Source organism: Delftia sp. K82 (assembly GCF_002193035.1).
In the GTDB taxonomy this organism is placed as follows: Bacteria; Pseudomonadota; Gammaproteobacteria; order Burkholderiales; family Burkholderiaceae_C; genus Comamonas; species Comamonas acidovorans.
Window position 1 is genome coordinate 937,873 of record NZ_MYFL01000003.1, and the last position, 47,420, is coordinate 985,292.

Genomic DNA, 47,420 nt, shown 5'->3' on the forward strand with positions numbered 1-47,420 from the left:
CGCCGCCGCGCTGCAGGCGCTGCAGCGCTGGCTGGCCTTGCGGGAGACGGGCCTGGCTGGCGCGGCCGCGCAGGCTGCGCATCACGAACCCGCACTTTTCATCGGCCGGCGTGGCGAACGCCTGGGCGCGCAGTCGGTCTGGGCGCGGCTGCGCCAGCGCGGCCAGCAGGCCGGCCTGTCGGCCGGCGTCCATCCCCATGTGCTGCGGCATTCGTTTGCCAGCCACATGCTGCAGTCCAGCGGCGACCTGCGCGCCGTGCAGGAATTGCTGGGCCACGCCAGCATCTCGACCACGCAGATCTACACGCGCCTGGATTTCCAGCATCTGGCCCAGGCCTACGAGAGCGCCCATCCGCGCGCGCGGCGCCAGAGTGGGGACGGCAGCGACAGTGGCGATGGCAATGGCGATAGCGATGAAAAGGGCGGCCTCCGATAAAAAAGGCCAAGCCCTCTGGCAAAACGGCACTTGACAGGCTCGCTAAACTTATTCGGAACGTCTTTTCGACAAGGCCCGTCCATGGTGGACGGGCCTTGCCGCTTCCCTTTGCTGAATTTTCTGAAAGCAATCCCATGGCACTGATTCCCGTCACCATCCTCACCGGCTTCCTGGGCTCGGGCAAGACCACGCTGCTCAAGCGCGTGCTCAGCGAGTCCCACGGCATGAAGATCGCCGTGATCGAGAACGAGTTCGGCGAAGAGAACATCGACACCGACATCCTCAGGACGGAGTCCAAGGAGCAGATCCTGCAGATGAGCAACGGCTGCATCTGCTGCACCATCCGCGAAGACCTGCGCGAAACCCTGCAGCTGCTGGCCGCCAAGCGCCGCAAGGGCCTGGTGGAGTTCGACCGCATCGTGATCGAGACCACGGGCCTGGCCGATCCCGGCCCCGTCGCCCAGACCTTCTTCATGGACGACGAGATCGCCGAGACCTATCTGATCGACTCCATCCTCACCCTGGTCGATGCCAAGCACGCCAACCAGCAACTGGACGACCGCCAGGAGGCGCGCCGCCAAGTGGGCTTTGCCGACCAGCTGTTCCTGTCCAAGACCGACCTGGTCAGCGAGGACGAGAAGAACGCGCTCATCCACCGCCTCAAGCACATGAACCCGCGCGCGCCCATCCGCGCCGTGCATTTCGGCGAAGTGCCCCTGAACGAAGTCTTCGACCTGCGCGGCTTCAACCTCAATGCCAAGCTGGACATCGATCCCGACTTCCTCAAGGAAGACGATCACGACCACGGACATGACCATGGCCACAAGCATGAGCATGACGAGCACTGCGGCCACGACCATGGCCATGAGCACGACGAGAACTGCGGGCACGACCACGCCCATGACCACGAGCATGGCGAGCACTGCAAGCATCCGCACCACCATCACCACGATGACGATGTCAAGAGCTTCGTCTACCGTGCCGACCGTGCCTTTGACCCTGCCCGCCTGGAGGACTTCCTGGGCGCCATCGTCAACATCTACGGCCCGCGCATGCTGCGCTACAAGGGCGTGCTGAACATGCAGGGCACGGAGCGCAAGGTCATTTTCCAGGGCGTGCACCAGCTCATGGGCAGCGACCTGGGACCGCAGTGGGCCGAGGGCGAAAAGCGCCAGAGCAAGATGGTCTTCATTGGCATCGACCTGCCCCAGGACATCTTCCTGCAGGGCCTGGAGCAGTGCCTGGTCTGAGTTTTTTGTGAACCTTTGTGGGCAATCGGATGGCTTTTTGCTGACATCTGAATGACACAGGGGCCGCCCGCATGCGTGGGTGGCCCCTTTGCATTCCTGTGGGGTATGTGCAACGGCTTGCGCTCCTGTAGAGCATCGATACAATCGCGCCCCTGAAGAGAGCCCCCAAGCCCAATGGACTGCCCCGCAGGGGTCGCCCATACCGTGAGGAGACAGCAAGTGAGCGCCGAATCCAGCAAGAAGCCGTCAGTGGCCGCACCGGCCCCGGCTGCAAGCCAGAAGGCCGCGGTCCGCACTGCGGTCGGCGTTGCCGACCTGGTGTCCCTTGCTGACCGCAAAAGGGCTCTTTGCACGCACGGCCGCCGCACGGCCTGGATTGCCGCACCCCGCCGCACGGGGAAGCCGGCAGGTTCCGCAACTGCGGCGATCGGCTGTCCTACACGGCATTCGACCCGGGCGCCCCGATTGACAGTACCATCCATGGCCCCGTCCGAAGCCCTCGGCGCGGACTAAGTTAGCGAAACCAACACTATGCCTACCACTACGCAAACGCCTTCGTCGGGATCGACGAAACGAGACCCCAAGCTGGCCAATGCCTGGAAGACCAAGTCGGTGGAAGAACTGACGGATGCCGAAGTGCTGGCCATGTCGGATGACGAATACATGAATGAGAAGCAGATGGCGTTCTTCCGCCTCAAGCTGCTCACTCTCAAGCACGACATGCACACCAACGCGGGTGAGACGGCAGAAAACCTGCGCGAGGACACCGTGGTGGTTCCCGATCCGGCCGACCGCGCCACCATCGAGGAAGAGCATGCACTGGAACTGCGCACGCGCGACCGCGAACGCAAGCTGCTCAAGAAGATCGAGCAATCCATTGCACGCATCGACGCAGGCGACTACGGCTACTGCGACGAGACCGGCGAGCCCATCGGCGTGGGCCGTCTGCTGGCCCGCCCCACGGCCACGCTGTCGCTGGAAGCCCAGCAGCGCCGTGAGCTCAAGCAGAAGATGTATGGGGATTGAGTTGCAGCAACGGCCTGCAGGCCGTCGGTGCTAATCTGACTCGCCATGGCAAAAGAAGAGAGCAGCAAATCGGGGGGGTTGTTGTCCAAGGTGGTGCGCTTTGTGCGCCACCCTACGGTCAATTGGTCCGACCTCGACGGCCTGGACGGGGAGCAGGAAAGCCAGTACAGCAAGCAGGCGCTCAAGGAAATGATCGAGCGCAAGCGCCGCAACGATTTCGTGCGCAAGCGCGAGTTCGACCAGCTGCGCCGCCTGCGCCAGGCCGAGCTGCAACAGGCCTCCAGGCCGGGCAGCGCACCGGTCGGTGTGCCCGGCCCCGCTGCGCAGGGCTCGCAATTTCTCAGCAGCCTGCTGAGCTCCAAATCCACCGGTGAACGCGCCGTCACGCTCAAGAAGATCGACGAGATCGAGGCCCAGATGTCCCAGCAATGGTGGCGGGGCAAGCAGGCGGCCGATGCAACCACCATTCCCATGGCGCTGCCTGCGGGCGGCAACCCCGCTCCGGCCTCGTTTCGCAAGCAGCCGCCGCCGTCTGGGCAGATTCCCATGCTCAGCGACGTGGTGCCGCCGGCCATTGCCTCGGCCGGCGACGTGGCGGCCTTTGCCACCACCTTGCCCATGAGCCTGGCACCTGCGCCGCAGGTGCCCTCCGTCTCGACGGCTCCCATCATTGACCCCATGCCCATGGCCCGCCCCCTGCGGCCATTGGAGGGGGCGACCGATTTCCTTCCGGCCTTCGCGGCCACCGAGGTCTCTCCGCCGCAGCCCATGGACATGGTGCCGCCCTGCTTCGTGGTGTTCGAGCACGATCCCGACCTGGAAGAGCCGGCCATCCTCTTTGCCAATGGCGATGTGGATGGTGCCGAGCAGGGCATGCTGGAGCTGATCGACCGGCGCGATGTTCCCGCACAGCTGCCGGTCTGGCTGGCCTTGCTGGACCTGTACCGTGCGGCCGACCGCCCGCTGCAGTTCGACAAGGCGGGCATCGAATTCGCGGCGCGCTTTGGCCGCTCCGCTCCCCAATGGTTTGCGATGCCGCAACAGCGCACCGCCCCCGTGGTGTCCATGCCGGGCGCAGCGGCAGGGCGTGGCTGGCGCTGGAGCGCCCCTGCGCAGATCACGCCGAGTGCCGTGACGGCGCTGAAGGCCTCCCAGGCCAAGGCTCCCAGCCCCTGGAGCCTGGACTGGGCTGCCGTGGCCGGCATCGACGATGCAGCGGCCACGCCCCTGGAGGCGCTGCTGCAGCAATGGGCGGGTTCACAGGGCGTGTTCGTGCTGCTCAATGCGGACCGGCTGCTGGCGCTGCTGGGCACGCTGGCTCCCTCGGGCGATTCCAGCGTGGATACGCTGTGGTGGCGGTTGCGCATGGCGGTGCTGCGTTTGATGAACCGGCAGGATGATTTCGAGCTGGTGGCGCTGGACTACTGTGTCACCTATGAGGTCTCGCCTCCCTCGTGGGTGGACCCGGTCTGCCAGTGCCTGACGCAAGCCATCGAAACCGAGGGCGCGGATGCGCCCCTGCAGGCAGGCATTGCTGCCACGGCGGACGCCGTGCGATTTGCGCTGGCCGGCACCATTGAAGGCGATGCCTCCACCTGGTTGGATCCGGTGCAGGAGGGGGCCAGCCTGGGCGAGCCCGTGTTCATCGACTGCACCCAACTGGTGCGCATGGACTTTGCGGCGGCCGGCTCCGTGCTCAACTGGGCTGCCCACATGCAGTCGCTGGGCCATGTGCTGCAGTTCGGCCAGCTGCACCAGCTGGTGGCGGTGTTCTTCAACGTGATCGGCATCCAGGAGCACGCGCAGGTCACTCCACGGCGGGACTGATCCCGCCGCGCGGCGGCTGCGCCACACCCCTTCCGGCAGGACGGCGCACCCGCCGCGAAGAGCGCGTGGGCATTCTTTGAGCAGACCCTTGAGAAGGCCGCCTTCGCCCTCATCTGGCACCGCTATGGAACAGTATCACGGCACCACCATCATCAGCGTGCGCCGGCAGACCCCCGAAGGCGTGCAGGTCGCCATCGGTGGCGATGGCCAGGTCACATTGGGCAACATCGTCGTCAAGGGCACGGCACGCAAGGTGCGCAAGCTCTACCACGGCAAGGTGCTTGCCGGCTTTGCCGGCGCCACGGCAGACGCCTTCACGCTGTTCGAGCGCTTCGAGGCCAAGCTGGAAAAGCACCAGGGACACCTGACGCGGGCAGCCATCGAGCTGACCAAGGACTGGCGCACCGACCGCGTGCTGCGCCGTCTGGAGGCCATGCTGGCCGTGGCCGACGCATCGGCCTCGCTGATCATCACCGGCAACGGCGACGTGCTGGAGCCCGAGCAGGGCATCGTGTCCATCGGCTCGGGCGGCGCCTATGCGCACTCGGCGGCCAAGGCGCTGCTGACCAATACCGAGCTGTCGGCCGAGGAGATCGTGCGCAAGTCGCTGGCCATCGCCGGCGAGCTGTGCATCTACACCAACATGCACCACACGGTCGAGACGCTCTGACACCCGCGCGGCGCCGGCTTGCCCAGCAGGCCGGCGATCGAAACGCACGGCATTGAAACTCACAGTCGCCAGCGGCCAGGCAACGGGGCTGGCGGCGCAATGCATCGAATACACACCATGTCCTCTGCCATGACCCCCCAGGAGATCGTCTCCGAACTGGACCGCCACATCGTCGGCCAGGCTGGCGCCAAGCGCGCCGTGGCCATCGCGCTGCGCAACCGCTGGCGCCGCCAGAACGTGGCCGACGGCCTGCGCCAGGAGATCACGCCCAAGAACATCCTCATGATTGGTCCCACAGGCGTGGGCAAGACCGAGATCGCGCGCCGCCTGGCGCGGCTGGCCGATGCGCCCTTCATCAAGGTCGAGGCCACCAAGTTCACCGAAGTGGGCTACGTGGGCAAGGACGTGGATGCCATCATCCGCGACCTGGCCGAGGTGGCCGTCAAGCAGACGCGCGAGGCCGACATGAAGAAGCTGCGCCTGCGCGCCGAAGACGCGGCCGAGGACCGCATCCTTGACGTGCTCGTGCCCCAGGCCCGCAGTGGCGAGGTGGCCGCCGACAACACGGCACGCCAGGTTTTCCGCAAGAAGCTGCGCGAGGGCCAGCTCGACGACAAGGAAATCGAGATCGATGTCGCCGACGCGCCGCCCCAGGTGCAGATCATGGGTCCCCAGGGCATGGAAGAGATGGCCGAGCAGCTGCGCGGCATGTTCAGCCACATGGGCCAGGAAAAGCGCAAGACGCGCAAGCTGCGCATTGCCGAGGCCATGAAGCTGCTGACCGACGAGGAAGCGGCAAAACTGGTCAACGAGGAAGACGTGCGCACCCGCGCCATCGCCAATGCCGAGCAGAACGGCATCGTCTTCATCGACGAGATCGACAAGGTGGCCACGCGCCAGGAAACCAGCGGCTCCGACATCTCGCGCCAGGGCGTGCAGCGCGACCTGCTGCCCCTGGTCGAAGGCACCAGCGTCTCCACCAAGTACGGCGTGGTCAAGACCGACCACATCCTGTTCATCGCCTCGGGCGCCTTCCACCTGTCCAAGCCCAGCGACCTCATCCCCGAGCTGCAGGGGCGCTTCCCGATCCGCGTGGAGCTGGACTCGCTGTCGGTCCAGGACTTCGAGGCCATCCTCACCCAGACCCATGCCTCCCTGGTCAAGCAGTACCAGGCGCTGCTGGCCACCGAAGGCGTCACGCTGGAATTCACGCCCGAAGGCATCACCCGGCTCGCCGGCATCGCCTTCGATGTCAACGAGCGCACCGAGAACATCGGCGCCCGCCGCCTGTCCACCGTGCTCGAGCGCCTGCTGGACGAGGTCAGCTTCGACGCGGCCAATCTGTCCGGCCAGACCATCTCCATCGACGCGGCCTACGTGGACCAGCGTCTGCAGTCCCTGAGCCAGGACGAAGACCTCTCGCGCTTCATCCTCTGAAACGGGCCGGCTGCCGAGCAGCCGCCACCGAAGTGACTGCCCGCATTGCCGGGCAGTCACTTTTTGTAGGAGGGTTGCCCGAGTTGCAACCGGTCGCCGGCGAATTGAATCGTTGCAATTGCGTGCAGGCTTTGAGAGATCACTTGCAGTCAGTCCTCTAAGTACTTGTAAAGCCTGGGATTTTTGTCACCACTCACATTGCATTCGGCTTCTAAGTCGTTGATTTCATTGCAAATAATTGTCCATTCCCGGGTTGTGAAACACCAAATTGCTGCTACAGTGCAAAAAAGTGCAATTAAGTGGTGAAAGTTGCCTTTGTGCCCCGATTTCCGGGACGCGATGGCTCCAACCGACCGGGGTGACTGACCGTGTTTCAAGGGGCGTCCTCGCTGAATCTCGATGGAAAGGGGCGGCTGTCTGTGCCGACCCGGCATCGTGACGCCCTTGTGGCCATGGCCCAGGGCCAGGTCACCCTCACCAAACATCCCCACGGTTGCCTGATGCTGTTCCCGCGCACGGAGTGGCTGCAGTTTCGCGAGCGGATCGCGCAGCTGCCCATGTCGGCGCAGTGGTGGAAGCGCATCTTCCTGGGTAACGCCATGGACGTGGACATGGATGCCACCGGCCGCGTGCTGGTGTCGCCCGAGCTGCGTGAAGCCGTGGGTCTGACCAAGGAGGTCGTGCTGCTGGGCATGGGTAACCATTTCGAGCTGTGGGACAAGGCCACTTATGAGGCACATGAAGCGAAGGCCATGCAGGAGGAAATGCCTGCGGCCTTCCAGGATTTTGCTTTCTAGGAAAGAGGCGTTTTCTTGAATCAGCCGTTGCAACACATCACCGTTTTGCTCGACGAGGCCGTCGATGCGCTGCTGGACGGCGCCGCACAGCCCGTTGCCGGGCAATGGGTGGACGCGACCTTCGGGCGAGGCGGGCATTCCCGGCGCATCCTGCAGCGGCTGGGGCCGGATGGGGCCTTGCTGGCGTTCGACAAGGACCCGGACGCGATCGAAGAGGCAGCGCGCATCACCGATGCGCGTTTTTCGATTCGGCACGAAGGGTTTCGCCACCTCAGCGAGCTGCCGGCCGGCAGCGTGCAGGGCGTGCTGATGGACCTGGGCGTGAGCTCTCCCCAGATCGACAACCCCGAGCGTGGCTTCAGCTTCCGCTTCGAGGGTCCGCTGGACATGCGCATGGACACCACGCGCGGCCAGAGCGTGGCGGACTGGCTGGCGGAAGCCGATGCCCAGCAGATTGCGGAGGTGATACGTGACTACGGCGAAGAACGGTTTGCTGGCCCCATTGCAAAGGCGATTGTTGCTCGGCGCGAAAGCCAGGGGCCCCTTCGCAACACCGCGGAGCTTGCCGAGCTCGTGGCTGGCGCGGTCCGGACCCGCGAGGCTGGGCAGAACCCAGCGACACGCACATTCCAGGCTCTTCGGATTTTCATCAATGCCGAGCTTGAAGAGCTCGAACAGGCGCTAGAGGCCAGCCTGCGCGTGCTGGCGCCGGGCGGACGCCTGGTGGTGATCAGCTTCCACTCGCTGGAGGACCGCATCGTCAAGCAGTTCATCGCCAAGCACTCCAAGGAAGTCTATGACCGGCGCGCGCCCTTTGCCGTGCCCACGCCCATGCGCCTTGAAGCCCTGGGCCGCATCAAGCCCAGCGAGGCCGAGGTCGCCGCCAATGCGCGCTCGCGCTCGGCCGTGATGCGCGTGGCTCGCCGCACCGGGGTGCCTGCATGAAGCGCATTCACCGTCTGGCGCAAGAGGAGGGCGTGGCATGCTGCGCCTGAACCTCGTGCTGCTGCTGGCGGTGATGGCCAGCGCCATCTTCCTGGTGCACAACCAGTACGAATCGCGCCGCCTGTTCACCGAACTGGACCGCGCCGTGGCCGAGTCGCGCCGCCTGGCCACCGAGCAGCAGCGCCTGCAGGTGGAAAAGCGCGCCCAGGCCACGCCACAGCGCATCGAGGTCATGGCGCGCGAGCGCCTGCAGATGAAGCCGGCCACGCCGGCCATCGCCCAGTACGTCAATGACGATGCGCGCACCGGAGTGGCTCCATGACGCGCAGCGTGCTCTACACCTCCAGCCCCTTGCTGGCGTCCAAGACACCCCTGTGGCGCAGCAAGATGATCGTGGCCATGCTGGGCCTGGGCTTTGTCGGCCTGGGTGCACGCGCGGCCTATGTGCAGGTGTTCGGCAACGACTTCTTTCAGCGCCAGGGCCAGGTGCGCTTTGCGCGCACGCTGGAGCTGCCGGCCAACCGCGGCCGCCTGCTGGACCGCAATGGACTGATCCTGGCCTCCAGCGTGCCGGCCGCCAGCATCTGGGCCATTCCCGAAGATGTCGAGCAGGACGACCCCGAGGTCAAGGCCAAGCTCAAGCAGCTGGCCGCGCTCATGGAGATGCCGCTGCCCGCGCTGATGGAAAAGCTGGCCGACGAGGACAAGACCTTCGTCTGGATCAAGCGCCAGCTCGACTGGGACGTTGGCCAGCAGATCCATGCCCTCAACATCAAGGGCATCTACCAGCGCAAGGAATACAAGCGCCAGTACCCGGAAGGCGAATCGGCCGCCCACATCGTGGGCTTCACCAATGTGGAAGACCATGGCCAGGAAGGCATGGAGCTGGCCTTCGACAAGGAGCTCGGCGGCAAGCCCGGCTCGCGCCGCGTGATCAAGGACCGCCTGGGCCGCGTGGTCGAGGGCGTGGGCGAGGAAGTGCCGCCTCAGGACGGCCGCGACATCCAGCTGTCCGTGGACAGCAAGGTCCAGTACTTCGCCTACCAGAAGCTCAAGGAGCAGGTCATCGCGCACAAGGCCAAGGCGGGCAGCGTGGTGGTCATGGATGCGCACACTGGCGAATTGCTGGCCCTGGCCAACTACCCCAGCTATGTGCCCGACAAGCGCAAGAACCTGACGGGCGAGCAGCTGCGCAACCGCGCCATCACCGACACCTTCGAGCCCGGCTCGACCATGAAGCCCATCACCATCGGCCTGGCGCTGGAGTCGGGCCGCTTCAAGCCGGAAACGCCCATCGACACCACGCCGGGCCGCGTCAACGTCACGGGCTCGACGATTTCCGACACCCACAACTACGGCCTGCTCACCGTGGCCGGCGTGATCCAGAAGTCCAGCAACGTGGGCACGACCAAGATCGCGCTGCAGATGCCGGCCAAGGAAATGTGGGAAACCTTCTCGGCCGTGGGCTTCGGCCAGAAGCCGCAGATATCCTTCCCCGGCGCCGCCAGCGGTCGCCTGCGTCCCTACAAGACCTGGAGGCCCGTCGAGCAGGCCACCATGGGCTATGGCTACGGCCTGTCCGCCAGCCTGCTGCAGATGACGCGCAGCTACACCGTCTTTGCCAACGGCGGGCGCGTGATCCCGGCCACCATGGTCAAGACCGACGAGCCGCCCGTGGGCGTGCCCGTGTTCTCTCCGCGCACGGCCAACGAGGTGCGCAAGATGCTGGCCCTGGCGGCCGGCCCCGGCGGCACGGGCCAGCGCGCCCAGACCATCGGCTACTCGGTGGGCGGCAAGTCGGGCACGGCCCGCAAGCAGCAGGGCAAGGGCTATGCCGCCGGCAAGTACCGCGCCTGGTTCACGGGCATGGCGCCCATCGAGAACCCGCGCATCATCGTCGCCGTGATGGTGGACGAGCCCAGTGCAGGCACCATCTACGGCGGCACCGTGGCGGCACCCGTGTTCAGCGAAGTGGTGCAGCAGACGCTGCGCCTGATGGGCGTGCAGCCCGATATGGAAGTCAAGCCCTTGATCGTCGCCAACCCCGTGGAGGAGCCCTCGCTATGAGTTGCTCCCAAGCCCTGCGGGTGCTGTCCACGGCCACCGAGGCTGTCCAATGGCTGGCCGCCCGCCTGCAAGGCAGCGGCACGCTGCAGACCGACAGCCGCAAGGTCCGGCCTGGCGACGCCTTCATCGCCTGGCCCGGCGCGGCCACCGATGGCCGCGCCCATGTGGCCTCGGCCCTGGAGCGCGGTGCCATGGCCTGCCTGGTCGAAGCGCAGGGTGTCGAAGCCTTCGGTTTTTCCGGCGAGCACATCGCGGCGCTGCCCGGCCTCAAGGCCGCCACGGGCCTGATCGCCGACCAATGGTTCCAGCATCCCAGCGCCCAGATCGACGTGCTGGCCGTGACCGGCACCAACGGCAAGACCACCACCGCCTGGTGGCTGGCGCACGCGCTGGCCCAGGTGAAGCTGCAGGAACGCAGCGGCTGCGCCCTGGTGGGCACGCTGGGCGTGGGCATCCCGCCCGCCATGGAATCCACGGGCATGACCACGCCCGACCCGGTGCGGCTGCAGCGCGCGTTCCGCGAGTACGCCGATGCGGGCCTGGCGGCCTGCGCCATCGAGGCGTCGTCCATCGGCATCGTCGAGCACCGGCTGGACGGCACGCGCATCCGCGTGGCGCTGTTCACCAATTTCACGCAGGACCACCTCGACTACCACGGCAGCATGCAGGCCTACTGGGATGCCAAGGCCGCGCTGTTCGACTGGCCCGGCCTGCAGGCCGCCGTCGTCAATGTGGACGACGCACATGGCGCACGCCTGTGGGCCACGCTGCAGTCGCGCAAGCAGCCTGCCGCGCTCGACGTCTGGAGCATTTCCATCGAAGGCGCGGCGCGCCTGCAGGCCAAGGACATTGCGCTGGGTGCCGAGGGCCTGAGCTTCACCGTGATCGAGGCCGGCCACAGCCTGCGCATGCACACGCGCATGGTGGGTCAGTACAACGTATCCAACCTGCTGGGCGTGCTGGCCGCGCTGCGCTGCCTGGGCCTGTCCCTGGACCAGGCCGTTGCGGCCTGCGCCCACCTGGAGCCCGTGCCCGGCCGCATGCAGCAGATCGTCCAGCCCGGCCAGCCGCTGGTGGCCGTGGACTACGCCCACACGCCCGATGCGCTGGACAAGGCCCTGCGCGCCCTGCGCCCGGCCGCCGAGCAGCGCCGTGGCCGGCTGTGGTGCGTGTTCGGCTGCGGCGGCGACCGCGATGCCACCAAGCGGCCGCTCATGGGGCAGGCCGCCCAGAAGAATGCCGACTGTGTGCTGGTCACCAGCGACAACCCGCGCAGCGAAGTGCCCGAACGCATCATCGACCAGATCCTGGCCGGCATGCAGCCGGGCGAGAACCTGCAGTCCCAGGCCGATCGCGCAGCGGCCATCGCCCAGGCGATTGCGCACGCCAGCGAACGCGACGTGGTGCTGATCGCCGGCAAGGGACATGAGGACTACCAGGAGACGGCGGGCCAGCGCCATCCGTTCTCCGACATGGCCGAGGCGCACAAGGCGCTGGCGGCCCGCGAAGGAAAGAAGCGGTCATGATGACCTTGCAACAAGCGCTGGAGCTGATCCAGTCGCATATCCCCCAGGCACGGCTGGTCGGCAACGGCCAGACCGTGCTCACGCGCGTGCACACCGACACCCGCACGCTGCAGGCCGGGGATCTGTTCGTCGCCTTGAAGGGCGAGCGTTTCGATGCCAACCAGTTCCTGGCCCAGGCCCGCGAGGCCGGCGCTGCCGCAGCCTTGGCCCATGGCGGCCTGGAGGCCGCAGGCCTGTCCGGCATCGAGGTGCCTGACTCGCTGGTCGCCCTGGGCGCGCTGGCCACGGCCTGGCGCGCGCGCTTTGCGCTGCCGCTGATTGCCGTCACCGGCAGCAACGGCAAGACCACGGTCACGCAGATGGTGGCCTCCATCCTGCGCGCCCACGCGGGCGAGGCGGCCCTGGCCACGCGCGGCAACTTCAACAACTCCATCGGCCTGCCGCTGAGCCTGATGCGCATGACCGCCCAGCACCGCGTGGCCGTGCTGGAGATGGGCATGAACCATCCCGGCGAGATTGCCGAGCTGGCCGCCATCGGCCAGCCCACGGTGGCCCTGGTCAACAACGCGCAGCGCGAGCACCAGGAATTCATGCACACGGTCGAGGCCGTGGCGCGCGAGAACGGCAGCGTGCTGCTGTCCCTGCCCGCCGACGGCGTGGCCGTGTTCCCGGCCGGCGACACCTACACGCCGCTGTGGCTCGAGCTGGCCGCTGCGCGCCAGTGCCTGCTGTTCGGCGAGTCTGCCGATGGCGCACAGGTGCATGCGCGCGATGCGCTGTGGCTGGGCGATGCCTGGCAGTTCACCCTGGTCACGCCCGAGGGCGAGGCCCCGGTGCGCCTGCACATTGCCGGCCGCCACAACGTGCGTAATGCGCTGGCCGCTGCGGCCTGCGCCCAGGCAGCCGGTGTGCCGCTGGCCGACATTGCACGCGGCCTGAGCGTGTTCGAGCCCGTGCAGGGCCGCTCGCGCGCACTGGGCGTTTCGGTGCAGGGCCGCACGGTCACCGTGATCGACGACAGCTACAACGCCAATCCCGACTCGGTGGCCGCAGCCATCGAGGTGCTGCGCGAACTGCCCGCTCCCCAGCTGCTGGTGCTGGGCGACATGGGCGAGGTCGGCGACCAGGGGCCGCAATTCCATGCTGAGGCGGGCGCGCTGGCGCGCAGCCTGGGCATTGCCCGGCTGTTCACGCTGGGCGCGCAAAGCACATCCGCCGCCACCGCATTCGGTGCAGGTGCGCGGCATTTCGAAGACATGGCCTCGCTGCAGCAGGCAGCCTGTGCCGCGCTGCCCGAGGTGGGCAGCATTCTGGTCAAGGGTTCGAGGTTCATGAAGATGGAGCAGGTGGTTCAGGCGGTCGAGGCGGCCGGCAAGGATGACGGTTGCAAGAAGGAGGCCGCATGCTGCTGATGCTGTCCCAATGGCTGCAGGGCCTGTCCCCCGAGTTCGGCTTTCTGCGCGTCTTCCAGTACCTCACGATGCGCGCCGTGATGGCCGCGCTCACGGCCCTGGTCATCGGGCTGCTGGCCGGGCCGCGCCTGATCCGCATGCTGACCTCGCTCAAGATCGGCCAGCCCGTGCGCGGCTACGGCATGGAGACCCATCTGGCCAAGAGCGGCACGCCCACCATGGGCGGGGCGCTGATCCTGCTGTCCATTGCCGTTTCCACGCTGCTGTGGTTCGACCTGTCTAACCGCTTCGTCTGGATCGTGCTGCTGGTCACGCTGGGCTTTGGCACCATCGGCTGGGTGGACGACTGGCGCAAGGTGGTCAACAAGGACCCCGAAGGCATGCGCTCGGGCGAGAAGTATTTCTGGCAGTCCGTCATCGGCCTGCTGGCCGCGCTGTACCTGGTGTTCTGCATTTCCGAGAACTCCAATGCCCAGGTCTTCGAGCTGTTCGTCACCTGGGTGCAGTCCGGCTTTGCGCTGGACCTGCCGCCCAAGGCGGGCCTGCTCGTGCCTTTCTTCAAGGAAGTCAGCTACCCGCTGGGCGTGCTGGGCTTCGTGATCATGACCTACCTGGTCATCGTGGGCGCCAGCAATGCCGTGAACCTGACCGACGGGCTGGACGGCCTGGCCATCATGCCCGTGATCATGGTGGGCTCGGCCCTGGGCATCTTCGCCTACGTCACCGGCAATGCCGGCTACGCCAAGTACCTGCTGTTCCCGCACATCCCGGGTTCGGGCGAGCTGCTGGTGTACTGCGCGGCCATGGCCGGCGCGGGCCTGGCCTTCCTCTGGTTCAACGCCCACCCGGCCCAGGTGTTCATGGGCGACGTGGGGGCGCTGGCGCTGGGCGCCTCGCTGGGCACCATTGCCGTCATCGTGCGCCAGGAAATCGTGCTGGCCATCATGGGGGGCATCTTCGTGGTGGAGGCGCTGTCGGTGATGCTGCAGGTCACCTGGTTCAAGTTCACCAAGAAGCGCTACGGCCAGGGCCGCCGCCTGCTCAAGATGGCGCCGCTGCACCACCACTTTGAAAAGAGTGGCTGGAAGGAGACCCAGGTCGTGATCCGCTTCTGGATCATCACCATGCTGCTGTGCCTGCTGGGCCTGTCCACGCTGAAGCTGAGGTGAGTGCATGAACACCGAAGACTTCAAGACCGACCTCCACGCACTGCCGGCCACCGAGCCCGCCGTGCCGGCGTCCCCTGCCGAGCTTGTCGAGCTGGCGGACCCGGCCGGAATGCCGGGCCTCGCTCCCGAGGGGCAGGTGGTTGCGGACCCGGTCCTGGACGATTCACCGGCTCCCGCGCCAGCCGGCGACGGCGAGGCGGAGCTTCCGGCCGCCGAGGTACCGCAGGTGCCGCAGGTGCCTGTGGCCCTTACCGAGCCTGTGCCCGACATCGCCACGCTGACGGCAGCCAAGGATGCTGCCGCCTTCGTGGCTCAGATCTTTGCGGACCCCAGCATCTCCGACTCGTCCGATGCCGAGGTCACGCCCCTTGCCGCCGAAGAGGCGGTTGAATCCGAACAGGTGCTGCCGCCCGTGGCTGCCGGCTGGCCCGGCGAGCAGGTCCAGCACCTGCAGGGCCAGCGCGTGCTCGTGCTGGGTCTGGGCGCCTCGGGCCTGGCCATGGCACGCTGGTGCGTGCGCTGCGGCGCCGAAGTCATCGTGGCCGATACGCGCCAGGCGCCGCCCCAGCTGCAGCAGCTGTCCACCGAATTGCCCCAGGTGCGCTTCGTGCCCGGCGAGTTCACGGCGCAGCTGGTGGACGGCCAGAGCCTGGGCCTGGTCTACCGCTCGCCCGGCCTGAGCCCGGCCGCCGTGGCGCCCGTGGTCGATACCGCGCGCGCCCAGGGCCTGCCCGTGGGCGGCGAACTCGATCTCTTCGCCATGGCGCTCAAGGCCCTGGCCGCAGCCCATGGCTACCGTCCCACGGTGCTGGGCATCACCGGGACCAATGGCAAGACCACGGTCACCTCGCTGACCGGCCAACTGCTGGAGCATGCGGGCCTGCGCGTGGCCGTGGCCGGCAATATCGGCCCCACGCTGCTGGACACGCTGACCCAGGCCATCGATGCCGAAACGCTGCCCCAGGCCTGGGTGCTGGAGCTTTCCAGCTTCCAGCTCGATGGCGTGCAGATGTTCGAGCCCACGGCCGCCGCCGTGCTCAACATCACCCAGGACCATCTGGACTGGCACGGCAGCCTGCGCGCCTATGCCGATGCCAAGGCCTGCATCTTCGGCAGCAGCGGCACCATGGTGCTCAACCGCGAAGACCCCGAGGTCATGCGCATGCTGCCGGCGCCCGTGGTGCCGCCGGGCAAGCGCCAAAAGCCCCAGCAGCGCGCCCACATCACCTTCGGCGGCGACATGCCGCGCCGCCCCGGCGACTTCGGCCTGGAAGTGGTCAGCGGCATGACGTGGCTGGTGCGCGCCCATGAGGCCGACGAAACCGCCAAGGGCAAGAACGCCGAAGACCTGTACATCCAGCGCCTCATGCCTGCCGACGCACTGCGCATCCGCGGTCGGCACAACGCCATCAACGCCCTGTCTGCCCTGGCCCTGGCCAGCGCGGGCGGCTGCACGCTGGCGCCGCTGCTCTATGGACTGCGTGAATACCGGGGCGAGCCGCACCGCGTCCAGCCCATTGGCCGCGTCAACGGCGTGGAATACTACGACGACAGCAAGGGCACGAACGTGGGCGCCACCGTGGCCGCGCTGTCCGGCCTGGGACCTGACCACCGCATCGTGGTCATCCTGGGTGGCGACGGCAAGGGCCAGGATTTCTCTCCGCTGGTCGCGCCCGTGTCGCGCCATGTGCGCACGGCCGTGCTGATCGGCCGCGACGCCGGCCGCATCCGCGCCGCCCTGCAGGACTGCGGCGTGCCCTTGGTCGATGCCACCACCATGGCCGACGCCGTGGAGCTGGCCGCTTCGCGCGCCCATGAGGGCGATGCCGTGCTGCTGTCGCCCGCCTGTGCCAGCCTGGACATGTTCCGCAACTACGAGGACCGGGCCCACCAGTTCGTCGATGCCGTGCGCGCCTTGGCGCTGGATGCCGGGCATGAACTCGGAGGTGCTGCATGACCGCCGTATCGCAGGTCCTGGGCCGCATGCGCTCCTGGTTCGGCGGAGCGCAGGAGAAGGCCATCGACGTGCTGCCCGTGCGCCTGGGCGGCCCCCAGTACCACCGGCCCACGCAGACGCCTGCCAGCGTGCTCGGCCTGGACCAGGCCCTGATCTGGGTGGTCATAGGCCTGCTGGCCTGGAGCCTGATCATGGTGTATTCGGCATCGATCGCCATGCCGGACAATCCGCGCTTCGGCAAGATCGCGCCCACCCATTTCCTGATGCGCCATGCCATGTCCATCGGCATGGCCTTCGTCGGCGCGCTGCTGGCCTTCCAGGTGTCCATGGCCACCTGGGAGCGCATGGCGCGCAAGCTCTTCCTGGTGTCCCTGGTCCTGCTGGTGGCCGTGCTGATCCCGCACGTGGGCACCGTGGTCAACGGCGCGCGGCGCTGGCTGTCGCTGGGCATCATGAATTTCCAGCCGTCCGAACTGGCCAAGTTCGCCGTGCTCATCTATGCGGCCGACTACATGGTGCGCAAGATGGAGGTCAAGGAGCGCTTCTTCCGCGCCGTGCTGCCCATGGGGCTGGCCGTGGTGCTGGTCGGCGTGCTGCTGCTGGCCGAGCCCGACATGGGCGCCTTCATGGTGATCGTGGTGATCGCCATGGGCATCCTGTTCCTGGGCGGCGTGAACGCGCGCATGTTCTTCCTGATCGCGGCCCTGGTGGTGCTGGCCTTCGTGCTGATCATCGCCACCTCCGAATGGCGGCGCGAGCGCATCTTTGCCTACCTCAATCCCTGGGATGAAAAGCACGCCCTGGGCAAGGGCTACCAGCTGTCGCATGCGCTGATCGCCATCGGGCGCGGCGAGATCTTCGGCGTGGGCCTGGGCCGCAGCGTCGAGAAGCTGCACTGGCTGCCCGAGGCGCACACCGACTTCTTGCTGGCCGTGATCGGCGAGGAATTCGGCCTGGTCGGCGTGCTCTTGATCGCCGTCACCTTCCTGTGGCTGACGCGCCGCATCATGCTCATAGGGCGGCAGGCCATTGCGCTGGACCGGGTGTTCTCCGGCCTGGTGGCCGAGGGCATTGCGATCTGGATGGGTTTCCAGGCCTTCATCAACATGGGCGTGAACCTGGGCGCGCTGCCTACCAAGGGGCTGACGCTGCCCCTGATGAGTTTCGGGGGCTCGGCCATTTTGATGAATCTGATAGCGATAGCGGTGGTGTTAAGGGTGGACTACGAGAACAAGTTGCTGATGAAGGGAGGGCATGCATGACACAGCAGCCCACCTCCCAAGGCACGCAACGCCAGCGCACGGCCCTGATCATGGCCGGCGGCACGGGCGGACATATCTTCCCGGGCCTGGCCGTGGCCCAGGCCCTGCGCGAGCGCGGCTGGAACGTGCGCTGGCTGGGCGCGCCCGGCTCCATGGAGTCGCGCATCGTGCCCGCCCAGGGTTTCCCGCTGGAGACCATCGAGTTCTCGGGCGTGCGCGGCAAGGGCATCATGACCCTGGCCTTTTTGCCCATGCGCCTGCTGCGTGCCTTCTGGCAGGCGCTGGCCGTGGTGCGCCGCGTCAAGCCCGACGTGGTCGTGGGCCTGGGCGGCTACATCAGCTTTCCTGGCGGCATGATGGCCGTGCTGGCCGGCAAGCCCCTGGTGCTGCATGAGCAGAACTCCGTGGCCGGCATGGCCAACAAGGTGCTGGCCAGCGTCTCCCACCGCATCTTCACCGCCTTCCCCAACGTGTTCCCCAAGGGCCGCTGGGTCGGCAACCCCTTGCGCCAGGCCTTCACCGAGCAGCCTGCACCCGAGCAGCGCTTTGCGGGCCGCAGCGGTCCGCTGCGCCTGCTGGTGGTGGGTGGCAGCCTGGGCGCCAAGGCGCTCAACGAGATCGTGCCCCAGGCGCTGGCCCTGATTCCTGCCGATGTGCGGCCCGTCGTGCTGCACCAAAGCGGCGCCGCGCAGATCGATGCCCTGCGCGCCAACTATGCCGCCGCAGGCGTGCAGGCCGAGCTGACACCCTTCATCGACGACACGGCGCGCGCCTTTGCCGAGGCCGATGTCATCGTCTGCCGCGCTGGCGCCAGCACGGTCACCGAGATCGCGGCCGTGGGCGCCGCAGCCATCTATGTGCCCTTCCCGTCCGCCGTGGACGACCACCAGACCACGAACGCGCGTTTCCTGGTCGATGCCGGTGGTGGATGGTTGATGCAACAAAGCGCACTGACTGCCCAAAGCCTGGCCGAAATGCTACAAAATATGCAGCGTGCGACGCTGCTGGAGCGCGCTGGAAAAGCCAAGAAAATGCAAAAGACCGATGCCACCGCCGAGGTGGTCGCCGCCTGTGAGGAACTGGCCGCATGAAGCACGCCATTCATCACATCCATTTCGTCGGCATCGGCGGCGCCGGAATGAGCGGCATCGCCGAGGTGCTGCACAACCTGGGTTACGCCATCTCGGGCTCGGACCTGTCCGACAGCGCCACGCTGCGCCGGCTCGCCGGCCTGGGCATCGCCACCCACGTCGGCCATGCGGCCGCGCACATCGAGGGGGCTGACGCCGTCGTCACCTCCACCGCCGTGCAGTCCGACAATCCCGAGGTGCTGGCCGCGCGCGAGCGCAAGATTCCCGTCGTGCCGCGTGCGCTCATGCTGGCCGAGCTCATGCGCTTCAAGCAGGGCATCGCCATCGCGGGTGCCCATGGCAAGACCACGACCACCAGCCTGGTGACCAGCGTGCTGGCCGAGGCCGGGCTGGACCCGACCTTCGTCATCGGCGGCAAGCTCAACAGCGCGGGCGCCAACGCCAAGCTGGGCCAGGGCGACTACATCGTGGTCGAGGCCGACGAGTCCGATGCATCCTTCCTGAACCTGCTGCCCGTGATGGCCGTCGTCACCAACATCGACGCCGACCACATGGAAACCTACGGCCATGACTTCGGCCGGCTCAAGGGCGCCTTCGTCGATTTCCTGCACCGCATGCCGTTCTACGGCCGCGCCATCGTCTGCGTGGACAGCCCGGCCGTGCGCGAGATCCTGCCCCAGGTGGCCCGCCCCGTGACCACCTACGGCTTTGCCGAGGATGCCCAGGTGCGCGCCCTCAACGTGCGCGCAGAGGCTGGCAGCATGCATTTCACGGTGCGCCGCAGCAACGGCCAGAGCTATCCCGACCTGGACGTGGTGCTGAGCCTGCCGGGCGAGCACAACGTGCTCAACGCGCTGTCTGCCGTGGCCGTGGCCATGGAGCTGGAGATCTCTGACGACGCGCTGCTGCGTGCCTTCGAAAGCTTCAAGGGCGTGGGCCGGCGCTTCCAGCGCTATGGCGAACTGGCGGCTGCCGACGGCGGCAGCTTCACCGTCATCGACGACTATGGCCACCACCCCGTCGAGATGGCGGCCACGCTGGCCGCCGCGCGCGGCGCCTTCCCGGGCCATCGCCTGGTGCTGGCATTCCAGCCGCACCGCTACAGCCGCACGCGCGACTGCTTCGAGGATTTCGTCAAGGTCATCGGCCTGGCCGATGCCGTGCTGCTGACCGAGGTCTATGCGGCCGGCGAGGCGCCCGTGGTGGCGGCCGACGGCCGCTCGCTGACACGCGCCCTGCGCGTGGCCGGCCGTGTCGAGCCGGTGTTTGTGGAAAACGTTGCCGAGCTGCCGGCGGCCATTGCCGTCAATGCCCGCGATGGCGACGTGTTGTTGTGCATGGGGGCAGGCTCGATTGGCGCCGTGCCCGGAAAGTTGGTTGAAATGCTTCAGAAACAAGAGCTGCAGGCGCAGCAGGGAGCTGCGCAATGAGCAGCTTCGGCACCCAGATCGATGTCAAGGCCCTGGGCAAGGTGGCCGTGCTGCTGGGCGGCCGCTCGGCCGAGCGCGAGGTCTCGCTGATGTCGGGCACGGGCGTGCTCAAGGCCCTGCTGTCGCATGGCGTGGACGCCCATGCCTTCGACCCCGCCGAGCGTGACCTGGGCGAGTTGAAGAAGGACGGGTTCGACCGCTGCTTCATCGCGCTGCACGGCCGCTACGGCGAAGACGGCACGGTGCAAGGCGCGCTGGAACTGCTGGGCATCCCGTACACGGGCCCCGGCGTGATGGCCTCGAGCATCGCCATGGACAAGATCATGACCAAGCGCATCTGGCGCTTCGAGGGCCTGCCCACGCCGGACTGGCGTCTGGTCGCCAGCGCAGGCGAGACGCGCGCCGCGCTGCAGGCGCTGGGCGCGCCCATGATCGTCAAGCCCTCGCGCGAAGGCTCGACCATCGGCCTGACCAAGGTCTGGACGGCCGAGGAATGCGAGCAGGCCTATGTGCTGGCCTCCCGCTACGACCCCGAAGTGCTCTGCGAAGAGTTCATCGAGGGCGACGAGACCACCTGCCCCGTGCTCGGCACCGGCGAGGGCGCCCATGCGCTGCCCGTGATCCGCATCGTCGCCCCCGAAGGTAACTACGACTACCAGAACAAGTACTTCACCGACGACACCAAGTACCACTGCCCCAGCGGACTGCCCGCCGAGGAAGAGGCCGAGATTCGGCGCATCGTCGTGCGGGCCTTCCGCACACTGGGTTGCCGCGGCTGGTCGCGCGCCGACATCATGATCCGCGCCAGCGATCGCAAGCCCTTCCTGCTGGAGATCAACACCTCGCCGGGCATGACGGGCCACTCGCTGGTGCCCATGTCGGCCCGCGCCATCGGCGTGAGCTACGAAAACCTCTGCCTGGGCATCCTGGCCAGCGCCGCGCTGGACGCCGCGCAACCGGAGCAGGAGCACGCATGAGCTACTCCCTGCCGGCCCCCTTCGACGTCAAGCTCATGAACGTGACCGCCACGGTCCTGTTCGTGGGCGTGGCTGCGCTGGGGCTGGCAGCGGTGAGCTGGTGGGCGCTGCGTCACCCGGCCTTCAACATCGGCCGCATCGTGGTCGAGGGCGAGCTGGTGCACAACAACACGGTGACGCTGCGCGCCAACGTGGCGCCCGTGCTCACGGGCAACTTCTTCACCGTGGACCTCAAGGGCGCCAAGGCGGCGTTCGAGCAGGTGCCCTGGGTGCGCGAGGCGCAGGTGCGCCGCGACTATCCCAACAGCCTGCGCGTCATCCTGCACGAGCATGTGGCCGAGGCCTTCTGGGGTCCCGATTCGGGCACCGGCCTGATCAACAGCTTTGGCGAGGTCTTCGAGGCCAACCTGGGCGAGCTCGACCGCGACGGCCTGCCGCGCCTGCAGGGCCCCGAGGACAGCGCCCCGCAGATGCTGCAGATGTACCGGCTGCTGGTGCCGGCGCTGGGGCCGCTGGATGTGGAGATCGACGGGCTCACGCTCAATGCGCGCGGAAGCTGGCAGCTCAGGCTGGCCAATGATGCACAGATCGAACTGGGTGGCGGCAGCGTGGAAGCCGTGCTGCAGCGCGTGCAGCGCTTCGTGCGCACGCTGCCCCAGATCACGACCCAATACAAGCGCAAGGCCGACGCCATCGAGTCGGCCGACCTGCGCTACGAAGACGGATATGCGCTGAGGCTGCGCGGTGTGACCACCGGCACGGCCAAGGCGCCGGCTGCAGTGCGTCCCCGACGCTGAAGACGAGGGAGGAAAGACCTATGTACACGCACACCATGCAGCGACACAGCGACAGGACAGAACCAACCGGGGGCGGATGCTGATATGGCAAGAGAATACAAAGATGTGATCGTCGGACTGGACATCGGCACGGCCAAGGTCATGGTCGTGGTCGCCGAGGTCCTGTACAACGGCGAACTCAAGCTCGCCGGCCTCGGCGTGGCCCCGAGCAACGGACTCAAGCGGGGCGTGGTGGTGAACATCGACGCCACCGTGCAGAGCATCCAGCAGGCCTTGAAAGAGGCCGAGCTGATGGCCGACTGCAAGATCCAGCGCGTGTGCACCGGCATCACCGGCAGCCACATCCGCGGCCTGAACTCCAGCGGCATGGTGGCCATCAAGGACAAGGAAGTCACGGCCACCGACGTGGCGCGGGTGATGGAGACGGCCAAGGCCATCAACATCTCCTCGGACCAGCGGCTGCTGCTGGTCGAGCCGCAGGAATTCGTGATCGACGGCCAGGAAGTGCGCGAGCCCATCGGCATGAGCGGCATCCGCCTGGAAGCCAAGATCCACATCGTCACGGGCGCGCAGAGCGCGGCCGAGAACATCATCAAGTGCGTGCGCCGCTGCGGCCTGGAGGTCGAGCAGCTGCTGCTCAACCCGCTGGCATCGAGCCAGGCCGTGCTCACCGATGACGAGCGCGAGCTGGGCGTGGCCGTGGTCGATATCGGCGCGGGCGCCACCGACGTGGCCATCTTCACGGGCGGCGCCATCCGGCACACGGCCGTCATCCCGATCGCGGGTGACCTGATCACCAGCGATATCGCCATGGCGCTGCGCACGCCGACCAAGGACGCCGAGGACATCAAGGTCGAAAGCGGCTATGCCAAGCAGCTGCTGGCCGACCCCGATGCCCAGGTCGAAGTGCCGGGCCTGGGCGACCGCAGCCCGCGCATGATCAGCAAGCAGGCGCTGGCCGGCGTGATCGAGCCGCGCGTGGAAGAGATCTTTTCTTTGGTGCAGCAGGTGGTGCGCGATTCCGGCTACGAGGAAGTTCTGTCCTCGGGCATCGTGCTGACCGGCGGCAGCGCCGTCATGCCGGGCATGGTGGAACTGGGCGAGGACATCTTCCTCAAGCCCGTGCGCCGCGGCATCCCCAAGTATTCGAGCGCTCTGGCAGACATGGTGGCCCAACCCCGCGCCGCCACCGTGATGGGATTGCTCGAAGAGGCCCGCCTGGCTCGCCTGCGCGGTTTCAAGGTGGCACAAAAGAGTGGGTCGATGAAGACCGCTTTTGGCCGTTTCAAAGACTTCATCGTGGGGAACTTTTGATATGTGCTTTCATCGACTGCGCATTACCGGCCCGCCCACCGGCTTCCGAATACCGGACAGAAGACAGAATTTTCCCCAGACGGTGGTGACCACTTACAGAGAGCTACAGGAGAACCAACATGCCCATCGACATGATTGAAGTTGAAGAATTCAACCAGGGTACGCAGATCAAGGTGATCGGCGTTGGCGGCGGCGGCGGCAACGCCGTCGAGCACATGATTGCGCGCAACGTGCAGGGTGTGGAATTCGTCTGCGCCAACACCGACGCGCAGGCGCTGCTGCGCAGCAGCGCCCACCGCACCATCCAGCTCGGTGGCAGCGGCCTGGGCGCGGGCAGCAAGCCCGACAAGGGCCGCGAGGCTGCCGAAATGGCCGAGGACGACATCCGCACCGCCATCGAAGGCGCGCACATGCTGTTCATCACGGCCGGCATGGGCGGCGGCACGGGCACGGGCGCTGCGCCCGTGATCGCGCGCGTGGCCAAGGAAATGGGCATTCTCACCGTGGGCGTGGTCACCAAGCCCTTCGAGTGGGAAGGCGGCCGACGCATGGCCAACGCCGACAGCGGCCTCAACGAGCTCGAAGCCAATGTCGATTCGCTGATCGTCGTGCTCAACGAGAAGCTGCTGGACGTGCTGGGTGACGACATCTCGCAGGACGAGGCCTTTGCCCATGCCAACGACGTTCTCAAGAACGCCGTGGGCGGCATTGCCGAAATCATCAACGAGTACGGCCATGTGAACGTCGACTTCGAAGACGTGCGCACCGTCATGGGCGAGCCCGGCAAGGCCATGATGGGCACGGCCAAGGCCGCCGGCCCCGACCGCGCGCGCATCGCCGCCGAGCAGGCCGTGGCCTGCCCGCTGCTGGAAGGCATCGACCTGTCGGGCGCCAAGGGCGTGCTGGTGCTGGTCACGGCCGCCAAGGGCAGCCTCAAGCTGTCCGAGTCGCGCCTGGCCATGAGCACCATCAATGCCTATGCCTCGCCCGATGCGCATGTGATCTACGGCGCCGCCTACGACGACACCCTGGGCGACGAGATCCGCGTCACCGTGGTCGCCACCGGCCTGTCGCGCCCCAGCGCACGCCGCCAGAACATGCAGGTGGTGCAGGGCGGTCTGCGCACCGGTACCGACAACATGAGCTACCAGCTGCCCTCGGCCTCCATGGGTGCCGCCACGGCAGCCGGCGGCCTGGTCGGCGGTGCCGCTGGCGGCGCCGACTATGCCAACAACATGTCGGTCCCCAGCGTCTGGCGTACCAACCGCACGCAGGCCGCTGCCCGCGTCGATGCCCTGGCCTCCGGCGGCATGGACGATCTGGAAATCCCGGCCTTCCTGCGCAAGCAGGCTGACTGAGCAGCGGCCCATACGGTCGCTGCATAGCCGTGATAGCGAAAGCCGTGCCAGGGCCATGCCCTGCGCACGGCTGCCGCGTTCTAAAATAGCCGGATGCTCCAACAACGCACCATCAAGACGATCACCCGTGCCGTTGGCGTGGGCCTGCACAGCGGCCAGCGCGTCGAGTTGACGCTGCGACCCGCGCAGCCCGACACCGGCATCGTGTTCCGTCGCGTGGACCTGCCGGAGCCTGTGGACATCCCGATCTCGGCCGAAGCCGTCACCGACACGCGCATGGCCTCCACCATCGGCACCGGCGGCGCCAAGGTGCATACCGTGGAGCACCTGATGTCGGCCATTGCCGGCCTCGGGCTCGACAACATCTATATAGACATCACCGCCGAGGAAGTGCCCATCCTCGACGGCTCCTCCGCCTCCTTCGTGTTCCTGCTGCAAAGCGCGGGCATCGAGCTGCAAAAGGCTCCCAAGCGCTTCATCCGCGTCATCCGCCCCGTCGAGGTGCGCGAGGGCGAGGGCCAGAACCTCAAGTGGGCGCGCTTCGACCCCTACCACGGCTTCAAGCTGCGCTTCGAGATCGACTTCGCCCATCCGGCCGTGGACTCCACGGGCCAGTGCGTGGAGTTCGACATGGGCGAGGACAACTACACACGCGACATCGCACGCGCGCGCACCTTCGGCTTCACCAAGGACGTGGAAATGCTGCGCAGCCATGGCCTGGCGCTGGGCGGCGGCATGGACAACGCCATCGTCATGGACGACTACAAGGTGCTCAACAGCGACGGCCTGCGCTACGACGACGAGTTCGCCAAGCACAAGATCCTCGACGCCATCGGCGACCTGTACCTGATCGGCAGGCCGCTGCTGGCCGCCTACAGCGCCTTCCGCTCGGGCCACGGCATGAACAACCAGTTGCTGCGTGCCCTGCTGGCCCAGCCCGACGCCTGGGAACTGGTCAGCTTCGACAGCGAGCGCCAGGCACCCAAGGGCTTCGCCCAGCCCGCGCGGGCCTGGTGAGGCGAGCGCCGCCATGCTGATCTTCCGCTGGCTCGCCACCCTGCTGCTGCTGGCCTCGGCCGTCTCCTTCGCGTTCTACCTGGGCACGGGCCTGCCGCACTACAAGCGCTGGGGCTTCATCATCCTCAAGTGGACCGTGATTGCCGGCGTGACCTTCTTCGCCGTGCTGTTCTTTGGCCGCATCGTCTGAGGGCGGCTCTGACTCGCATCCCATTCAACGCAGTTGCGGTAGCGAGATCGAGACCATGGCGCTTGCGGGAGGCGCGCTCAGGCGAGAGACAGCAAGCAAGGGCCGCCCCGCAGCTAGGCTGTCGTCCCCCTCAGGGGGAAGGCGCGCAGCGCCTCAGGGGGAGTCAATACACCCTGCCGCCCTTGTAGACGGCGTGCTGGCGGCGCTGCAGCTGCGTGACCTCGGCCATCTTCGACATGGCGGCGCCCGCATGGGCGTGGGTGATGGCCAGGCCCAGGGCGTCGGCTGCGTCGGTGCCGGGCAGGCCGGGCAGTTGCAGCAGGCGGCGCACCATTTCCTGGATCTGGCTCTTGGCCGCGCGGCCGTGGCCTGTCATGGCCTTTTTCATCTGCAGTGCCGTGTATTCGGCGACCGGCAGGCCCGCATTGACCAGGGCCGTGAGCGCGGCGCCGCGCGCCTGGCCCAGCAGCAGCGTGGACTGGGGGTTGACGTTGACGAAGACGATTTCCACGGCCGAGGTGTCGGGCTGGTAGCGGCTGGCGACTTCCGAGATGCCGTCGAACAGCAGCTTGAGCCGGCCCGGCAGGTCGCCGAGCGCGATGCCGGTGGTGCGGATGGTGCCGCTGGCCACATAGGCCAGGCGGTGGCCGTCGACGTCGATCACGCCGAATCCCGTGGTCTGCAGCCCGGGGTCTATTCCAAGAATGCGCATGGCGTGACTGTAGCCGTTCAGGGGATGACGGCGCTGGGCATTCTTTGCATGACCGTGCGCGTGCGCTGCAGCAGATAGCCGGAGTTGGGCAGCTTCTCGAAGCGTTTGGGCTGGGGCAGCATCACGGCCAGGCGTGCGGCCTCGGCCGCGCTGAGCTGTGAGGCGCTCTTGCGAAAGTAGTGGCGGGCTGCAGCCTCCGCGCCAAACACGCCCTGGCCCCATTCCACGCTGTTGAGGTAGATCTCCAGGATGCGCTGCTTGCTCAGCATCAGTTCCAGCAGCTGGGTCAGCACCAGTTCCTGGCCCTTGCGCAGCAGGCTGCGTTCGCCCGACAGCAGCAGGTTCTTGGCCAGCTGCTGGGTGATGGTGGAGCCGCCGTAGATCTTGGGCGCCTTGCCGTTGTCTGCCTTCTGGGCACGGGCTTCGGCGCGCTGGTTGCGCTGCCAGGCCTTCTCGATGGCCTCCCATTGGACCCCGTGGTGTTCGGTGAAGCTGTCATCTTCGGAGGCGATGACGGCGTGCTTGAGCGTGGGCGCGATGCGGTCGTAGGGCAGCCATTGCTGGCTCCAGTGCAGGCCTTCGGAGCTGCGCAGCATCTGCCATGCCTCGGAGCGCTGAAAGGCCGTGGATTCAGGATCGACCACCACCATCAGCGCAATGCGCAGCACAAAGAACAGCTGCAGCAGCAAGCCGGCGCACAGCACCAGTAGCAGGGCGCGTGCCAGGGATTTCATAAAGCGCTCAGCCGCCTTGAGCAATATGGGCGCGCAGCTCGTTCAGCACCTGGGCCGACGGGGGGCGCACGCCGCGCCACAGCGCGAACGATTCGGCGGCCTGCTCCACCAGCATGCCCAGCCCGTCGCGGGCCTGGGCGCCATGCTGCTCGGCCCATTGCAGGAAGCCCTGGGCTGCGGCGCCGTACATCATGTCGTAGGCCAGGCTGCCAGGCCGCAGCACGCGGGCCGGCACGGGCACCTCGGCACCGGCCAGGCTGCTGGCGGTGGCGTTGATGACCACGTCGAAATCCTCATCCACGGCCTGCTGCTCCAGCGCCACCAGTTCCACGCCATGGTGCGCGGCGATGGCGGCATGGCGCTGCACCAGGGCCTGGGCGCGTTCGAAGGTGCGGTTGACCACGGCGATGCGGCGCGGGCGCTCGGCAAGCAGCGAGCCCAGTGCGCCGGCTGCGGCGCCACCCGCGCCCAGCAGCAGCAGGTCGCGCCCGGCCAGCGGCACGCCCGCATTGCGCACGATGTCGGCCACCAGGCCCAGGCCGTCGGTGTTGTCGGCATGGATGCCGTCCGCCGCCAGCACCAGGGTGTTGGCGGCGCCGGCCAGTTGCACGCGCTCGCTGGAGGTGGTGGCCAGCTGTGCGGCTTCCAGCTTGAAGGGCACGGTGACATTGCAGCCGCGTCCGCCTGCCGCGACAAAGCCGCGCACGGCCTCGGCAAAACCTTGCAGCTCCACATGCTGGCGCTCGTAGTGCAGGTCCTGCCCGCACAGTTCGGCAAAGCGGGCATGGATCCAGGGCGAACGGCTGTGCGCGACGGGGTTGCCCATGACGCAGTAGCGGTCGGAGGAATTGGCGGCGGAAGTCATGTCGGAAAAGGAGGGTGCGCGAAGAGAGGAGGAGGGCGCTACTGCACGGTCGTCTGCAGCGTCTGCTCGCGGGTGAACTTGAAGCGCGAGACCACGGCGATCTGGTCGGCCTTGGCGCGCATGGCGGGGCCGAAATGGCCGAAGGGGCCGGCCGCACGCGCAATGGCCTCGGCGCGGGTGTCCAGCAGGCGGTTGCCCGAGCCCTGCACGATCTCGGTGGACAGCACGCGGCCGTCGTGGTTGACGGTGAGGATCATGACCAGCTCGCCGTAGAGCTTCTTGCCGGCCTGCTCGGGGAAGTTTTCCGTGCCCTTGTCCTCGACCTTGCGGCGCAGGCCGTCGTAGTAGATGGCGTAGACGGCCTCGCGCGTGGACGGGCTGATATAGCGCTTCTTGGGGCGGGCGTTTTCCTCGTTGATGCGCTTTTCGATCTCGGCCAGCAGCTTGACCAGCTGCTGGCGCTTTTCCTGCTGGGCCTGCTGCTCCTTGGTCTGCTTGGCCGCCTCGCGCGGGTCCAGCGGCGGCAGGGCCGCGACCTGCTTGCGCAACTGCGTCAGCAAGACGGTCTGCTGCTCCTGCATGGAGTCGATCTGGCGCTGGCGTTCCTCGAAGTCGTCGCCCACGGCCGTGAGTGCCGAGTAGGGCATGGGGCTGGAGGCCCGGCCCTTGTCGGCCTCGCCGCCTCCGGCCAGCGAGGTCTGCGCGATGGCCTGCGCCTTGTCGGGCTGCTCGTTGGCGCGGGCATTGACCAGGATGACTTCCAGCGGCGTGTCCTGGAACACGCGGTCGAAGCGCTCCGGGTCGATGAACCGGAACGAGAACAACCCGGCATGCAGGGCGATGGAAACGCCCAGTGCCAACTGCAGCGTGCTCAGGGAACGGAGGGCGGTAGGCAGTTTCACGTCAGATCTGGGGCAGTTGCTCGGATGTGAGGCAGGTCAGGGCTGGGCGGGGTCGGCCGCCGGTGTGCCATCGGTCTCGTTCATGTCCACGGCGATGGCGATGGGGCCGGCCACGGCTTCCTCGTCATCCTCGGCGCTGTCTTCGTTGCCGTCGGCAGCGGCCGCCGCATCGCCATCCAGGCGCTCGATCAGCGTGCCCGAGACATCGAGCGCGATCTCGTCGATCTCGCCCAGGCGCACGCGCACATGGGCGCCGCGCGGCAGGCCGGTGACGCCCAGCACGGGGAAGACCAGGGGCAGGTCATCGGCGCGCACCAGCAGGCCGCCGCCCATGCCTTCCTTGATGACGGTGGCCGTCAGCTCGGTGATGGCGTGCTGCTGCAGGTACTTGAGCGTCCAGAACCGTTCCATGCCGGCCTGGTAGCCGTTGTAGGCGCTGTAGGCACCGTCGAAGCTGCTGATGATGCCGAACAGCTCGGCATCCTTGGGCTTGAACGGCGCGGCCAGGGCGGCGGTCTTGCCGTGGCGCGCGCAGGCAATGATCTGCCACTGGTTGACCAGGTCCACGTAGCGGCGCAGCGGCGAGGTGGCCCAGGCATAGCTCTTGACGCCGATGCCTGCATGGGGCTGCGCCTTGGTGGACATGCGCACCTTGATGCCGGGCGCCAGGCTGGCCTGGCTGCGGTAGATGCCGGGCACGCCGAGCTCGGCCATCCAGCCGCCCCAGGTGCTGTTGGCCACGATGGCGGCCTCGGCCACGATCAGGTCCAGCGGCGCGCCGCGCTTGCGCACGCTGATCTCCACCTGCTCGTTGCCGCGGGGCTCGGCGCCGCCGTTGCCCACGAGGCGGAAGTTGTAGTCGGGGCGGTTGAAGTTCTCGGGCTTGCCGCGCACCAGTTCGCGCCCGGCCTTCAGGTGCTTGGCCCAGCGCTGCAGGAACGTCAGTTCGGCGCGCTTGCCTTGCAGCACTTCGGGCGTGCCCTCGACCTCGAAGGAGGGGTCGGCCAGCCACTGCTCGGTGACGATGTGGTCCAGCTTGTCATGGCGGAAGTTGACCTGCACGGGCACGCGCTCCAGGCGCGTCTCGCTGGCCGTGGTCTCCAGCGTGGCCTCGTCCACGGTGACGTACAGCGACACGGCGGGGTTGGCGCGGCCTTCGTCCAGCGTGTAGATCTGCACCACCTCGTCGGGCAGCATGGTGATCTTGTAGCCGGGCATGTAGACGGTGGACAGGCGCGAGCGGCCGAGCTGGTCCAGCGGCGTGCCCGGCACGATGGCCAGACCGGGCGCAGCAATGTGGATACCCACCGTGACCGTGCCCGTGCCCAGGCCGCGCACCGACAGCGCATCGTCGATTTCGGTGGTGGCCGAGTCATCGATGGAAAACGCCTGGACCTCGGCCAGCGGCAGGTCGGCCGGTGGCTGGGGTGCCTGCAGGGCCGGGAACTGCGTGCCCTTGGGGAAGTGGTCGAACAGGAAGCGCTTCCAGTGGAACTCGTAGGCCGATTCAATGGCGCCGGCCCTGTGCAGCAGATCCAGCGGGGCCAGGCGCGTGGCGCGGCTGGCCTCGACCACGGCCTTGTATTCGGCGGCGTTCTTGTCGGGGCGGAACAGGATCTTGTAGAGCTGCTCGCGGATGGGGCCGGGGCATTCGCCGGCGCCCAGCTGCTCGGCCCAGGCCGTGATCTGGGCCTGGATCTGCTTTTTCTTCTCTATGCCGGCCAGCGCCTGCTGCAGGATCTCGGCCGGCGCTTTCTTGAAGCGGCCCTTGCCGGAGCGGCGGAAGTAGTGCGGTGCGTCGTAGAGGCGGAACAGCGCGCCGGCCTGCTCGGCCAGCGTGGCCTTGTCCGAGAAATAGTCGCGTGCAAGGTCGGCGAAGCCGAATTCCTCCTCGGGGGCGAATTCCCAGGCCAGGTCCAGATCGATCTGGGCGGCCTGCGCCTGCGCCTGGGCGATCAGTTCGGCAGGCGCCGGCTTGTCGAACTTGAGCAGGATGTTGGCCGACTTGACCTTGACCCGTTTGCCCGAGTCCAGCTCCACCTGGGCGGAGGTGTCGGCTTCGGAGAGGATGCGGCCGGCCAGGAACTTGCCGGATTCTTCAAACAATGCGTGCATAGCCCGACATTCTCCCATGCTGCGGCTGGCAGCTGCCGCGCAGTCTTGCGCGGCATCAGGCCAGATTCAGGAACTCGTCCAGCTGAGGCAAGTACTCCTCGAAGTTGCTTAGCGCGTGATCGCCGCCCTCCTGGATGATCTGCAGCGCATGCGGATAGCGTGCGCTCATCTCGCGCCAGTCCAGCACCTCGTCGCCCTCGGCCGCCAGCAGCATTTCGGGGGCGGCCGGTGTCATATGGCGCGTGTCCAGCGCGCGCAGCTCCTCGATGTATTCGCGGCGGAAGAAGAAACGCTCCTCCGGGTTGTGCCAGGAAGTCTGCTCGCCGATGTACTTTTCAAGATCGCGCGCCGGGTTGACGGCCGGGTTGATCATCACGCTGCGGCAGCGCGCCAGCTGGGCCACCCAGCTGGCGTAGTAGCCGCCCAGCGAGGAGCCGATCACGGCCATGGTCTCGCGCGGCCAGCTGCCGATGCCATCGGCAATCAGGGCAGCCGCTTCGCGCGGGGAAGGGGGCAGTTGCGGGCTCCACCAGCGCACATGGGGATGGCGCGTGGCCACATGCTCGGCCAGGCGGCGGGCCTTGTTGGATTGGGGAGAGGAGCGAAAGCCGTGCAGGTACAGCAAATGGGTGGTGGTCATGGCGGGCGCTCTCCTTTGCGTTGCTGGGGCCGGGCGCGGGATGCGGCCCGGACGGCTCATGGCCCATTGTGGCCGCTGTGGCAGGCTGCGCCCAGCAGGGAAGGCCCGGGCCGACAGCTGGATGACAACCGCCTCCGTGGGCAACCCTGCGCCGGGCTGGGCCGCATGCGCCACGGGATAATGGCGGCCCGTGCCCGCGACCGACCATCCCCGTGACCGAATTCGACAAGCCCTCCCTCTGGCAACGTGTTGCCCCGCTGCTGCGGGGCTTTGACTTCTGGTTGCTGCTGTTCGTGGGCATGCTGGCGTCGGCGGGGCTGATCGCCATGTACTCCTCGGGCTTCGACCACGGCACGCGCTTCACCGACCATGGGCGCAACATGCTGATCGCGGCGGCCATCCTCTTTGTCGTGGCCCAGATTCCCCCGCAGCAGCTCATGAAGGTGGCCGTGCCGCTGTACATGCTGGGCGTGGCGTTGCTGGTGGCGGTGGCGCTGTTCGGCATCACCAAGAAGGGGGCGCAGCGCTGGGTCAACGTGGGCGTGGTGATCCAGCCCAGCGAACTGCTGAAGATCGCCACGCCGCTGATGCTGGCCTGGTGGTTCCAGCGCCGCGAGGGCCAGCTGCGCGGCACGGACTTCGTGATCGCCATGGTCCTGCTCCTGGTGCCCGTGGGGCTGATCATGAAGCAGCCTGACCTGGGCACCTCGCTGCTGGTGATGGCCGCAGGCCTGTCCGTGATCTTTTTCGCGGGCCTGCCCTGGAAACTCATCGTGCCGCCCGTGCTGGCCGGCGCCATCGGCATCACCCTCATCGTGCTGTACGAGCCCCAGCTATGCGCCGACGGCGTGCGCTGGCCCGTGCTGCATGAATACCAGCAAACCCGTGTCTGCACCCTGCTGGACCCCACGCGCGATCCGCTGGGCAAGGGATTCCACATCATCCAGGGGATGATCGCCATCGGTTCGGGCGGCGTCTGGGGCAAGGGCTTCATGGCGGGCACCCAGACCCACCTGGAGTTCATCCCCGAGCGCACGACCGACTTCATCTTCGCGGCCTATTCCGAGGAGTTCGGGCTGGTCGGCAACCTGTTCATCATCGTCTCCTTCCTGCTGCTGGTCTGGCGCGGGCTGGCCATCGCCATCCAGGCCAACTCGCTGTTCGCGCGGCTCATGGCGGCGGCCGTGGCCATGATCTTCTTCACCTATGCCTTCGTGAACATGGGCATGGTCAGCGGCATCCTGCCCGTGGTCGGCGTGCCGCTGCCCTTCATCAGCTATGGCGGCACGGCCATGGTCACGCTGGGGCTGGCGCTGGGCGTGCTGATGTCGGTGGCGCGCTCGCAGCGGCAACTGCCGGGCGAGGGCGGCGGGCCGCTCTGAATTGCACTTTGCGGCGCCAAAGGCTCCCGCAAATGTCAAAGAGTCTGGATGCCTGCGGTATCGGGCGTCGCATTCCTTCCTGCGATTTGGCTTGAAAACTGAGACCCCAAAAGCGCTGGTTGCTCCTTTTTTGATAGTTTCTGCGGGAGTCTGCTCACTTGCCACCGCCGCCAGGGCAGGCTACAAAGCAAGTGCGGACATGGGCCAGCATGTTCGCCATCCACGCGGATGCATGCCTACGGAATGCCGCTCAGCCTGGTGGAGCGGCATTCCGTTCTTTTTTGTGGGTTGGCAAGCCGCTGGCCGCAGCCGTTGCACGGCGAGGGCATGGCCGGCTCTCTACAATGCTTGAATGATCTCCCGCGAACCCACCATTGAACGCCTGGCCACAGCGCGCCAGTTGCTGCTTGAGCCCTTCGGGCTCGATGAAACCCATCTCGCGCGCGCACTGGCCGAGATCCGCAGCCACCAGGTCGACGACGCCGACCTCTACTTCCAGTACACCCGCGCCGAAGGCTGGAGCCTGGAAGAGGGCATCGTCAAGACCGGCAGCTTCAGCATCGACCAGGGCGTGGGCGTGCGTGCGGTCAGTGGCGAGAAGACGGCATTTGCCTATTCCGACGATATTTCCGAAGCCTCGCTGCTGGATGCCGCGCGCACCGTGCGCTCCATCTCGGGCGCGGCCCAGAGCAAGCGCGTGCGCGCCAATGCTCCCAAGATTGCGCAAAGCCGCTCGCTGTATCCCGGTCTGGACCCCATCGCCACGCTGGACAGCACGGCCAAGGTCGAACTGCTGGGCAAGGTCGAGAAACTGGCCCGCGCCAAGGACCCGCGTGTCGTCCAGGTCATGGCCGGCCTGGCCAGCGAGTACGACGTGGTGCTGGTGGCCCGTGCCGATGGCACGCTGGCGGCCGACGTGCGGCCGCTGGTGCGCCTGTCGGTTACCGTGATCGCCGAGCAAAAGGGCCGGCGTGAGGTGGGCTCTGCCGGCGGCGGTGGCCGTTTCGGCCTGGCCTATTTCAGCGACGAGCAGATCACCCAGTACGTGGACGAGGCCGTGAGCGCGGCCCTCACCAACCTGGAATCCCGTCCCGCGCCGGCTGGCGAGATGACCGTGGTGCTTGGCCCAGGCTGGCCCGGCGTGCTGCTGCACGAAGCCGTGGGCCACGGTCTGGAAGGCGACTTCAACCGCAAGGGCGCCAGCGCCTTCAGCGGCCGCATCGGCCAGCGCGTGGCTGCCAAGGGCGTCACCGTGCTGGATGACGGCACGCTGGCCGATCGCCGCGGCTCGCTCAACGTCGATGACGAAGGCTGCACCAGCCAGAGCAATGTGCTGATCGAGGACGGCATCCTCAAGGGCTACATCCAGGACGCGATGAATGCCCGCCTGATGGGCGTCAAGCCCACGGGCAACGGCCGCCGCGAAAGCTATGCCCACATTCCCATGCCGCGCATGACGAACACCTACATGCTCGGTGGCGACCGGGAGCCGCAGGAAATCGTGGCCTCGATCAAGAAGGGCCTGTACGCCACCAACTTCGGCGGCGGCCAGGTCGATATCACCAGCGGCAAGTTCGTGTTCTCCGCCAGCGAGGCCTATTGGGTCGAGAACGGCAAGATCCAGTACCCCGTCAAGGGCGCGACCATCGTGGGCAGCGGCCCGGAATCGCTCAAGCACATCACCATGATCGGCAACGACATGCGCCTGGACAGCGGCGTGGGCACCTGCGGCAAGGAAGGCCAGAGCGTGCCTGTGGGCGTGGGCCAGCCCACGCTGCGCATCGACGGCCTGACGGTGGGCGGCACGGCCTGACGGTCCCATGCCCGCGCCCTGCACGGCAGGCCGGGCCCTGTCCTGCCTGACGCGGCCCGCCGCGTTCGGTGGGCGCCGCCCGGCGCCGATTCCATGACCCAGCTTTCCTTTTCCTCCCGGCCAGGCCCGCGGACCTCTGTCCATCCCCTGCGCAGCCTGCCGAAGCAATGGCGTGCCTGGGCCGGCGAGTCGCGGCTGAGCCGCTTCTGGCAGCATGAGCTGATCGTGGGCGACCTGCAGCCCATGCACCAGCAACTGGCCTTGCTGGCCGTCGCGCTGGACGAGTCCGTGCGCGTGCGCTATGCGGGCAGCCCGCGCCCCGCGGTGGAAGACGCCATACAGCAGCTTGACCTGGCGGTGCTGGACCACCAGCACTTTCTCACCACGCTGGCCACGGGCTGGCATGCCCTCTACGAATTTCCTGCCTACCAGCGTCTGCTCAAAGGCTTCAGGGAGGCCGTCCACGCCTGGCAGCAGTCCGTGCTGGTGGGCGATGCCCAGGAGCCCGAGCACTTCCGCCGCTGCGAGCGCCTGGGCTGGCGTCTGCTGGGCGATGCCTGCCTGCTGACGGACATGTTTGCCGAATCCGCTGCCGTGGCCGGCGAAGCCGATGTGACTTCCATCCTGTCTGGTTACAAGGCGCGCCGATGGCAACCCTTGAGCGCCGTGCGCCGGGCCCTGCGCAGGCTGCGTGACGCGTTGCTGCGGCGTTGATCGCGCCCCTGCGTGACGCGCAGATGCATCATTTCCCGGGGTTTGCACGTTTTCATGGCTGATGGCAATAAAACTGCATGGCATCGTGATTTTCTACATATGACTGAAGAATTTTTGCGTGAAACTGAGAAAAAAGCAGTTTTTTTGCGTCAATGATTTTGTGCTTTCTCTCTGTGGCACGGTGAAGGGCAGCTTTCCCTCCTTCATGTCCATGTTGCACTGCGAAAAATGACTGTGCTACATTCGATCCCCATGCAAGCCCGTACCTCCTTCTACTTTTACTTTTGGTTCTCCTCCCCGGCGGAAGAGAGGTAAGCGCGCGCACCCGAACAAACCTCCCTCAAAACCGCCGAAGCTGTAAAGCCCGGCGGTTTTTTGTTTTTCCCTCCCGATTCTTCGCTCCGTTTTCCACGATCCATCTTTCCTCACGAAAGCAAGCAATGACTGCTCATCAAGCTTCCCTCGCCGATTCCTGGTATCGCGGCGGTTCCCAAAAGACTGGCCAAACCGACGACGCACGTATCAAGGACATCACCGTGTTGCCCCCTCCCGAGCACCTCATTCGCTTCTTCCCCATCCGCGGTACGGCCGTCGAAACCCTGATCGGCGACACCCGCCGCACCATCCACAACATCATGGCTGGCGAGGATGACCGCCTGCTGGTCATCGTCGGCCCCTGCTCCATCCACGATCCGGCGGCCGCCATCGAGTACGCGCGCCGCCTGGCGCCCATACGCGAGCAGTACAAGGACACGCTGGAGATCGTGATGCGCGTGTACTTCGAAAAGCCGCGCACCACCGTGGGCTGGAAGGGTTTGATCAACGATCCCTACCTGGACCAGAGCTACCGCATCGACGAAGGCCTGCGCATTGCGCGGCAACTGCTGATCGACATCAACCGCCTGGGCGTGCCGGCCGCCAGCGAGTTCCTGGACGTGATCTCGCCCCAGTACATTGCCGATCTGATCAGTTGGGGCGCCATCGGTGCGCGCACCACGGAAAGCCAGGTCCACCGTGAACTGGCCTCGGGCATCTCGGCGCCCATCGGCTTCAAGAACGGCACGGACGGCAACATCCGCATCGCCACCGACGCCATCCAGTCGGCCAGCCGCGGCCACCACTTCCTGTCCGTGCACAAGAATGGCCAGGTTGCCATCGTGAACACGGCGGGCAACCAGGATTGCCACGTCATCCTGCGCGGCGGCAAGACCCCCAACTACGACGCGGCCAACGTGGCCGCTGCCTGCGAGGATCTGGAAAAGGCCGGCCTGCCTCCCACGCTGATGGTGGACTGCAGCCACGCCAACAGCTCCAAGCAGCATGAGCGCCAAAAGGATGTGGCACGCGACATCGCCGGACAGATCAGCGGCGGCTCGCGCAGCGTCTTCGGCGTGATGATCGAAGGCCATCTCGTGGGCGGCGCCCAGAAGTTCACGCCCGGCAAGGATGAGGTGGCTGCGCTGACCTATGGCCAGAGCATCACCGATGCTTGCCTGGGCTGGGATGATTCCCTGGCAACGCTGGCCGAGCTGTCCGACGCCGTGCAGCAGCGCCGCGTCAAGCATCCCGAGCCGGCTGCGGCCCTGGTTGCCGCCTGAGCCGGAAAAGAAAACGGGGCATGCATGCCCCGTTTTTTCCATGTCCCGGTTTGCTTGTTCAGTGTGGCGGCGTGGCGTCCGGCGGGGTCAGTCCGCCCTGGTTCAGCGTGTCGTCTATGCCCAGCAGCAGGACCAGCAATTGGCGCTTGTCGAATGCCACGGGCTGGCTCCATTCATGCTCGGCCAGTGGATGCACGTGGCTTTGGCAGGGCAATTGGCCGCGGGCATCGACCACGGCACGCAGCCGGGGCAGGAAAACCCACTGCAGCCATTCCTGCAGCTTGAGCGTGTCGTACATGAACGGCATGGTCGATGCCATGGCCTCAGGGCTGGGCGCCACGGCCGACCAGAGGCTCTGGCTGCGCAACTCGTCTTCGAGTTGCTGCAACTGGTCGAGCAGTTTCTGGTGCGTGGTATCGGTTGTCATGCGGTGAGGTCCATGAAAAAACGGGGCCAAATCTGTCGGTCATTGTACGTTTGCACCTTTGGGCAGGCGCTGGCAGGCCTTGAAACACCTGCTGGCGGCAGTGCCGACTCCAGCGCCGGTGCCAGTCTCTGGCACTTGAGGCATGTCAGCTTGCCCGGGGTGTGGAAAAGGCGCTTGCGGTTAAGCTCAGGGCATGAGTGACAGCCCTGTCTGCATGAGCGGGCACAGGGCCGTATCCCTTAATGAAGAGAGGAGTTCCATGCGCAGCGAAGTGATTGTGGTGTTGGATGCCGGACAAGAGTACCGCACGGACACCAGCGGGCTCACCCCCATGAGTTCCGATGAAGGACGGCATTGGCTGGACCAGCAGTTCATCTCCATGGACTGCGAACCCCTGCGCGCCAGCGGCAAGGTTCTGCTGGCCGACAAGCTGGTGGTGGTGGCGCGTGCGGCGCGTTCGCGCTCCGGGCTGTTCGACGACGAGCAATGGCGCAACAGCTATGCCGTGGCCGCCCAGGCCGTGCTGTCCAAGCCGCTGATCCGAGTCGATGTGCCAGCCATGTCCATCAGTTACTGACGACAGACAGATAGCGATACAGCAAAGAAGCCTGGGCATGACCCGGGCTTCTTTCATTGGGGGCCGTGCCCGGTTCAGCCTGCGGCTTGCAGCGCCGCCAGCAGCTTGGGGTGAATGCCGCCGAAGCCGCCATTGCTCATGCACACCACGTGGTCACCGGGGCGGGCGGCTGCGCGGATCTGCCCGATCAGCGTATCGATGTCTGCAGCCACCTGCGCCTTGTGACCGGCTCCCACGCCCAGGGGGCGCAGCGCCTCGGCAGCATCCCAGTCCAGGCCGGCCGTGTGGCAGAACACCAGATCGGCGCTTTCCAGGGCCCAGGGCAGTTGCGACTTCATGGTGCCCAGCTTCATGGTGTTGCTGCGCGGCTCGAACACCGCCAGGATGCGTGCCTGGCTGCCGAGCTTGCGGCGCAGGCCGTCCAGCGTGGTGCGGATGGCCGTGGGATGGTGGGCGAAGTCGTCGTACACGGACACGCCACCCGCCATGCCGCGCAGCTCCATGCGTCGCTTGACGTTCTGAAAGCGCGCCAGCGCTTCGCAGGCCTGCGCCGGCGTCACACCCACATGCTCGGCCGCTGCAATGGCGGCCAGCGCATTGAGCTGGTTGTGCTCCCCGGTCAGTGCCCATTCCAGGCGCGCGACCTTGTGGCCACGGTGCAGCACGTCGAAGGCGCTGGGATCGCCCTGGGCACTGAAATCGCTGACCACCGCACCGAAGCTGGAGACCTCGCTCCAGCAGCCCTGGTGCAGCACGCGGGTGATGCTTTCCTCTATGCCGTTGACCACCAGCCGCCCGGAGGCGGGAACGGTGCGAACGAGATGGTGGAACTGGCGTTCGATGGCGCCGAGGTCCTCGAAGATGTCGGCGTGGTCGAACTCCAGGTTGTTGAGCACGGCCGTGCGCGGGCGGTAGTGCACGAACTTGCTGCGTTTGTCGAAAAAGGCCGTGTCGTATTCATCGGCCTCGATGACGAAGACGGGCTCCGCGCCGGCCGGCCCCTGGCCTGGCGTCGGTCGGCTGGATGCGCCCAGGCGGGCCGAAACGCCGAAGTCCAGCGGCACGCCGCCGACCAGAAAGCCCGGAGCCAGGCCTGCGCATTCGAGAATCCAGGCCAGCATCGACGTCGTGGTCGTCTTGCCGTGGGTGCCGGCCACGGCCAGCACATGGCGCGGGCAGGACGGATGGTGCAGCACCTGTTCGCAAAGCCATTGCGGACCGCTGGTGTAGGGAGCGCCGCTTTCAAGAATCGCCTCCATCAGCGGGAACTTGGGGCTGCCGTCGGGCAGCCGCGCGCGGCTGACCACGTTGCCCACGACATACATGTCGGGTTGCAGGGCCATCTGGTCGGCGCCGTAGCCCTCGATCAGGTCGATGCCCAGTGCACGCAACTGATCGCTCATCGGCGGATAGACGCCGGCGTCGCAGCCTGTGACGCGGTGCCCTGCCTCGCGCGCCAGTGCGGCCAGTCCGCCCATGAAGGTGCCGCAGATGCCCAGAATATGTATGTGCATGGCCGGGCATTCTACGGTTGCCGTCATGTCCGGGAGGGCTGTCCTGCAAAAACAGGAGCTTGCGGCCCAGCAGGCACCGGGTCCCGGAAACACAAGGTTGCGAAATCGCCGGTGCAAGGCGTTGGCGGGAACGTGCAAAGCCCGTCTGCGGCCGGCGGTGCCGCGGCTTGGGTCACAATGGCCCGGGGCCATCCACAGGGAAGGCCTCTTATATATATGTAGGGATACAGCGGATCGGAAAGCCATGGACCAAGCCACTGCCGAAATTGCCCAGACCGCGGCCCGCCTCGTGGTCGAGGAAGGGCTGGAATGGGGGGCTGCCAAGCACCGCGCACTTCGCCAGCTGGGGCTGCCCGCGCGCACCGCGCTGCCGGGCAACGACCTGGTGGAAGAGGCCGTGCGCGAATACATTGCCCTGTTCTGCGCCGACACCCAGCCCCAGGAACTGCAGGCCCTGCGCGAACTGGCCCTGCAATGGATGGACCGCCTGGCCGAGTTCCGGCCCCATCTGGCCGGCGCCGTCTGGCGCGGTACAGCCACCCGCCTGTCCGATATTTACCTGCAGCTGTTCTGCGACGATCCCAAGTCGGCCGAGATCGCGCTGATCAACCAGCATGTGGAGTACGAGCCCAGCACCGTCACCGGCTTTACGGGGCAGGCCGTGGAGGCCTTGAGCATCCACGCCTTCTGCCGCCCTTTGAACGAGTCCGTGGGCGTGCATCTGCTGGTGTACGACCATGATGATCTGCGTGGCGCACTCAAGCCCGACGGCCAGGGGCGCAGCCCGCGCGGCAGCGCCGAGGCGCTGCGCAGGCTGTTGGATCAGGATGAAGAGGAGGCCGACCGTGGCTGATTCAGTGGATGCAGGGCAAAACACATCTTCCCGCCGCCGTTGGCTGATGGGCGGCGTTGCCGCCGCCGCAGGCCTGGGTGGGGCAGGGTTTGCGTGGTGGCGTTTTCAGCCGCACGCCATGGATGCCAGTGCCGAAGAGCAGCTGTGGCAGCAGCGCTTCATCACGCCCGATGGCTCGGCCATGACGCTGTCACGCTGGCGCGGCAAACCGGTGCTGGTCAATTTCTGGGCCACCTGGTGCCCGCCCTGCGTGCGCGAGCTGCCCATGCTCGATGCCTTCTCGGCGCGCCAAGACCAGCATGGTATTCAGGTCATTGGCCTGGCCGTGGACAAGCCGGAGGCCGTGCAGCGCTTCCTGGGCCGCACACCCCTGCGTTTCCCTGTGGCGCTGGCGGTGGAAGGCGGTCTGGGCCTGACCCGCTCGCTGGGCAATCTGCAGGGCGGACTGCCCTTCACCGTGCTGCTCGGCGAAGATGGCATGGTGCAGCAACGTAAAATAGGTGAGCTTACTACCGAAGATCTGGCTTCTTGGAGCGCAAAAGGCTGATTTTTCGCATCGCCGAAGCTGTGAAAGCTCAGGAAATGCCCTGAATTCCATGGCGACGTTGATGAAAAATATGCCTCAAAGCACGCAGAAGGGCGAAATTGGAGTAAATTCGCGCCCTATTTAGTTGTTAGCCGCTGGAGCTCCCATGGATTTGCGAAAACTCAAGACCCTCATTGATCTGGTGTCCGAATCGAACGTGTCGGAACTGGAGATCACCGAAGCAGAGGGCAAGGTCCGGATCGTCAAGAGCGAAGGCGCCGTGGTGCAGCACTATGTGGCAGCGCCCATGCAGGCTCCCATGGCCGCGCCGATGGCGGCACCCGTCGCCGCTGCCCCCGCAGCGCCCGTGGCGGCACCGGCCGAGGCAGCCGTCTCCGGCCACGTGGTGAAGTCGCCCATGGTCGGCACTTTCTACCGCGCCTCCAGCCCTGGCGGCAAGCCCTTCGTGGAAGTGGGCAACCAGGTCAAGGAAGGCGAGACCATCTGCATCATCGAAGCGATGAAGATTCTCAACGAGATCGAAGCCGACAAGAGCGGCACGATCACGCGCATCCTGGGCGAAAACGGCCAGGCGGTAGAGTACGGCCAGCCCCTGTTCGTGATCGAGTAACCTGCAGGCGAGCGATGCCGCAAGCGGCACGACGCCCTGGCGCGAACGCATGCCGCGGCGCGACAGAGCAATTGGCTCAACTGACGGCTTCGGCCTGCGTACCGGCGCAGGCACCAAGTCGCGAGGACCTTCATGTTTAAGAAAATTTTGGTTGCCAACCGGGGCGAGATTGCCCTGCGCATCCAGCGCGCCTGCCGTGAACTGGGCATCAAGGCGGTGATGGTGTATTCCGAGGCCGACCGTGACGCAAAGTACGTCAAGCTGGCCGATGAGGCCGTGTGCATCGGCCCCGCGCCTTCGCCGCTGAGCTACCTCAACATGCCGGCCATCATCTCGGCCGCCGAGGTGACCGACGCCGAGGCCATCCACCCCGGCTACGGCTTTCTCAGCGAGAACGCCGACTTTGCCGAGCGCGTGGAAAAGAGCGGTTTCACCTTCATCGGCCCCACGCCCGAGAACATCCGCACCATGGGTGACAAGGTCTCGGCCAAGCAGGCCATGATCAAGGCGGGCGTCCCCTGCGTGCCCGGCTCGGATGGCGAGCTGCCTGACGATCCCGTGCAGATCCGCCGCATCGCCAAGGCCGTGGGCTATCCGGTGATCATCAAGGCCGCAGGCGGCGGCGGTGGCCGTGGCATGCGCGTGGTGCATACCGAGGCGGCGCTGATCAATGCCGTGCAGATGACCAAGGCCGAGGCCGGTGCGGCCTTCGGCAATCCGGCCGTCTACATGGAAAAGTTCCTGCAGAACCCGCGCCATGTGGAAATCCAGATCCTGGCGGACAACCACCGCAACGCGGTCTACCTGGGCGAGCGCGACTGCTCCATGCAGCGCCGCCACCAGAAGGTCATCGAGGAAGCGCCGGCTCCGGGCATTCCGCGCCGCCTGGTCGAGAAGATCGGCGAGCGCTGCGCCGCTGCCTGCAAAAAGCTGGGCTACCGTGGCGCCGGCACCTTCGAGTTCCTCTTTGAAAACGGCGAGTTCTACTTCATCGAGATGAACACCCGCGTTCAGGTGGAGCATCCGGTGACCGAACTGATCACGGGCGTGGACATCGTGCGCACCCAGATCATGGTGGCCGCAGGCGAGAAGCTGCCCTTCACCCAGCGCCAGATCAATGCCCAGCTCAAGGGCCATGCGATCGAGTGCCGCGTGAATGCCGAGGATCCCTACAACTTCATGCCGTCGCCGGGCCGCATCACCATGTGGCATGCCCCCGGTGGCCCCGGCGTGCGCGTGGACTCGCACGTCTACAACAACTACTTCGTGCCGCCGAACTACGACTCCATGATCGGCAAGATCATCGTCCACGGCGACACGCGCGAGCAGGCGCTGGCGCGCATGCGCACGGCGCTGCTGGAGACCGTGGTCGAAGGCATCAAGACCAATATCCCGCTGCATCAGGATCTGATGGTGGACGCCAAGTTCATGGAAGGCGGCACCAACATCCATTACCTGGAAGAGTGGCTGGCGCACCGCAACGCCAACAAGCGTTGAGCAGGTCGCCCGATTGACCCTGCATGCTGGCCCCCGGCGACGGCGGCCAGCATTTTCATTTATTGCATAGAAAAGGATGGGCCCATGTTCGAGTTGAGCCTGCTGTGCCCGGAAGACCGGGTTGAGACCGTCAGCGATGCGCTGGATGCGCTGGACGCCCTGAGCGTATCGGTGGAGGATGCCGACGCGCAGACCGAGGCCGAGCAGGCCCTGTTCGGCGAGCCCGGCATGCCGCCGCCCAAGGACGGCTGGCAGCGCAGCCGCCTGGTGGCGCTGTTCCCCTCGCAGCAAGCGGCGGAAGAGGCGCGTGATCTGCTGCTGCCCCAGGACTTCTTCGAGGGCTGCAGCATCATCGCCGTCAAGCAGGTGCCGGAGCAGGACTGGGTGCGCCTGACGCAGTCGCAGTTCGCCCCGGTGGACATCACGCCCGAATTCTGGATTGTCCCCACCTGGCACGAGCTGCCGCCCGAGGCGCGCGTGAGCATCCGCCTGGACCCGGGCCTGGCCTTTGGCACGGGCACGCACCCGACCACACGCATGTGCCTGCGCTGGATCGCCCGCCAGCCGCAAGGCAGTCTTGGCCGCACGCTGGACTACGGCTGCGGCTCGGGCATCCTGGCCATTGGCGCTGCCAAGTTCGGTGCCACCGACATCGACGCGGTGGACATCGACCCGGCTGCCGTGGAGTCCACGCGCTACAACGCCGATGCCAACGCCGTGCAACTGAAGGCGGGCCTGCCCGATGCCGGCAACGGCGAATACCGCACCGTGCTGGCCAACATCCTGGCCACGCCGCTCAAGGTGCTGGCGCCGCTGCTGTGCGGCCGCGTGGCAGCGGGTGGAAGCCTGGTGCTGGCCGGTATCCTGGAGCGCCAGGCCGACGAGCTCAAGGAGGCCTATGCGCCGTACCTGGCGCTGGAAGTGGCCGACAGCGAAGATGGCTGGATCCTGATGACCGCGCGCCGCGCGGCCTGATTTCCGGCCCGAGTCCCCGCGCGGCCGCCGCCTTCGTGGCGCGGGCCGCGAGCAGCTGCCTACAATCGATCGCTGATGAGCCAAGTCACCCGCTGTCCTGCCTGTGGAACCCGCTTCAAAGTGGTGGCCGACCAGCTGCGAATTTCGCAGGGGTGGGTGCGCTGCGGCGTCTGCCATGAAGTGTTCGATGCCTCCGAGGACCTGCAGCCCCTGCCCACGGCACCTGTGAATGCGGCCGGCACCTCGGTGGCCGGCACTCCGGTGGCCGGCGGGGCATCGCACAACCCGGCCGAATTCGAGGACGATGACATCCGCGAATTCAGGGAATCCATGTGGCTGCCGACGGCGCCGAGCGGATTGCCGGGGCGGGGCGCATCGGGGCCTGCTGCACCTGTTGCACCCTCTGTACCTGCCACACCTGCGGCACCTGCGGCACCTGCGGCACCTGCGGTATCCACCGCAACCACGGCTGTGGCTGCCAGGGCCGAGCCTTCGCCGTCCATGCCGCCGGCCGAGGTGCCGGCTCCAGAGGCCCCGCCCTCGCACCCTGTGACCGCGAAGGACCCCTCCGCCAGCGCCGCCGAAGAGTCGGGCAGCGCGCTGCCTGGAGCGTCGCTGGTGGACGAGATCCTGGCTGCGTCCCGGGCAGCGCCGAAGTCCCCGCCCGCCGCCCAGGCCGAGCAGGCCGTTGACGGCCTGCTCGGACCCGAGCCTGACACTGCGGCTCCTGTGCCCGCACCGGCAAAGGATGAGGAAGGTGCGCCGTTCACACGGCCCCATAAGCCATCTGACAAGCCATCCGACAAGTCGTCCGATGCGCCTGCGCCGTCCGTGCCAACCGGCCTGCTGCGGGAATCGGAGCCGCAGGCGCAGGCCTCCGTGCCTTCGCCGGAGTTTTCCCGCTGGCCGGACAGCGATGGCGAGGGCAGCGGTGAGGCTGCGGCCGCGCTGCCCGAGGCCGAGCCCGGCTTTGTGCGCCAGGCGCGGCGCAAGGCCTTCTGGCGCCGGCCTGCCGTGCGCGTGGCGCTTGTGCTGGGCAGCCTGCTGGGCGTGGGCGCCTTGGCAGGCCAGGTCATGTGGGGCCAGCGCGATGCGCTGGCCGTGCAGCATCCTTCGCTGGCGCCCGCGCTGCAGGCCCTGTGCGCCATGGCGGGCTGCGAGCTGCAGCCGCGCCGCCAGATCGGCGATGTGGTGATCGGCAGTTCGGGCTTTCGGCAGTTGCCGCGCAGCGGCCAGTACCAGTGGAGCCTGAGCCTGGAGAACCGTTCCGACTTCCCCGTGGCCATGCCCGCTGTCGAACTCACGCTCACCGATGCCCAGGACAAGCTGCTGCTGCGGCGCGTGATCCGGCTTGACCAGTTCGGCGCGCCCGCGCAGATCGAGGGCCATGGCGAGTGGAGCGTGACGGCCCCGGTCGAAGTGCAAGGCCTGGAGGCGGCCGTGGCCGGCTATCGCGCCCTGGTTTTTTATCCCTGAATCCCCCTGACTTTTCAAGAAAGCCGAGACACACCATGGCCGCTCTCATCTGCGGATCGCTTGCGTTCGACAACATCATGACCTTCGAGGGAAGGTTTGCCGACCAGATCCTGCCTGACCAGTTGCACATCCTCAATGTGTCCTTCCTGGTGCCCACGCTGCGCCGCGATTTCGGCGGCTGCGCCGGCAACATCGCCTACGCTCTGCGCTTGCTGGGCGGCGATGCCTGGCCCATGGCCATGGTGGGCAGCGACGGCGCCGGCTATGTGCAGCGCCTCGACGAACTGGGCGTGCAGACCGCGCACATCGGCCAGCTGCAGGACACGCACACGGCCCAGTGCATGATCATGACGGACCGTGACAACAACCAGATCACGGCCTTCCACCCGGGCGCCATGATGCAGGCCCACGGCAACCGCATCACGCCAGAGCTCAAGGAGCAGGTGCGCGTGGGCATCATTGCACCCGATGGCCGCCAGGCCATGCTCGAGCATGCCCAGCAGTTCAAGGCGGCCGGCATTCCCTTTGTGTTCGATCCAGGCCAGGGCCTGCCCATGTTCGATGGACAGGAGCTGCGCAGCTTCATCGAGCAGGCTGACTGGGTGGCCGTGAACGACTACGAGGCCCGCATGCTCAGCGAGCGCACGGGCTGGAGCCTGGAGCAGATTTCCGGGCAGGTGCAAGGCCTGGTGGTGACGCTGGGGGCAGAGGGCTGCGAGGTCTGGGTGCAAGGCGCCAAGACCCTGGTGGCGCCGGTGCAGCCCGCCGCCGTGGTCGATCCCACGGGATGTGGCGACGCATGGCGTGGCGCCATGCTGTTCGGCCTGGAGCGTGGCTGGGACCTGGTGCGTTGCGCCGAACTGGGCAACCGCCTGGGCGCGCTCAAGATTGCCAGCCGTGGCCCGCAGAACTACGTGCTGGACTTCGCCCAGCCCTGAAGCCGGGATCACCGGCCGGCGGCGCAGCCGCCGTCTTCACAATGAAAAAAGCCCGACTCCAAAGAGCCGGGCTTTTTGCTTTGAGACCGGAAAAGTCTCAGGGCTTGTTGCCTGTGGGGAAGGGCCATGCGGCTTGGGGAGCCAGGCGGGTTTGCGCGATGGGCGCGGGTGCGGCAGCGGGAGCTGCAGGCGCGGCAGCGGCGGGAGCTGCTGCGGCCTTCTTGGGGGCAGCGGCCTTCTTCGGGGCTGCAGCCTTCTTGGCGGGAGCGGCAGGAGCTGCTGCGGCCTTGGCGGGCGCTGCGGCAGGCTTGGCAGCTGCGGCAGGCTTCTTGGCAGCAGCAGGAGCGGCAGCCTTCTTGGCGGGAGCAGCGGCCTTCTTCGCGGCAGGTGCAGCAGCCTTTGTGGCAGCGGGAGCAGCGGCCTTCTTGGCAGCAGGAGCAGCAGCCTTCTTGGCAGGAGCAGCGGCCTTCTTTGCGGCAGGTGCAGCAGCCTTCTTGGCGGGAGCAGCGGCCTTCTTTGCGGCAGGAGCAGCGGCCTTCTTGGCGGGAGCGGCAGCCTTCTTTGCAGCAGGAGCAG

At 66.8% G+C, this 47,420-nt stretch carries 43 protein-coding genes and 1 pseudogene (1 of these 44 running past the window's edge); 35 read left to right on the forward strand and 9 right to left on the reverse strand.

The genetic code is table 11. The features are described 5' to 3' along the window. From KDK82_RS21065 to KDK82_RS32860, 23 genes are all read left to right on the forward strand, one after another. On the forward strand, window positions 1-436 hold the end of the coding sequence (locus tag KDK82_RS21065) for a tyrosine recombinase XerC (RefSeq protein WP_088166110.1). It extends 656 nt beyond the left edge of the window; only the last 436 of its 1,092 coding nucleotides appear in the window; the start codon falls outside the window, past its left edge; it ends in the stop codon at window positions 434-436. 134 nt (window positions 437-570) lie between these two features. Further along, window positions 571-1,686 carry a GTP-binding protein gene (locus KDK82_RS21070; protein ID WP_013804115.1) on the forward strand — a complete coding sequence of 372 codons (1,116 nt, stop codon included), beginning with the start codon at window positions 571-573 and terminating at the stop codon, window positions 1,684-1,686. Window positions 1,687-2,217: 531 nt separating this feature from the next. Beyond that, entirely contained in the window at window positions 2,218-2,712 is a 495-nt protein-coding gene (dksA, locus tag KDK82_RS21075; RefSeq protein ID WP_012203387.1) for an RNA polymerase-binding protein DksA, read from the forward strand. Window positions 2,713-2,757: 45 nt separating this feature from the next. Beyond that, the gene (locus tag KDK82_RS21080; RefSeq protein ID WP_179217956.1) at window positions 2,758-4,539 is read left to right on the forward strand and encodes an STAS domain-containing protein; all 1,782 of its coding nucleotides are present in this window, start codon (window positions 2,758-2,760) and stop codon (window positions 4,537-4,539) included. 124 nt (window positions 4,540-4,663) lie between these two features. Further along, a complete protein-coding gene (hslV, locus tag KDK82_RS21085; RefSeq protein WP_012203389.1) occupies window positions 4,664-5,209 on the forward strand; it encodes an ATP-dependent protease subunit HslV in 546 nt (181 codons plus the stop codon). A gap of 117 nt (window positions 5,210-5,326) precedes the next feature. After that, on the forward strand, window positions 5,327-6,646 hold the full coding sequence (gene hslU, locus KDK82_RS21090) for an ATP-dependent protease ATPase subunit HslU (protein ID WP_170962086.1): 1,320 nt from the start codon (window positions 5,327-5,329) through the stop codon (window positions 6,644-6,646). Between the two features lie 368 nt (window positions 6,647-7,014). Then, entirely contained in the window at window positions 7,015-7,443 is a 429-nt protein-coding gene (gene mraZ, locus KDK82_RS21095) for a division/cell wall cluster transcriptional repressor MraZ (protein WP_012203391.1), read from the forward strand. Between the two features lie 15 nt (window positions 7,444-7,458). Next, entirely contained in the window at window positions 7,459-8,388 is a 930-nt protein-coding gene (gene rsmH / locus KDK82_RS21100; RefSeq protein WP_012203392.1) for a 16S rRNA (cytosine(1402)-N(4))-methyltransferase RsmH, read from the forward strand. Between the two features lie 37 nt (window positions 8,389-8,425). Further along, window positions 8,426-8,710, forward strand: a complete 285-nt coding sequence (ftsL, locus tag KDK82_RS21105) for a cell division protein FtsL (RefSeq protein WP_012203393.1) — start codon at window positions 8,426-8,428, stop codon at window positions 8,708-8,710. Beyond that, window positions 8,707-10,455, forward strand: coding sequence for a penicillin-binding protein 2 (locus KDK82_RS21110; protein ID WP_013804112.1), 1,749 nt, complete (start codon window positions 8,707-8,709; stop codon window positions 10,453-10,455). Before ftsL ends, KDK82_RS21110 begins: the two co-directional genes overlap by 4 nt. Then, window positions 10,452-11,981, forward strand: a complete 1,530-nt coding sequence (locus KDK82_RS21115) for a UDP-N-acetylmuramoyl-L-alanyl-D-glutamate--2,6-diaminopimelate ligase (protein WP_088166112.1) — start codon at window positions 10,452-10,454, stop codon at window positions 11,979-11,981. The genes KDK82_RS21110 and KDK82_RS21115 overlap by 4 nt, the downstream gene beginning before the upstream one ends. Continuing rightward, the gene (murF, locus tag KDK82_RS21120; protein WP_088166113.1) at window positions 11,978-13,393 is read left to right on the forward strand and encodes a UDP-N-acetylmuramoyl-tripeptide--D-alanyl-D-alanine ligase; all 1,416 of its coding nucleotides are present in this window, start codon (window positions 11,978-11,980) and stop codon (window positions 13,391-13,393) included. Before KDK82_RS21115 ends, murF begins: the two co-directional genes overlap by 4 nt. Then, on the forward strand, window positions 13,384-14,562 hold the full coding sequence (gene mraY, locus KDK82_RS21125; protein WP_012203397.1) for a phospho-N-acetylmuramoyl-pentapeptide-transferase: 1,179 nt from the start codon (window positions 13,384-13,386) through the stop codon (window positions 14,560-14,562). Before murF ends, mraY begins: the two co-directional genes overlap by 10 nt. 4 nt (window positions 14,563-14,566) lie before the next feature. Next, window positions 14,567-16,519 carry a UDP-N-acetylmuramoyl-L-alanine--D-glutamate ligase gene (murD, locus tag KDK82_RS21130; RefSeq protein WP_088166114.1) on the forward strand — a complete coding sequence of 651 codons (1,953 nt, stop codon included), beginning with the start codon at window positions 14,567-14,569 and terminating at the stop codon, window positions 16,517-16,519. Then, window positions 16,516-17,781 carry a putative lipid II flippase FtsW gene (gene ftsW, locus KDK82_RS21135; RefSeq protein WP_012203399.1) on the forward strand — a complete coding sequence of 422 codons (1,266 nt, stop codon included), beginning with the start codon at window positions 16,516-16,518 and terminating at the stop codon, window positions 17,779-17,781. Before murD ends, ftsW begins: the two co-directional genes overlap by 4 nt. Beyond that, entirely contained in the window at window positions 17,778-18,872 is a 1,095-nt protein-coding gene (gene murG / locus KDK82_RS21140; RefSeq protein ID WP_088166115.1) for an undecaprenyldiphospho-muramoylpentapeptide beta-N-acetylglucosaminyltransferase, read from the forward strand. Before ftsW ends, murG begins: the two co-directional genes overlap by 4 nt. Then, on the forward strand, window positions 18,869-20,302 hold the full coding sequence (gene murC / locus KDK82_RS21145) for a UDP-N-acetylmuramate--L-alanine ligase (protein ID WP_088166116.1): 1,434 nt from the start codon (window positions 18,869-18,871) through the stop codon (window positions 20,300-20,302). Before murG ends, murC begins: the two co-directional genes overlap by 4 nt. Continuing rightward, window positions 20,299-21,279 (forward strand): D-alanine--D-alanine ligase, encoded by a 981-nt coding sequence (locus tag KDK82_RS21150; protein ID WP_088166117.1) that lies wholly within the window; start codon window positions 20,299-20,301, stop codon window positions 21,277-21,279. Before murC ends, KDK82_RS21150 begins: the two co-directional genes overlap by 4 nt. Continuing rightward, on the forward strand, window positions 21,276-22,076 hold the full coding sequence (locus tag KDK82_RS21155; RefSeq protein WP_013804104.1) for a cell division protein FtsQ/DivIB: 801 nt from the start codon (window positions 21,276-21,278) through the stop codon (window positions 22,074-22,076). The genes KDK82_RS21150 and KDK82_RS21155 overlap by 4 nt, the downstream gene beginning before the upstream one ends. Before the next feature lie 84 nt (window positions 22,077-22,160). Next, entirely contained in the window at window positions 22,161-23,390 is a 1,230-nt protein-coding gene (gene ftsA / locus KDK82_RS21160; protein WP_012203404.1) for a cell division protein FtsA, read from the forward strand. A gap of 119 nt (window positions 23,391-23,509) precedes the next feature. Further along, the gene (ftsZ, locus tag KDK82_RS21165) at window positions 23,510-24,748 is read left to right on the forward strand and encodes a cell division protein FtsZ (protein ID WP_012203405.1); all 1,239 of its coding nucleotides are present in this window, start codon (window positions 23,510-23,512) and stop codon (window positions 24,746-24,748) included. Window positions 24,749-24,841: 93 nt separating this feature from the next. After that, window positions 24,842-25,765 carry a UDP-3-O-acyl-N-acetylglucosamine deacetylase gene (gene lpxC / locus KDK82_RS21170; RefSeq protein WP_012203406.1) on the forward strand — a complete coding sequence of 308 codons (924 nt, stop codon included), beginning with the start codon at window positions 24,842-24,844 and terminating at the stop codon, window positions 25,763-25,765. A 13-nt stretch (window positions 25,766-25,778) separates the two neighbouring features. After that, a complete protein-coding gene (locus KDK82_RS32860) occupies window positions 25,779-25,955 on the forward strand; it encodes a hypothetical protein (RefSeq protein ID WP_169807222.1) in 177 nt (58 codons plus the stop codon). Window positions 25,956-26,118: 163 nt separating this feature from the next. Here the strand turns inward: KDK82_RS32860 and ruvC are convergent, their stop codons facing one another. From ruvC to KDK82_RS21200, 6 genes are read right to left on the reverse strand one after another with little or no spacing between them, the layout of a single operon-like run. Continuing rightward, a complete protein-coding gene (gene ruvC, locus KDK82_RS21175) occupies window positions 26,119-26,667 on the reverse strand; it encodes a crossover junction endodeoxyribonuclease RuvC (protein WP_012203410.1) in 549 nt (182 codons plus the stop codon). Window positions 26,668-26,684: 17 nt separating this feature from the next. Continuing rightward, window positions 26,685-27,401, reverse strand: coding sequence for a monofunctional biosynthetic peptidoglycan transglycosylase (gene mtgA, locus KDK82_RS21180; RefSeq protein ID WP_088166118.1), 717 nt, complete (start codon window positions 27,399-27,401; stop codon window positions 26,685-26,687). A gap of 7 nt (window positions 27,402-27,408) precedes the next feature. Next, window positions 27,409-28,266, reverse strand: a complete 858-nt coding sequence (aroE, locus tag KDK82_RS21185; RefSeq protein ID WP_088166119.1) for a shikimate dehydrogenase — start codon at window positions 28,264-28,266, stop codon at window positions 27,409-27,411. A gap of 38 nt (window positions 28,267-28,304) precedes the next feature. Beyond that, window positions 28,305-29,168, reverse strand: a complete 864-nt coding sequence (locus KDK82_RS21190; RefSeq protein ID WP_012203413.1) for an energy transducer TonB — start codon at window positions 29,166-29,168, stop codon at window positions 28,305-28,307. Window positions 29,169-29,204: 36 nt separating this feature from the next. After that, window positions 29,205-31,283 (reverse strand): ribonuclease catalytic domain-containing protein, encoded by a 2,079-nt coding sequence (locus KDK82_RS21195; protein ID WP_034390501.1) that lies wholly within the window; start codon window positions 31,281-31,283, stop codon window positions 29,205-29,207. Between the two features lie 55 nt (window positions 31,284-31,338). Continuing rightward, window positions 31,339-31,923: a YqiA/YcfP family alpha/beta fold hydrolase gene (locus KDK82_RS21200; protein WP_012203415.1), complete on the reverse strand. Its 585-nt coding sequence runs from the start codon at window positions 31,921-31,923 to the stop codon at window positions 31,339-31,341. Window positions 31,924-32,135: 212 nt separating this feature from the next. Here KDK82_RS21200 and rodA point away from each other — a divergent pair, with 212 nt between their 5' ends. The 4 genes from rodA (at window position 32,136) to KDK82_RS21220 (ending at window position 37,430) form a co-directional block, all read left to right on the forward strand. Then, window positions 32,136-33,305, forward strand: coding sequence for a rod shape-determining protein RodA (gene rodA / locus KDK82_RS21205; RefSeq protein WP_013804102.1), 1,170 nt, complete (start codon window positions 32,136-32,138; stop codon window positions 33,303-33,305). A 352-nt stretch (window positions 33,306-33,657) separates the two neighbouring features. Then, window positions 33,658-35,118, forward strand: a complete 1,461-nt coding sequence (tldD, locus tag KDK82_RS21210; protein WP_012203417.1) for a metalloprotease TldD — start codon at window positions 33,658-33,660, stop codon at window positions 35,116-35,118. Window positions 35,119-35,211: 93 nt separating this feature from the next. Then, complete coding sequence (locus tag KDK82_RS21215; protein ID WP_013804100.1) at window positions 35,212-35,832, forward strand: hypothetical protein; 621 nt, start codon at window positions 35,212-35,214, stop codon at window positions 35,830-35,832. A 440-nt stretch (window positions 35,833-36,272) separates the two neighbouring features. Next, on the forward strand, window positions 36,273-37,430 hold the full coding sequence (locus KDK82_RS21220; RefSeq protein WP_012203418.1) for a 3-deoxy-7-phosphoheptulonate synthase: 1,158 nt from the start codon (window positions 36,273-36,275) through the stop codon (window positions 37,428-37,430). A gap of 58 nt (window positions 37,431-37,488) precedes the next feature. Here the strand turns inward: KDK82_RS21220 and KDK82_RS21225 are convergent, their stop codons facing one another. Next, entirely contained in the window at window positions 37,489-37,857 is a 369-nt protein-coding gene (locus KDK82_RS21225; RefSeq protein WP_034390510.1) for a YqcC family protein, read from the reverse strand. A gap of 259 nt (window positions 37,858-38,116) precedes the next feature. Between KDK82_RS21225 and KDK82_RS21230 the strand changes: the two genes are divergently transcribed. After that, window positions 38,117-38,434, forward strand: coding sequence for a hypothetical protein (locus KDK82_RS21230; protein WP_012203420.1), 318 nt, complete (start codon window positions 38,117-38,119; stop codon window positions 38,432-38,434). Between the two features lie 74 nt (window positions 38,435-38,508). Here the strand turns inward: KDK82_RS21230 and mpl are convergent, their stop codons facing one another. Beyond that, on the reverse strand, window positions 38,509-39,948 hold the full coding sequence (mpl, locus tag KDK82_RS21235) for a UDP-N-acetylmuramate:L-alanyl-gamma-D-glutamyl-meso-diaminopimelate ligase (protein ID WP_043822042.1): 1,440 nt from the start codon (window positions 39,946-39,948) through the stop codon (window positions 38,509-38,511). 244 nt (window positions 39,949-40,192) lie between these two features. On the opposite strand from mpl, the gene KDK82_RS21240 reads away from it, so the two are divergent. The 7 genes from KDK82_RS21240 (at window position 40,193) to KDK82_RS21270 (ending at window position 46,844) form a co-directional block, all read left to right on the forward strand. After that, window positions 40,193-40,801 (forward strand): hypothetical protein, encoded by a 609-nt coding sequence (locus KDK82_RS21240; protein ID WP_013804096.1) that lies wholly within the window; start codon window positions 40,193-40,195, stop codon window positions 40,799-40,801. 46 nt (window positions 40,802-40,847) lie between these two features. Then, window positions 40,848-41,348, forward strand: a complete 501-nt coding sequence (locus KDK82_RS21245; RefSeq protein ID WP_013804095.1) for a TlpA disulfide reductase family protein — start codon at window positions 40,848-40,850, stop codon at window positions 41,346-41,348. A gap of 145 nt (window positions 41,349-41,493) precedes the next feature. Continuing rightward, window positions 41,494-41,958: an acetyl-CoA carboxylase biotin carboxyl carrier protein gene (gene accB / locus KDK82_RS21250; RefSeq protein ID WP_012203424.1), complete on the forward strand. Its 465-nt coding sequence runs from the start codon at window positions 41,494-41,496 to the stop codon at window positions 41,956-41,958. 132 nt (window positions 41,959-42,090) lie between these two features. Further along, the gene (gene accC / locus KDK82_RS21255) at window positions 42,091-43,455 is read left to right on the forward strand and encodes an acetyl-CoA carboxylase biotin carboxylase subunit (RefSeq protein WP_012203425.1); all 1,365 of its coding nucleotides are present in this window, start codon (window positions 42,091-42,093) and stop codon (window positions 43,453-43,455) included. An 84-nt stretch (window positions 43,456-43,539) separates the two neighbouring features. Next, window positions 43,540-44,430: a 50S ribosomal protein L11 methyltransferase gene (prmA, locus tag KDK82_RS21260; protein WP_012203426.1), complete on the forward strand. Its 891-nt coding sequence runs from the start codon at window positions 43,540-43,542 to the stop codon at window positions 44,428-44,430. 75 nt (window positions 44,431-44,505) lie between these two features. Next, a complete protein-coding gene (locus tag KDK82_RS21265) occupies window positions 44,506-45,906 on the forward strand; it encodes a DUF3426 domain-containing protein (RefSeq protein ID WP_088166120.1) in 1,401 nt (466 codons plus the stop codon). 35 nt (window positions 45,907-45,941) lie between these two features. Next, on the forward strand, window positions 45,942-46,844 hold the full coding sequence (locus KDK82_RS21270) for a carbohydrate kinase family protein (protein WP_088166121.1): 903 nt from the start codon (window positions 45,942-45,944) through the stop codon (window positions 46,842-46,844). A gap of 97 nt (window positions 46,845-46,941) precedes the next feature. Here the strand turns inward: KDK82_RS21270 and KDK82_RS21275 are convergent. Beyond that, window positions 46,942-47,420 (reverse strand): annotated as a pseudogene (locus KDK82_RS21275) (hypothetical protein); the annotation flags it as partial.

Excerpts from the sequence above, each read along its gene's own strand:
- KDK82_RS21070 (WP_013804115.1), top strand. The coding sequence starts at position 571 with ATGGCACTGATTCCCGTCACCATCCTCACCGGCTTCCTGGGCTCGGGC.
- dksA (WP_012203387.1), top strand. The coding sequence starts at position 2,218 with ATGCCTACCACTACGCAAACGCCTTCGTCGGGATCGACGAAACGAGAC.
- KDK82_RS21080 (WP_179217956.1), top strand. The coding sequence starts at position 2,758 with ATGGCAAAAGAAGAGAGCAGCAAATCGGGGGGGTTGTTGTCCAAGGTG.
- hslV (WP_012203389.1), top strand. The coding sequence starts at position 4,664 with ATGGAACAGTATCACGGCACCACCATCATCAGCGTGCGCCGGCAGACC.
- hslU (WP_170962086.1), top strand. The coding sequence starts at position 5,327 with ATGTCCTCTGCCATGACCCCCCAGGAGATCGTCTCCGAACTGGACCGC.
- ftsL (WP_012203393.1), top strand. The coding sequence starts at position 8,426 with ATGCTGCGCCTGAACCTCGTGCTGCTGCTGGCGGTGATGGCCAGCGCC.
- KDK82_RS21110 (WP_013804112.1), top strand. The coding sequence starts at position 8,707 with ATGACGCGCAGCGTGCTCTACACCTCCAGCCCCTTGCTGGCGTCCAAG.
- KDK82_RS21115 (WP_088166112.1), top strand. The coding sequence starts at position 10,452 with ATGAGTTGCTCCCAAGCCCTGCGGGTGCTGTCCACGGCCACCGAGGCT.
- murF (WP_088166113.1), top strand. The coding sequence starts at position 11,978 with ATGATGACCTTGCAACAAGCGCTGGAGCTGATCCAGTCGCATATCCCC.
- mraY (WP_012203397.1), top strand. The coding sequence starts at position 13,384 with ATGCTGCTGATGCTGTCCCAATGGCTGCAGGGCCTGTCCCCCGAGTTC.
- murD (WP_088166114.1), top strand. The coding sequence starts at position 14,567 with ATGAACACCGAAGACTTCAAGACCGACCTCCACGCACTGCCGGCCACC.
- ftsW (WP_012203399.1), top strand. The coding sequence starts at position 16,516 with ATGACCGCCGTATCGCAGGTCCTGGGCCGCATGCGCTCCTGGTTCGGC.
- murG (WP_088166115.1), top strand. The coding sequence starts at position 17,778 with ATGACACAGCAGCCCACCTCCCAAGGCACGCAACGCCAGCGCACGGCC.
- murC (WP_088166116.1), top strand. The coding sequence starts at position 18,869 with ATGAAGCACGCCATTCATCACATCCATTTCGTCGGCATCGGCGGCGCC.
- KDK82_RS21150 (WP_088166117.1), top strand. The coding sequence starts at position 20,299 with ATGAGCAGCTTCGGCACCCAGATCGATGTCAAGGCCCTGGGCAAGGTG.
- KDK82_RS21155 (WP_013804104.1), top strand. The coding sequence starts at position 21,276 with ATGAGCTACTCCCTGCCGGCCCCCTTCGACGTCAAGCTCATGAACGTG.
- ftsA (WP_012203404.1), top strand. The coding sequence starts at position 22,161 with ATGGCAAGAGAATACAAAGATGTGATCGTCGGACTGGACATCGGCACG.
- ftsZ (WP_012203405.1), top strand. The coding sequence starts at position 23,510 with ATGCCCATCGACATGATTGAAGTTGAAGAATTCAACCAGGGTACGCAG.
- lpxC (WP_012203406.1), top strand. The coding sequence starts at position 24,842 with ATGCTCCAACAACGCACCATCAAGACGATCACCCGTGCCGTTGGCGTG.
- KDK82_RS32860 (WP_169807222.1), top strand. The coding sequence starts at position 25,779 with ATGCTGATCTTCCGCTGGCTCGCCACCCTGCTGCTGCTGGCCTCGGCC.
- ruvC (WP_012203410.1), bottom strand. The coding sequence starts at position 26,667 with ATGCGCATTCTTGGAATAGACCCCGGGCTGCAGACCACGGGATTCGGC.
- mtgA (WP_088166118.1), bottom strand. The coding sequence starts at position 27,401 with ATGAAATCCCTGGCACGCGCCCTGCTACTGGTGCTGTGCGCCGGCTTG.
- aroE (WP_088166119.1), bottom strand. The coding sequence starts at position 28,266 with ATGACTTCCGCCGCCAATTCCTCCGACCGCTACTGCGTCATGGGCAAC.
- KDK82_RS21195 (WP_034390501.1), bottom strand. The coding sequence starts at position 31,283 with ATGCACGCATTGTTTGAAGAATCCGGCAAGTTCCTGGCCGGCCGCATC.
- KDK82_RS21200 (WP_012203415.1), bottom strand. The coding sequence starts at position 31,923 with ATGACCACCACCCATTTGCTGTACCTGCACGGCTTTCGCTCCTCTCCC.
- tldD (WP_012203417.1), top strand. The coding sequence starts at position 33,658 with ATGATCTCCCGCGAACCCACCATTGAACGCCTGGCCACAGCGCGCCAG.
- KDK82_RS21215 (WP_013804100.1), top strand. The coding sequence starts at position 35,212 with ATGACCCAGCTTTCCTTTTCCTCCCGGCCAGGCCCGCGGACCTCTGTC.
- KDK82_RS21220 (WP_012203418.1), top strand. The coding sequence starts at position 36,273 with ATGACTGCTCATCAAGCTTCCCTCGCCGATTCCTGGTATCGCGGCGGT.
- KDK82_RS21225 (WP_034390510.1), bottom strand. The coding sequence starts at position 37,857 with ATGACAACCGATACCACGCACCAGAAACTGCTCGACCAGTTGCAGCAA.
- KDK82_RS21230 (WP_012203420.1), top strand. The coding sequence starts at position 38,117 with ATGCGCAGCGAAGTGATTGTGGTGTTGGATGCCGGACAAGAGTACCGC.
- mpl (WP_043822042.1), bottom strand. The coding sequence starts at position 39,948 with ATGCACATACATATTCTGGGCATCTGCGGCACCTTCATGGGCGGACTG.
- KDK82_RS21240 (WP_013804096.1), top strand. The coding sequence starts at position 40,193 with ATGGACCAAGCCACTGCCGAAATTGCCCAGACCGCGGCCCGCCTCGTG.
- KDK82_RS21245 (WP_013804095.1), top strand. The coding sequence starts at position 40,848 with ATGGGCGGCGTTGCCGCCGCCGCAGGCCTGGGTGGGGCAGGGTTTGCG.
- accB (WP_012203424.1), top strand. The coding sequence starts at position 41,494 with ATGGATTTGCGAAAACTCAAGACCCTCATTGATCTGGTGTCCGAATCG.
- accC (WP_012203425.1), top strand. The coding sequence starts at position 42,091 with ATGTTTAAGAAAATTTTGGTTGCCAACCGGGGCGAGATTGCCCTGCGC.
- prmA (WP_012203426.1), top strand. The coding sequence starts at position 43,540 with ATGTTCGAGTTGAGCCTGCTGTGCCCGGAAGACCGGGTTGAGACCGTC.
- KDK82_RS21265 (WP_088166120.1), top strand. The coding sequence starts at position 44,506 with ATGAGCCAAGTCACCCGCTGTCCTGCCTGTGGAACCCGCTTCAAAGTG.
- KDK82_RS21270 (WP_088166121.1), top strand. The coding sequence starts at position 45,942 with ATGGCCGCTCTCATCTGCGGATCGCTTGCGTTCGACAACATCATGACC.